Below are 55834 nucleotides of genomic sequence, written 5' to 3' on the forward strand. Positions count from 1 at the left end.
AGCTTGCCTCGCGATCTTTTGACCTTTAAAAGATCGCGAGGCAAGCTCGCTCCTACATCGTTCTGCACAAGGATTAATGATGTACACCCTCGACGACTTGCTAAACCTCATGGCCCGCCTGCGCGACCCGCAGTTCGGCTGCCCGTGGGATATCAAACAAACCTACGCGACGATCGTGCCTTATACCCTCGAAGAAGCATACGAAGTGGCCGATGCCATCGAGCGCGGTGACTTTGAGCACTTGCAGGGCGAATTGGGCGATTTGCTGTTCCAGGTGGTGTATTACAGCCAGTTGGCCCGCGAAGAAGGGCGCTTTGAGTTTGCCGGGGTGATCGACAGCATTACCCGCAAATTGATCCGCCGCCATCCCCATGTGTTCCCCACCGGCGACCTGTACGCGCCGCTGGACGTGCCGCGCTTGAGCGAAGCGCAGGTCAAGGAGCGCTGGGACGAAATCAAGGCCGAAGAGCGCGCAGAGAAGTCTGCCACGCCGCAGCAGTTGTCGTTGCTTGATGATGTGCCGGTGGCGCTGCCTGCGTTGTCCCGTGCGGCCAAGTTGCAAAAGCGTGCGGCTCAGGTCGGCTTTGACTGGCCCGGCGCCTTGCCGGTGCTGGACAAGGTGCGTGAAGAGCTGGACGAAGTGCTGGAGGCCATGGCGGATAACGACTCGGCGGCGATCCACGATGAAGTGGGCGACTTGCTGTTTTCGGTAGTGAATCTGGCGCGGCATCTAAAAGTTGACCCGGAAACCGCCTTGCGCGGTGCAAATGCCAAATTTGACCGACGTTTCCGGTTTATCGAGCAGGCATTGCGCGATACCCTGCGTCCCATTGAAGATTGCACCCTTGAAGACCTGGACGCCCTGTGGGGTGAAGCCAAGCGCCAGGAAAAGAATTTGCCCAGCTGCGGCTGAGTTTGCCTAAGTGAGTAAGACAATGAGCATTTCCCTACGCGACCAGTTGCTCAAAGCCGGATTGGTCAACGAGAAGCAGGCCAAGCAGGCCGGCAAAGAAAAGCAAAAGCAGCAGCGTCTGGCCCATAAAGGCCAGATCGAGCTGGATGACACGCAGCAGCGCCTGGCGGCTGAAGCCAAGGCCGAGAAGATCAAGCGTGATCAAGAACTCAATCGTCAGCAGCAAGAAAAGGCCGAGCAAAAAGCCCGCGCTGCACAGATCAAGCAATTGATCGAAGTGTCGCGCCTGCCCAAGCTGAACACCGAGGACTACTACAACTTCGTGGATGACAAGAAGGTCAAGCGCCTGTCGGTCAACACCTTGATGCGCAACAAGCTGGCCAATGGCTCATTGGCGATTGTGCAGCACCAGGGCGGCTACGAAGTGATCCCGCGTGAGGCCGCGCTGAAGATCCAGGAGCGCGACCCGCGCCGTATCGTTCAGTTGAACGTGCTGGTCGAGTCGAAAACGCCGGAAGAAGATGATCCGTACGCGGCGTACCAGATCCCTGACGATCTGATGTGGTAAAGATCAAAAGATCGCGAGCAAGCTCGCTCCTGCAAGGCAATAAACAAACCCCGCTTCGGCGGGGTTTGTGTTTTTCAAGACTGTCGTTGCCGTGGTTCAGGCTTTGAGTTTCTGCGCTTCAAGCTTTTCCAGCTCGGCTTTGTAGTTATGAGCGTCGCTCTCGCGGTGAAACATGCCAACCAAGATGTTTTCCTGATGAACATCCCACAGGTGTACGCCATGGGCTACAAGCTGGTGGAACATACGTGAATCGTCGCGTTCAGTTACTGTGATAGTCATCTGCTTGCTCCAAATTCTGATAAGGACCTGCGGCAAGACGTCGCAGGACTTCTTTATAGAATTTGTTAGCTTCCTAAGTAAATAGCTAATTGTCTCTCTGTCATCTTGGAAAAAAGCGCAAAACGCTGCAGCCCTTGTGCGACGCGGTGTTTACGGATTTTGCCAATAGTTTTATGACAAAAGTTTCATGTTAAAGGTTCTGCGAATCACTCCAATCCCCTGTAGGCGTTGCCGCCCCGTCTACGACGCCGCGCTGTCGCACAGCAAACAGGACAGCGAGTATCTTCAGCATCCCCCAATCGGTTCCCTCTCCTTCGGGAGAGGGCTAGGGTGAGGGTTGCTCTTGATTAGAGAGGCTTTTATGTACATATCCGTTGCTGCAGCAATGGATATGTACCCAAGAATCCCGAGGTGGATGGTTTTACGGCTGCACGCAGCCGATCGCAGCCTTCGTACCTCGTCAGCGACTACAGTGGCCTGTTTGTTGCGCGGACCCAGAAACGAAAAAACCTCGCCGGAGCGAGGTTTTCTTGAAGCGTGCTGCTTAAGGCATGTCGCGCCTCAGCTGCCTTTGACGGCTTTGCCGTCCACCGTGCCGTCTTGCAGCATGATGTTGTATTCCTTGCCGTCTTTTTCAACCTGACGCAGTTTGACCAGCAAACCGTCCCAGCTCTTGGCGAACCACATTTCGGTGATGCGCTTGTTCTGGTTCTGGTCCAGTGTCGGGTCGCGTACGCGCTCAACCTTGATGGCGTCTACCTTGCCCGCCTTGGTTTCGACCACTTCCGGGCCTATGACGCGGAAGTCGTAGGTGTCTACGCCATCTTCGTCAACGACCTGGTAGCTCATGCTCTTTTTGCCCGCCACGACATCGCGCTGCAACGCCAGTTGGTAAGTGGACTTGTCGAGCATGCCGCTGAGCAATGTCACCTTGACCGGGTCTTTGTTGAACGTGCCGGTGACCATGTTGGTGGTCCAGTCAAAGTCCAGGTTTATGTTCTTGGCTTTGCCCAGGCCGCCACGTTCGAAACGGTAGGACTGAGGGATCAGGCTGTCGTTCTTGAACGCGAAGGTGCTGGATTCCGACAGGCTGGCGATCATCATCGAGGCCTTGAAGTTCAAGGTCCAGGTGCCGTTGTCGTTCTTGACCAGACTGCGCTCGGCAGAACCGCTCATGGGTAACTGTTTCCAGTCGGCCGTGTAGCTGGCCTGGAAAGGATGAAGTTCAGCCGCTTGCACTGCTGGGACAGCCAGCAGGCTCAAGGCGAGGAGCAGGGCACGACGCATAATGTCTCCTAGATTCGTATCAAGTGGCCGCTGGCCGCGAGTAATTGACCGTCTAATAATGCGCCTCGCTCGTCAAGAGACAAGCGACCTTCGGCAAACCAGCGCACTGCAAGCGGGTAAATCCGGTGCTCCTGGGCGTGAACCCGTTGCGCCAGACTGTGCGGCGAGTCATCGGACTCTACCGCAATGATTGCTTGTACGACCAGAGGCCCGCCATCGAGTTCCTCGGTGACAAAGTGCACGCTGCAGCCATGCTCGCTGTCACCAGCTTCCAGCGCACGCTGATGCGTGTGCAGGCCTTTATATTTAGGCAGCAAGGAAGGGTGGATGTTGAGCAGGCGGCCCTGATAGTGACGCACGAAGCCTGCGCTGAGGATGCGCATGAATCCGGCCAGGACTACCAGTTGCGGGTTGAACGTATCAATGACGTCGATCAGTGCAGCATCGAAGGCCTCGCGGCCCTCGAATGCTGTGTGATCCAGTACGCGGGTGTCGATACCCGCGTCTTTGGCGCGTTGCAGGCCGTAGGCGTCTGCGCGGTTGGAGATCACCGCGCGGATTCTGACCGGGCTGTCCGTGTTCGCACAGCTGTCGATCAAAGCTTGCAAGTTGCTGCCGGTGCCGGAAAGCAGCACCACTACATCACAGGTATCGGGCATTAGTGCGCCTTGAGGTTTTGCAGCTCAACTTGCGGCGCACCTTCGGCGGCCGTGGCGATGTGGCCGATCACCCAAGGTTGCTCGCCCGCTTCACGCAGCACGTTCAGCGCGGTGTCAACGTCAGCCTGAGCCACGCAGATCACCATGCCCACGCCACAGTTCAGCACGCGGTGCATTTCGGTTTCGTTCACGTTGCCTTTTTCTTGCAGCCAGTTGAAGACTGCAGGGCGCTGCCAGCTGGCCACGTCAACCACCGCTTGAGCGCCTTTTGGCAGCACGCGCGGGATGTTGTCGAGCAGGCCACCACCGGTGATGTGGGCCATGGCTTTAACTACGCCAGTGTCTTTGATCAGCTTGAGCAGCGGCTTGACGTAGATACGGGTCGGCGCCATCAGCAGGTCGGTCAGCGGCTGACCGTCGAGCTGGGTGTTTTCGATGTCGGCACCGGACACTTCGATGATCTTGCGGATCAGCGAGTAACCGTTAGAGTGCGGGCCCGAAGAAGGCAGGGCGAGCAGGGCGTCGCCGGTGGCCACTTTGGAACCGTCGATGATCTCGGCTTTCTCGACCACGCCAACACAGAAGCCGGCCAAGTCGTAATCTTCGCCTTCGTACATGCCAGGCATTTCTGCGGTTTCGCCGCCTACCAGCGAGCAACCGGACAATTCGCAGCCAGCGCCGATACCGGTAACCACTTGGGTTGCGGTTTCTACGTTGAGCTTGCCGGTGGCGTAGTAGTCGAGGAAGAACAGGGGCTCTGCGCCGGACACGATCAAGTCGTTAACGCACATGGCGACCAGGTCGATGCCGATGCTGTCGTGCTTGTTCAGGTTCAGCGCCAGACGCAGCTTGGTGCCCACACCGTCGGTGCCGGAAACCAGAACAGGTTGCTTGTAACCGGCCGGGATTTCGCAGAGGGCGCCAAAACCGCCGAGGCCGCCCATCACTTCAGGGCGCGCAGTGCGCTTGGCTACGCTCTTGATGCGTTCGACCAATGCTTCACCGGCGTCGATGTCTACACCGGCGTCCTTGTAGCTCAGGGAGGGTTGCTTGCTCATAATCCAGGCCTTTAGGGGGGATTCGGGGGTATCGACCGATCTCAGCGGGCCTGCTTGCAAGTGCTCAGGGTTTGAAACAGAGCATTTGCAGAGTGCCCGGCTGTCGCCGGTCTGCGAAGGCGCGCGATTTTATCAGGCTTGAAGGGCAGCGGCCATCCTCGGGCCGACAGGCAGGGTTATATCTGTCGAAAAAAACCTTTTTTAGTCGTACTGGCTGCTTGGCGCGACGCTGTATAAGGTATATCCGCTAAATTCTGATTTTTTATGACCGTGTGAAATCTGCGATCTGCACCTGAATGATTTGGCTGCGCGCCTGTCTGAGGTGTTATCGAGTGTATTTATACGGCCTTTTAATGCCCTTTTTTGCCGTTGGGAATCTTTCATGCGTTTTCATCAATTAATAGCTGTGGGCTGTTTGTCTTTTTTCAGCCTGGCGAGTCATGCCGAAATCCTGACGGGCCTGTATCAAGTGCGTGAGCCGGTCACCAGTCAGTCGCCTGATGAGCGCGCGCAAGCTACGCAAAAAGCCCTGGAAACCCTGGTGTTGCGCCTGACGGGGGACGCCAAGGCGGTGCAGAACCCGGCGCTGGAGCCTATTCGCAAAGACCCTCAGCAAATCATCAGCCAGTATGGCTATGACGCAGGCCCGCCCGAGTCCCTGCAAGTGGATTTCGACCCGGTGAGCACCGACCGCGCCTTGCGCCAGGCCGGTTTGTCACTGTGGGGCAGCAACCGCCCGGCCTTGCTAGGTTGGTGGCTGAACGATTCGGTGGACGGCTCCAGCCTGGTGGGTGACGGTCAATCCGTTGCCGAACCCTTGCGCCGCGCCGCCCAACACCGTGGTTTGCCATTGCGTTTGCCGCTGGCTGACTTGAGCGAGCAATTGGTGGGCACCGCCGAAAATCTTGAAGGTTCTAATCCGGCGCCGCTGAAAGAGGCGTCCGAGCGTTACGGCGCAGACGCGCTGCTGGCCGTGCATGCCCACGAAGACAGTGGCCAGTGGCAGGCCAAATGGCGCCTGTGGATCGGCGATCAACAAGAGCAAGGCAGCGCAACCGGCGCTGATCAGGCGGCACTGGCGGATGACGTGATGCTGCAAGTCAGCCAGCGTCTAGCCCCGCGCTACGCCGTCAAGCCGGGCGTGTCGACCGATCAGTTGCTTGAAGTACAGGGCATGACTCTGGAGCGCTATGCTCAATTGAGCCGCTTGCTTGAACCGTTTGGCGGTCAGTTGGTGAGCGTCGACGGCAACCGAATCGTTTATCAGGTCAACGGCAGTGCTGAGCAATTGCGTTCGCAGTTGGCGTTGGCGCAAATGCATGAAGTGCCTGCAGATCAGGCGTCGGCTACACCTCAGGCGGCGCAGTTGCGCTTTAGCTGGTAGGTTTTTCTCTTCTATATATAAGGACAGGCATTTATGCGGGATTCGCGACGGTGGGTTTGGTGGGGTGTAGCGCTGGCCGCGGTGCTATTCGTGTATTTCTTGCACGCGATACTGACGCCTTTTCTGATTGCGATCGTTCTTGCTTACATGTTCGACCCGGTGGTTGATCGCCTCGAAAAAATCGGCCTGTCCAGAACCTGGGGCACGATCACGGTCTTTACCCTGTTCACAGTCATTCTGGTGACCTTGCTGGTGGTGCTGGTGCCGATGCTGGCCAAGCAGTTGGTGAAGCTTTACCAGTTGGCGCCACAGGTACTGGACTGGTTGCAGAATACCGCCTTGCCGTGGGTGCAAACCCGGTTCGGTCTGGGGGATGGCTTCTGGAACTTCAACAAGATCAAAGCCACCATTACCGAGCACATGGGGCAGGCCGGGGATATCGCCGGAGTGGTGCTGTCCCAGGCCACCGCTTCAAGCCTGGCGCTGTTTGGCTTTTTGGCGAACCTGGTACTGATTCCAGTGGTGGCTTTTTACTTGCTGCGCGACTGGGATGTCTTGTTGTCCAAGATCCGTGGCCTGCTGCCGCGCGATCGCGAAGAGCGGATCGTGTCGCTGGCCAAGGAATGTCACGACGTACTCGGCGCTTTCGTTCGCGGGCAGCTCTTGGTGATGGTCGCCTTGGGCATCATCTATTCGGCTGGCTTGATGCTGCTGGGCCTGGAGCTGGGGCTGTTGATCGGTTTGATGGCAGGCCTGGCGGCTATCGTGCCGTACATGGGCTTTATCATTGGCATCGGTGCTGCGCTGATTGCCGGTCTGTTCCAGTTTGGCGGTGACCTGTACCCGATGCTGGGGATTGTCGCGGTGTTTATGGTCGGGCAGGCGCTGGAAGGCATGGTCTTGACGCCGCTGTTGGTGGGCGATCGCATCGGCCTGCACCCTGTGGCGGTGATCTTTGCGATTCTGGCGGGCGGCGAGCTGTTCGGCTTTACCGGTGTACTGCTGGCCTTGCCGGTCGCGGCCGTGATCATGGTGCTGGTGCGCCATATGCACGATTTGTACAAACATTCGCAGGCCTATAAAGGTGATGAAGAACCTGAGTTGTAGGCGGGTGAGCGAATGAATGAGAGGCCGGTTCATGTGGCGATGAACCGGCCTTTTTTTATGACCGGGCGCGCGCTTGTCTGTCAGAAAAACTTGATTCAATCCAATGCGTTAACGCAAACCTTTGATTTTGCTCGTGGTCTGTTACATTGTGCGCCCGGCTACACGGGTATAAACTTTGCAAACTTTACACAGAGGCCACTAACGGTTCGTTTGAACTGTTCAGTCAGCATGAAACCGATTCAGCTGCCCCTAGGTGTGCGTCTGCGAGATGACGCTACCTTCATCAATTACTATCCAGGCGCCAATGCCGCTGCACTCGGCTACGTCGAACGTCTGTGCGAAGCCGACGCCGGGTGGACAGAAAGCCTGATTTATCTGTGGGGCAAGCACGGCGTAGGGCGCACGCATTTGTTGCAGGCAGCGTGCTTGCGTTTCGAGCAACTGGGCGAGCCTGCGGTGTATTTGCCGCTGGCGGAGTTGCTGGATCGTGGTATCGAGATCCTCGACAACCTTGAGCAATACGAGCTGGTGTGTCTGGACGACCTGCAGGCCGTGGCCGGTCGGGCTGATTGGGAAGAAGCTCTGTTTCACCTGTTCAATCGCCTGCGTGACAGCGGGCGTCGCTTGCTGATTGCCGCCTCGGCCTCGCCGCGTGAATTGCCGATCAAGCTGGCCGACCTTAAATCACGCCTCACCCTGGCGCTGATTTTTCAAATGCGCCCCTTGTCTGATGAAGACAAACTGCGTGCCTTGCAGTTGCGCGCCTCGCGCCGCGGCCTGCACCTGACCGACGAAGTCGGGCATTTCATCCTCACGCGCGGTACACGCAGCATGAGCGCATTGTTTGAATTGCTTGAGCGCCTCGATCAGGCCTCGTTGCAGGCGCAACGCAAGCTGACCATTCCCTTCTTGAAAGAAACCCTCGGCTGGTAAATACCCGCTATCCCCTTTTTATGCAGGAGCGAGCTTGCCTCGCGATCTTTTGCTGTAAAAGCGCATTCCTACAAGGTTTAGGCAGTATTCAGGCGCCAGAAAACCTGCGTGTCAGACATGCGTCTACGCAAAATCGATTGTCAGGGGTGTAAAACCTTAGATGTCACGTGAAATCGACTAAGTCACATTTAATTCGATTGAATTTGCAAATGAGGATCATAGAGGGCATAGTCGCGGTAACTTTTCCTACAGCCACGGTCGTGCCCATGCTAAAGCGCTTCGCACCCCTCGTGCCTCTCGCACTCGTTACCCTGCTTTTCGGCTGCGCTGCTCACTCGCCAGTGTCCCAGCAAGTTGTCGATTCACAGGTTCAAAAGTCATCTTCGTCGCAGTCTTCCGCTCTTTATCAGGAAGAACTGGCCACTGAAAAAGAACTGGCTCAATTTTCCGAAAACAGCAAGCCTTACGAACTGCCGGCCCTGGCTGACAGCATTCTTGAGCGCGGAATGTCCTTGATCGGTACCCGTTACCGTTTTGGCGGCACCTCTGAAGCTGGTTTCGATTGCAGTGGCTTTATCGGCTATCTGTTCAAAGAGGAAGCGGGCATGCAATTGCCGCGCTCCACCCGCGAAATGATCAACGTAAATGCACCGTTGGTCGCGCGAAACAACCTCAAGCCGGGTGACCTGCTGTTCTTCAGCACCAATGGTCGCGGACGTGTCAGCCACGCTGGCATTTACCTGGGCGATGACCAGTTTATTCACTCCAGCAGCCGCCGCAGCGGTGGTGTAAGGATTGATAGCCTGGGCGACACCTACTGGAACAAGACCTTTATTGAAGCCAAGCGTGCTTTGGCCATGGCGCCGACCAGCGTAGTGGCCCGTAAGTAAAGTTAAAGTCTTACTTGAAGTTTGGCTTCTAAGCGCTAGAATTCAGTCGCAATGTTAAATTCCTGAAGCCGCGAAGGTATCCCCTGTCGCGGCTTCGGGTTTCGCGGCCCAGTAGCCGTATCCAGAATCAGGAACGTTCTGTTTATGTCGACCCTGGCCCGCGTTGCCCTCATCACGTTCGCCGCACTGCTCAGTGCCTGCGCTAACCGTCCTGCACCTGCTCCCGTTGAAGTCAAACCGGTTGTGTCGTCGAGTCCGATCGACGATGGCTCGCCGTTGGCGGCAGACGTACTGTTTCGTGCGTTGGGCCTGGTGGGCACGCCGTATCGCTGGGGCGGCAATACACCGGACTCGGGTTTTGATTGCAGCGGCTTGATCAAGTACGTCTACAACGACATGGCGGGTATTTCGTTGCCGCGCACCACCCGCGAAATGATCGTAATGCGCGGGCAGAATGTCGGCAAAGACCAGCTGCAAACCGGCGACCTGTTGTTCTTCGCAACTAATGGTGGAACCCAGGTCAGCCATGCCGGTATCTACGTCGGTGAAGGCCGTTTTGTGCATGCGCCTGCCACCGGCGGCACAGTCAAGCTGGACAGTCTCAGCAAAGCCTATTGGCAAAAAGCATACCTGAACGCCAAGCGCGTCTTGCCAACCGAGCAGCATTTGGCGCGGTTGCCTTAATCTCTCTAATGTGATGAAGCCTGCGTAGGAGCTGCCGCAGGCTGCGATCTTTAGGGTTTAGAGATCAAAAGATCGCAGCCTGCGGCAGCTCCTACGAAAAGCGCATAGTTCTGTCGTGACAGGATTTAAAGGTTTACTCCCCCGACACCCGCCACACTTTGTTGCCGACATCATCGGCCACCAGCAAGTCCCCCTGTTTATCAATGACGACCCCGACCGGGCGGCCCATGGCTTTTTCATCGGAGTTGAGGAAGCCGGTTAGCACGTCAATGGGCATGCCGTTGGGCTTGCCGTCGTCAAACGGAACGAAGATCACTTTGTAGCCACTGTGCGGTTTGCGGTTCCATGAGCCGTGCTGGCCGATAAACACGCCATCGGTAAAGTTCGGCAGTGTGCTGTTTTGCGCAAAGGCCAGGCCTAGCGAGGCGGTGTGCGGGCCGACGGCATAGTCGGGGGCAATGGCTTTGGCGACCAACTCGGCGTTTTGCGGGTTGACCCGGACGTCGACGTGTTGCCCGTAGTAGCTGTAGGGCCAGCCATAGAAGCCGCCGTCTTGTACTGAGGTGATGTAGTCGGGCACCAAATCGCTGCCGATTTCGTCACGCTCGTTCACTGCGGTCCACAGTTTGCCGGTCTTGGGTTCCCAGTCCATGCCGTTGGGGTTGCGCAGCCCTGAGGCAAAAATACGGTGGCTGCCGGTGGCCGGGTCGACTTCCCAGATCGCTGCGCGCCCTTCTTCGATGTCCATGCCGTTTTCGCCGACGTTACTGTTCGAGCCGACGCTCACGTAGAGTTTTTTGCCGTCGGGGCTGGCGATGACGTTTTTCGTCCAGTGGTGGTTCAGGCCGCTGGGCAAATCAATGATCTTGGTCGGCTGTGCGCTGATGGAGGTTTCGCCCGGTTGGTACGGGAAGCGCAGCAACTTGTCGGCATCCGCCACGTACAGGTCATTGCCCACCAGGGTCATGCCGAAGGGCGAGTTCAAGTTTTCGAGAAACACCGTGCGGGTGTCGGCTTTGCCATCGTGGTTGGTGTCGCGCAACAAAGTGATGCGGTTGGCGCTTGGCACACCTGCACCGGCGCGGCCCATGACCTTGCTGGCGATCCACTCGCGCAGCCCCTGGCTGCCATCTGGCTTGGCTGGTGCGTTGCTCTCGGCCACCAGCACATCGCCATTGGGCAATACATAGAGCCAGCGCGGGTGATCGAGCCCTTCGGCAAAGGCTTGCACCTGCAAACCTTGCGCGGCAACCGGCTTGGCGCCCTCCGCCCAGCCCACTGCCGGGGCAATGTTGACGGTGGGGATCAGCGTTTTGTTCGGTGCCGGCAGAGTAGGCGAGGGGCCTGTGCCGTCGGTGACTTGCAGGGTCGAGCTTTCACCGCAGGCAGCCAACCCTGCCGCTAAAACGATGACAACAGCGTGCTGGCGCTTGAGCATGTGGATCTCCATGAAAACAGTGGGCGTGTAGTCATAGAGAAGCGTAGCCGTTCAAAGGTTCAGGCCGACGGGTTTGTTTGCTGCGCAGCCCGGCACCTTTAATTGACGCTCCACCCCCAACCCTCTAACCTTCGCGGCGTGTTTCAGGTGCTCTGCAACCTCAGGTTGGCAGAGTGAAACAGGGAAGCCGGTGAGGGCGCGTTTTACCCACACAACCGCTTTGATCCCGGCGCTGCCCCCGCAACGGTAAATGAGTCAACTTCACGCTCAATGCCACTGTGTTTAGTGCACGGGAAGGCGCGTGGCCCGGTGTTGTTCCTTGTTCAGGAACGCCCACTCATGAGCCCGGAGACCGGCCTGATCCATCCAGCACCCTTGCGGCGGGCGAAGGTGTGTCGATTGTTAATGAATTCCCCCGCCTCCCGTTTGCATTTTTTAGCCCCAACGGAGAGCTGCCATGAATGAATCCCCCGAGCGCGACGAACGTCACCTGGCGCGCATGCAACGCAAAAAAGCGATTATGGACGAACGCATTGCTAGCGCTCCGAATGAGTGCGGCCTGCTGCTGGTGTTAACCGGCAACGGCAAAGGCAAGAGCAGTTCGGCTTTCGGCATGCTGGCCCGGGCCATGGGCCACGGCCTGCAGTGTGGCGTGGTGCAGTTCATCAAGGGGCGTAACAGCACTGGCGAAGAGATCTTTTTCCGTCGCTTCCCTGAACAAGTGCGCTATCACGTGATGGGTGAAGGTTTTACTTGGGAAACTCAGGACCGCCAGCGTGACATCGCCGCCGCCGAAGCCGCCTGGCAAGTCTCCCGCGAGATGCTGCGCGACCCGGCCATTGGCCTGGTGGTGCTGGATGAATTGAACATTGCGCTCAAGCACGGCTATCTCGACCTGGAGCAAGTGCTGAGCGATCTGCAAGCCCGCCCGCCGATGCAGCATGTGTTGGTCACCGGGCGCGGCGCTAAACCTGAACTGATTGACCTGGCCGATACCGTGACTGAAATGGGCGTGATCAAACATGCCTTCCAGGCCGGTATCAAAGCCCAGAAAGGCATTGAATTGTGAGTGTTGAAGCATGAGAGAGTCGCGTCATTGCCCGGCGGTATTGATCGCCGCACCGGCCTCCGGTCAGGGCAAGACCACCGTCACCGCCGCCTTGGCCCGATTGCATCGCAATCAGGGGCGCAAGGTGCGGGTCTTTAAATGTGGCCCCGATTTTCTCGACCCCATGATCCTCGAGCGCGCCAGCGGTGCGCCGGTGTATCAGGTGGACTTGTGGATGGTCGGCGCCGACGAAAGCCGGCGCTTGCTCTGGGAAGCGGCGGGTGAATCGGACCTTATCCTCATCGAAGGGGTCATGGGCCTGTTTGACGGCACGCCGTCCAGCGCCGATTTGGCCCGTCATTTTGGTGTTCCGGTATTGGGTGTGATTGACGGTACGGCCATGGCCCAGACCTTCGGCGCGTTGGCGTTGGGGCTGGCGCGCTATCAGCCGGACCTGCCGTTTGCCGGGGTGTTGGCCAACCGGGTGGGCACTGTGCGCCATGCGCAGTTGCTGGAAGGCAGCCTGACCGAAGGCTTGCGCTGGTACGGCGCGTTGTCCCGCGAAACCGGGATCGAGCTGCCCAGCCGCCATTTGGGCCTGGTGCAAGCCAGCGAGTTGAACGATCTCGATATGCGTCTGGACGCCGCCGCCAATGCCTTGGCCAGCACCTGCGAGGTAGCGCTGCCACCGCCGGTGGAATTCGCCGCGCCTGAGCCGGTGGCCATTGAGCCCTTGCTGGCCGGTGTGCGGATTGCCGTGGCGCGCGATGAAGCGTTTGCCTTTACCTATGGCGCGAGCCTGGCGTTATTGCGTGATATGGGCGCTGAACTGGTGTTTTTCTCGCCGATACGCGACACGCATCTGCCGCAAGCCGACAGTGTGTATTTGCCCGGCGGTTACCCGGAACTCCATCACCAGGCCCTTGCGCGCAATACCTCGATGCTTGAAGCGATTCGTGCCCACCATCACGCGGGCAAACCGCTGTTGGCCGAGTGCGGCGGCATGCTTTATCTGCTCGACGCCTTGACCGATGTCGAGGGCCAGCGTGAAGCGCTGGTGGGCTTGCTCAAGGGCGAGGCGACGATGCAAAAGCGCCTGGCTGCGCTGGCCTTGCAAGCCGTCGAAATGCCCGAAGGCCTGCTGCGGGGTCACACCTATCATCACTCGCTGACCAGCACCGAACTTGAGCCCATTGCGCGGGGCCTTAGCCCCAATGGCGGGCGCGGTGCCGAAGCGGTGTATCGCGAAGGGCGTATGACGGCGTCTTATGTGCACTTTTACTTTCCGTCCAATCCCCAGGCCATTGCCGCGTTGTTCGCGCCGTGCGCCGTGAAGGTGCCATGAGCGACAACGCATTTAGCCCTGAAGAAAAGGCCGCTGTTTACCGCGCCATTGCTGAGCGCCGAGATATGCGCCACTTCAGCGGTGGTGAAGTGGCGCCCGAGTTGTTGGCCCGCTTGCTCGAAGCCGCGCATCAGGCGCCGAGCGTGGGCCTGATGCAGCCGTGGCGGTTTATCCGCATCACCGACCGTGAGCTGCGCGGCAAGATTCAAACCGTGGTCGAGGCCGAGCGGGTACGCACCGCTGAAGCCTTGGGCGAGCGCTCCGACGAGTTCATGACGCTCAAGGTCGAAGGCATTAATGACTGCGCCGAAGTGCTGGTGGCCGCGTTGATGGATGATCGCGAAAAGCACATTTTCGGCCGTCGGACATTGCCGGAAATGGACATGGCGTCGCTGTCCTGCGCGATTCAAAACCTCTGGCTGGCAGCGCGGGTCGAAGGCCTGGGCATGGGCTGGGTGTCGTTGTTCGAGCCTCAGGCGCTGGCCGATCTGCTGGGCCTGCCTGCCGGGGCCAAACCGCTGGCGGTGTTGTGTCTGGGGCCGGTCGAGCAATTTTATCCGGCGCCGATGCTGGTGCTGGAAGGGTGGGCGCAGGCGCGTCCGCTGAGTGAGTTGGTGTACGAGAATTATTGGGGAGTAAAGCCATGAGTGTGGCGTTGTTGTGCGTTGCCGGTGTGGCGTTGGATGCGCTGCTCGGCGAGCCTAAACGCTGGCATCCACTGGTTGCGTTTGGCCGCATGGCTGACCGTATCGAACAGCGTTTCAATTCCGGTGGCCGTGGCTGGCGCAGCCACGGTGTGACCGCCTGGGTACTGGCGGTGTTGCCGTTGACGATTGTGGCCACGGCCTTGTCATGGTTGCCCTATATCGGTTGGCTGGTGGAGATACTGGCGCTGTACTGCGCGCTGGGCATGCGCAGCCTCGGTGAACATGTGCAGCCGGTGGCCGAGGCCTTGCGCGCCAATGATCTGGACGAGGCGCGTACGCGGGTCGGTTATCTGGTCAGCCGTCAAACCAGCGAACTGGATGCAACCGAAGTGGCCCGGGCCGCCACCGAGTCGGTCCTCGAAAACGGCAGTGATGCGGTGTTCGCGGCAGTGTTCTGGTTTGCCGTTGCCGGTGCGCCGGGCGTGGTGCTCTACCGTTTGAGCAACACCCTGGACGCGATGTGGGGTTATCGCAACGAGCGCTTCGAGCGTTTTGGTTGGGCTGCCGCGCGCATCGACGACCTGCTTAACTACATTCCTGCACGGTTGGTGGCACTGACCTACGCCTTGCTCGGTAAAACCCGCTTGGCGTTGACCTGCTGGCGCAAACAGGCGCCGCAATGGGACAGCCCCAATGCCGGGCCAGTGATGGCGGCCGGTGCCGGTGCGCTGGGGGTCGAGTTGGGTGGCGCAGCGATTTATCACGGTGAAGTGCATGAGCGCCCGCAGTTGGGTGAAGGCGTGCCCGCCGATGCCGATTCGATTGGTCGTGGCTGGCAGTTGGTGCAGCGCGGTGTGTGGTTGTGGTTACTGATCTTGTGCGTGGGGAGTGAGTTCTTTGCTTGAGCATGGTGGACGTTTGCGTCAGGCGGCCCTCGACTACGGCATTGCCGAGTCGCAATGGCTGGACTTGTCCAGTGGCCTCGCGCCCTGGCCTTTTGCAATCCCGGCGCTCCCCGAGCGGGCCTGGGCGCGTTTGCCCGAAACCGATGACGGACTGGAGCAGGCGGCCTGCGAGTATTACGGCGCCCCCCACGTATTGCCGGTGCCGGGTTCGCAATGCGCGATCCAGTTGCTGCCGCGTCTGCGCCGCAGTGGCAAGGTCGGCGTGCTGTCACCGTGCTACGCCGAACACGCCGAATCGTGGCGCCGCAGCGGCTACATCGTGCGTGAAGTTCTGGAGCAGGAAGTCGACACCTACCTCGACACCCTCGATGTGTTGGTGGTGGTCAACCCTAACAACCCCACGGGCTTGAGCCTGACACCCGAGCGTTTGCTCGACTGGCACGCGCGTCTGGCCCAGCGCGGCGGCTGGCTGGTGGTGGACGAAGCCTTTATGGACAACACCCCCGAGTTGAGCCTGGCTGCCGAGAGTGGGCGCAGCGGATTGATTGTGCTGCGTTCGTTCGGCAAGTTTTTCGGCCTGGCCGGGGTGCGGTTGGGCTTTGTGCTGGCGGAACTTAAATTGCTCAAACTGCTGGCAGAGCAAGTCGGCCCGTGGGCCGTCAGCGGTCCGACGCGGATTGTCGGCCAAGCGTGCCTGCGCGACACCCAAGGCCACGCCCTTCAGCGTGAGCGCAGTGAGTTGGCCAGCACCCGCTTGCAGCACCTGCTGGGCCAGCATGATTTGCTCCCGCAGGGCGGCTGCGCCTTGTTCCAGTGGCTGATCACCCCAGAGGCCGAGCAGCTTTACGACTTTATGGCCCGGCGCGGGATTTTGCTGCGGCTGTTTACCAGCAACAGCAGCTTGCGTTTTGGCCTGCCTGCTGATGAAGCCGACTGGTTGAAGCTGCAAGAGGCTTTGCAGGCTTATACCCAGGCACGAACCAAGGACGTTTCATGAGTACATTGATGGTGCAAGGCACCACTTCCGATGCGGGCAAAAGCACGCTGGTCACGGCGTTGTGCCGCTGGCTGACCCGCGAGGGCGTGCGCGTGGTACCGTTCAAGCCGCAGAACATGGCGCTCAACAGTGCCGTGACCGCTGAAGGCGGCGAAATTGGCCGCGCCCAGGCTGTACAGGCGCAGGCCGCCGGTTTGGCGCCGCACACCGACATGAATCCGGTGTTGCTCAAGCCCAACAGCGACACCGGCGCCCAGGTGATTATTCATGGCCGCGCCGTCACCACCATGAACGCGGTGGCGTATCACGACTACAAAGCCATCGCCATGCAAGCGGTGCTGGCCTCGCATCAACGGCTGAGTGCCGCGTACCCGGTGGTCATGGTTGAAGGCGCGGGCTCTCCGGCCGAGATCAACTTGCGCGCCGGTGACATCGCCAACATGGGCTTTGCCGAAGCGGTGGATTGCCCGGTGGTGCTGATTGCCGACATCAATCGGGGCGGCGTTTTCGCGCACTTAGTCGGCACCCTGGAATTACTCTCCGAAACCGAGCAGGCGCGGGTCAAAGGCTTCATCATCAACCGTTTTCGCGGTGACATTGCCTTGCTGCAGCCGGGCCTCGACTGGCTGGAACAGCGCACCGGCAAACCGGTGATTGGCGTGTTGCCCTACGTGCTGGATTTGCACCTTGAGGCTGAAGACGGCATCGACCAGCGCCAGACTGACAAGGTCGAGCATGTGCTTAAAGTGGTGGTGCCGGTATTGCCGCGCATCAGCAACCACACCGACTTCGATCCGCTGCGCTTGCACCCGCAAGTGGACTTGCAGTTTGTCGGGCCGGGGCAAGCGATCCCGCCGGCTGATTTAATCATCTTGCCGGGCTCAAAAAGCGTACGCAGTGACCTGGCGTATTTGCGCGCCAATGGCTGGGACACGGCGATCAATCGCCACCTGCGCTACGGCGGCAAGGTGCTGGGCATTTGCGGCGGTTTGCAGATGCTCGGGGAGCAGGTGCATGACCCGTTGGGGCTGGAAGGGGCGCCCGGTTCGAGCGATGGTTTCGGCTTGCTGGGCTTCAGCACCGAACTGGCCGCCGAGAAGCAACTGCGCAACGTGCGCGGCCATTTGTTGCTGGAAGACGCCGAGGTCAACGGCTACGAGATCCACGCCGGAGTCACCACGGGGGTAGCGCTTGAGCAACCGGCGGTGCGTCTGGATGACGGCCGTTGTGACGGCGCGCAGAGTGCTGACGGGCATATTCTCGGCACGTACCTGCACGGCCTGTTCGAGTCGCCTGAGGCCTGCGGCGCTTTGCTGCGCTGGGCCGGGTTGCAGAACGTGCAACACGTCGATTACCACGCCCTGCGCGAGCGCGATATCGAGCGCCTGGCTGATTTGGTCGAAAAACACCTGGACACGGCGTACTTGCGCGAGCTTTGCGGTATCTGATGCGTCATGGATCCTGTGGGAGCGGGCTTGCTCGCGATAGCATCGACCTGGTTTGCCAGTAATAGCGCGTCGCTTGCATCGCGAGCAAGCCCGCTCCCACAAGATCAAAAGCGGTATTTTTGAGGTTTTTAAACATGCAGCAACTGATTTTGGGTGGCGCCCGTTCGGGTAAAAGCCGCTTGGCCGAGAAGCTCGCGGCCGATTCTGGCTGCGCTGTTATCTACATCGCCACCAGCCAGCCGCTGGACGGCGAAATGAACGAGCGGGTTCGCCTGCACCGTGAGCGTCGCCCCGCACAGTGGGGCTTGATCGAAGAGCCGATTGAGCTGGCCCGCGTGCTGCGTGAAAACGCCGGTGAACAGACCTGCCTGCTGGTGGATTGTCTGACCTTGTGGCTGACCAATCTGCTGATGCTTGAAGACCCGCAGCGCTTGAGCGCCGAGCGTGAGGCGCTGCTGGAGTGCCTGGCTGGATTGCCGGGGCACATTGTATTTGTCAGCAACGAAACCGGAATGGGTGTCGTGCCGCTGGGCGAATTGACTCGCCGTTACGTCGATGAAGCCGGTTGGTTGCATCAAGCCTTGGCCGAACGTTGCCAGCGAGTCGTACTGACCGTGGCGGGCCTGCCCCTGACATTGAAAGGAACTGCGCTATGAATACCCCGTGGTGGCTGAACCCGTGCAAAGCGGTTGATCGTGAGGTGCAAGCGGCCGCGGCCGAACGCCAGCAGCAGTTGACCAAACCGGCGGGTTCGCTGGCGCAACTGGAAACCCTGGCCGTGCAGTTGGCCGGGTTGCAGGGGCGCTTGAAACCCCGTGTCGATCAGCTCTGGATTGCGATTTTTGCCGGTGATCATGGTGTGGTCGCCGAGGGCGTATCAGCTTACCCGCAGGAAGTGACCGGGCAAATGCTGGCCAACTTTGTCAGCGGTGGCGCGGCAATCAGCGTGCTGGCCCGTCAGTTGGGCGCGCACCTGGACGTCGTCGATCTGGGCACGGTCACGCCGATGCTCAACTTGCCGGGTGTGCGACATTTACAGCTGGGCGCGGGCACTGCCAATTTCGCCGCAAGCCCTGCGATGTCTGATGCCCAGGGCTTGAAAGCCCTGGCGGCCGGTCGTGACAGCGTCGCGCGGGCACAAGAGCAGGGCAGCGAGTTGTTCGTGGGTGGCGAGATGGGCATTGGCAACACGGCCTCGGCCAGTGCCGTGGCCAGTGCGCTGCTGCAATGCCCGGCGTCTGAGCTGACCGGGCCGGGGACCGGGCTGGATGCTGCGGGCGTGAGCCACAAGGCGCGGGTGATTGAGCAAGCGCTGGCGTTTCATGACGGCTACCTGGACGACCCGCTGCAAACCTTGTTCCGCTTGGGCGGTTTTGAAATCGCGGCCCTGGCCGGTGCCTATGTGGCGTGCGCGCAAGCCGGGATTGTGGCGTTGGTCGACGGATTTATTTGCACCGTTGCCGCCATGGTTGCCGTGCGCTTGAACCCTGAGTGCCGGGAATGGCTGGTGTTTGGCCATCGCGGTGCTGAACACGGGCATCACCGTGTCCTGCAAAGCTTGCAGGCTGAGCCGTTGCTCGACCTCGGTTTGCGTTTGGGTGAAGGCAGTGGCGCTGCATTGGCGGTGCCGTTGGTGCGTCTGGCCTGTGACCTGCACGAGCAGATGGCAACGTTTGCGGAAGCAGCCGTCGCGGATCGCCCGGCATGAGCGTGACCCTGGACTTGCTGCGCCATGGTGAAACCGAGCTGGGCGGAGGGCTGCGCGGCAGCCTTGATGATGCGCTGACGCCCGTGGGCTGGGAGCAAATGCGCGCAGCCGTTCAAGGCCAAGGCCCGTGGGACCGGATTGTCAGTTCGCCGTTGCAGCGCTGTGCTTTGTTCGCCCAAGAACTGGCCGGGCAACTGGCGCTGCCGGTGACGTTCGACAAAGACCTGCAAGAGCTGCATTTTGGCGAGTGGGAAGGGCAGAGCGCCGCCGCACTGATGCAAACCGATGAGCAGGCACTGGGCCTGTTTTGGGCAAACCCTTACAGTTTCACCCCGCCTCAGGGCGAGTCGGTGCTTGAGTTCTCGCAGCGGGTGCTGGCGGCGGTCACGCGCTTGCAGCAGGCCCACGCGGGGGAGCGGGTGCTGGTGGTGTGCCACGGCGGGGTGATGAAGTTGCTGCTGGCGCAGGCCCGTGGTCTGCCCCGTGAACAGTTGCTGAACATTCAGGTGGTTAATGGTGCGCTGTTCGAGTTGCAGGTCGACGCACACGGCGTTTTGAGCGAGGGGCGCTGAGCATGTTGCCGTTCTGGATTGCCTTGCAGTTTCTGAGCAGCTTGCCGATCCGCTTGCCCGGCATGCCGCAACCCCAGGAGCTGGGGCGTTCGTTGTTGTTCTACCCGCTGGTCGGGCTGTTGTTTGGCGTGCTGTTGTGGGCGCTGAACGGCCTGTTGGCCGGGGCGCCGTTGCTGTTGCATGCGGCGCTGTTGCTGAGCGCCTGGGTGTTGCTCAGTGGTGGCCTGCACCTGGACGGTCTGGCTGACAGCGCGGATGCCTGGCTGGGCGGCTTTGGGGATCGCGAGCGCACCCTGACCATCATGAAAGACCCGCGCAGCGGCCCGATCGCCGTGGTTACGCTAGTACTGGTGTTGTTGCTCAAGTTCTGTGCCTTGCTGGCGTTGATCGAGCAGCAACATACGGCCGTCTTGTTGATCGCCCCGCTGATCGGCCGCAGTGCGTTGCTGGCGGTGTTTCTGACCACGCCTTACGTGCGGGCGGGCGGCTTGGGCCAGGCCTTGGCCGATTACTTGCCGCGCAAATCGGGTTGGTGGGTGCTGGGGCTCAGTGCTGTGGCCTGTGTTGTGTTGGCCGGTACTGCCGGGATGTGGGCCTTACTGCTGGCTGCGTTGGGCTTTGTGTGGCTGCGCCGGCTGATGATGCAGCGCTTGGGCGGCACCACGGGCGATACCGCGGGTGCGTTGCTGGAACTGCTGGAAGTACTGGTTTTAGTGGGGTTGGCGCTGGTGGCAGATTGACCCCCGGTGTTGTTTAAATCTTGATTCTCCTTCATTGCGGGTATATACATACAAAATGTTACCAACCCAGTGTTTATGCACCAACCTGCGACGTGCTTCGCGGGGCATCAGCCGACATTACGACGGGGCCCTGGATGGCTTCGGGATCAACGTTGCGCAGTTTTCATTGATGAGCAACCTCAAGCGACTGGACCAGCCGAGTATTTCCAGCCTCGCCGAGGCCATGGGGCTGGATCGCAGTACTTTGGGGCGCAATCTGCGGGTGCTGGAAGGCGCTGGCCTGGTGAAGATGTCTGAAGGTGAGGACCACCGTAATCGGCTGGTCTGCCTGACCGAAGAGGGTGAGAGGCGCTTCAATGCCGCCTGGCCCGCCTGGGAGGCCGCACAACAGCGGTTGGTCGCGCGTTTGGGAGAAGACCGGCGCGAACAGTTGCTGCAGTTATTGGATGAGCTGGCGGGTGTCGATTAGCACCCGTTTTACGAATAAGAATGGGTATATACCCGCATCAGGAGAATAACAATGACATCGGTGTGGCGAACGAGCGGGTGGATACTGCTGGGCAGTGCGTTGATTTTGGCGCTGTCGTTGGGGGTCAGGCACGGCTTTGGTCTGTTCTTGCCGCCCATGAGTGCGCAGTTCGGCTGGGGGCGAGAGGTGTTTGCCTTCGCCATTGCCTTGCAGAACCTGATCTGGGGCCTGGCTCAACCGTTCACCGGTGCGTTGGCCGATCGCTTTGGCGCCGCCAAAGTGGTGATCGTCGGCGGTGTGCTCTATGCCGTCGGGCTGGTGCTGATGGGCATGTCGGACTCGTTGCTGACGCTGTCGTTGAGTGCTGGCCTATTGATTGGTATCGGCCTGTCCGGCACGTCGTTTTCGGTCATTTTGGGTGTGGTCGGCCGTGCTTTGCCGCCCGAGAAACGCAGCATGGGCATGGGGATCGCCAGTGCGGCAGGCTCCTTTGGCCAGTTTGCAATGCTGCCCGGCACGCTGGGGCTGATCGGCTGGGTTGGCTGGTCGTCCGCCTTGCTGGTACTGGGTTTGCTGGTGGCCATGATCGTGCCGTTGGTGAGCATGCTCAAGGACCGCCCAACGCCGAGTCTGGGCGGCGAGCAAACGCTCAAGGAGGCGCTGCGTGAGGCGTGCACTCACTCGGGCTTCTGGCTGCTGGCGTTTGGTTTTTTTGTCTGCGGGTTTCAGGTGGTGTTTATCGGCATCCACTTGCCGGCCTACCTGGTCGATCAGCATTTGCCTGCCACCGTGGGCACTACGGTATTGGCCCTGATTGGCCTGTTTAATATTTTTGGTACTTACACCGCCGGATGGCTGGGCGGGCGTATGTCCAAACCGCGCTTGCTGACCGCGTTGTACCTGGCGCGCGCCGTGGTGATCGTGGTGTTTTTGTGGGCGCCGCTGTCGCAATTCAGCGCTTACCTGTTTGGCATGGCCATGGGCTTTTTGTGGCTCTCGACGGTGCCGCTGACCAACGGCACCGTCGCCACAATGTTTGGCGTGCGTAACTTGTCGATGCTGGGCGGGATTGTCTTTTTGTTCCATCAACTGGGCGCATTTCTGGGCGGTTGGCTGGGCGGCGTGGTCTATGATCAAACCGGCAGTTACGACCTGATCTGGCAAGGCTCGATTGTGCTCAGTCTGTTGGCAGCGGCCTTGAACTGGCCGGTGCGTGAGCGTCCGGTTGCGCGTTTGCAGGCACAAGGGAGCATGGCGTGAGTTCACTGTGGCTTTGGTTGGGTGGCATCAGTGCAGGCTTTTTGCTGCTGGCCCTGAGCTGGTGGGGCTGGCATCAAGGTGGCCTGGCCTTGCTGGAGTTAGGCATGGGCACTTGCTAGTGCCGTGCCGGGGCGAGTAAGTTCTGTGCCTGCACCTCTATAAAGGACACGAACAATGCTAAAGCGCTGGATTGCGATGCCCGTACTGTTGTTGGCGTGCGCGGGTTCTGTCTGGGCGGCTGATTGCCCGTCTTTGCTTGAAGGTTCATTGCCCAAGCTGCGGGCCAAAGAATCGATCGATCTGTGCAAGCAGTTTGCCGGCAAGCCTTTGTTGATTGTGAACACGGCCAGTTTTTGCGGCTTTGCGCCCCAGTTCAAAGGGCTGGAGGACTTGAACCAGCGCTTTAAGGGCCAGGGGCTGGAAGTGCTCGGCGTACCGTCCAATGACTTCAAGCAAGAGGCCAAAGATGGCGAAGAGACGGCCAAGGTCTGCTACGTCAATTACGGTGTGACCTTCACCATGACCGAACCGCAAAAAGTGCGGGGTGACGATGCAACGCACCTGTTCAAGGTATTGGCTGAACAAAGCAGCACGCCCAAGTGGAATTTCTACAAGTACGTGGTGGACCGTAAAGGCAATGTGATTGCCAGCTTCTCGAGCTTGACCAAGCCGGACAACCCGGAGTTGATTGAAGCTATAGAAAAAGCCATCGCCTCAAAGTCCTGATTCCTACACAAAAAAAAGCCCCGCATCTGTAAAGAGAGCGGGGCTTTTTAGTTCAGGCCGCGTGAGCGTCAAGCACTCGCAAGCTTAGAACTTGTACGTTGCACCGACAGCAAAGCCGTTGGCGCTGTTTTCGTACTTGGCGCTGTAGTTGTTGATGCCTTTGGAATCGTTAACTTTGACCGACTCTTCTTTCAGGTAAGAGTAAGCCACGTCGATAACCAGATTCTCGTTGACGGCGTAACCGGCACCCAGGCTAAAGATCGTACGGTCACCCGTTGGGATACGTGGCGAACGGTTTTGGTTGTTGGTAGGCGATTGGTCCCAGGTCAGGCCCGTACGCAGTACCCACTGCTTGTTCAACTGATACGACGTACCGATGGCGTAAGCCCAGGTGTCGTGCCAGTTTTGTTCTTCTTTGATGGTCGTGAATGCTTGAGCGCCACCAGCACCGGAGTTGGCCATGGTCACGCCTTTGTTCTGCACGGTGATGTCTTTCAGGCGGCTCCAGCGGGTCCAGGTGCTACCGGCATAGACCTTCCAGGCATCAGACAGGTCTTGGGTAACGGACAGGTCCCAGGATTCCGGGGTGTCGATCGACAGCGAAGCGTCATAGCGGTTGCTTTGCAGCAACTGAGGTGGAGTGCCTGCGCCTGCTTCAACTTCGGTGTGACCCTTGAGTTTGTAGGTCACTTTGGAGTGGTAGGTCAAACCGACACGGGTGGTGTCTGTGGCCTGCACCAGAACACCGGCGTTCCAGCCCAGCGCGGTGTCGTCACCCTTGATTTTGACTTTGGCTTCGGGTGTGCCCGGAACCAGCGCAAGCTGCGACTCAAGCTTGCCGGAGATGCGGTTGATGGTCGGGCCGAAACCTACCGAAACGCGGTCGTTGAAGGCGTAGCTGACAGTAGGCTGCAGGGTCACGACTTTTACGTCGCTGGTGCTACCGAAGGCGCGGCCCTGGAAGCTTTTTTCGTACTCAGTTGCCAGGCCGAAAGGTGCATAAACACCGAAGCCGATGGCCCACTGATCATTGAGCTTATTGGTGTAGAAGCCCATAGGCACGCCGGTGAAAGGGACCATGTCGCCTTTGTTGGTACCTTTGGCATTACCGTTGGCATTTTTGATATCGGTTGTGGCGTCGATCACGGCGATACCACCAGTGACCTGTTGTCCGCTCAGGCGGGACATACCGGCAGGGTTACCGAAAACGGTACTTGCATCGTCAGCAGAAGATGAGCGACCTGCGAAGCCGGTCCCCATACCGCTAACGCTTTGTTCGTTGAGGGCGAAGCCGCTTGCGAAAATCTGGCTGGAAGCCAAAGTGACAGCGAGGCTAAGTGTGGTCTTGAGCATTACTTTTTTCATTATTAGAACTCCTTTTGATCACCGGACGAAAGCTACCAACATTTTTGTAAGAGCGCTATAGGCTAAATCGCAGAAGATAACGATGTTTTGTAGGACAATCCGACCGTTTTCCGATCATTTACAGGTTTGCAGAGGGTTGAAAAATCTCAAGCTGCTTGGTTGAGAACGGTCATGCAGTCGCGCCCAACATCCTTGAAAGTGTGCAAACGTCCTTTTAGCTCAACTACTTGGCGTTACAGCAGGTCTTGCGGGTGTGCTGTCGGCGTAAAGGTTGGCTGGCTGCAATGCCTGGCAACAAAACTTCAACGTCCAGAGTGTATTTTTGTTTGTTCAGGTTAACTTTGATGCAGTCACGTAAAGCTTCAGCTCCCTGGCGCGATCCCCGTGCAGCCATGGCTTTTTAAAATGGCCGGTGGCACCCAGGCGCTTGGCAGCTGTGGATCGTGAGGGTGCGCCGGCAGCGGATTATGCCGCTTGAGTTGAAGTGTAGTGTCATATTCCGGTTGTAAAGCTCTGTTTTTAAATCGTTTGTAGCTTCTAGGTGTAAGCGATATATCCGCAAGTGCTTAAGCGATGCCGGATATTTCTTAAATGACGCCCAACAAAAAGCCCTGCTGTTCGGGCAGGGCTTGTTGGGTAAGCGCTTGCAGGTCTTAGGCGATAAGTGCCTGACGAGTACGCTCGATCACAGCTTGCAGAGGCTCTGCGCTGGAATATTGATCGGGGTACAGGCGTTCGCTGTGACGGGCGATGCCGTGTTCGTTGACCAGGGTGAAGCTGAAGCAGCCTTTGCGAGCGGCCATAATCAGGCAGTTCATTGGAGCAAAAGCGTTGGTTAGGGTGCGAATGGCATCCTGAGTCTGGATTTGAGTATTCATAGTTATTAGGTGTTCCTACAAAAGACACGGATATGATCCGTGCTGCGTTAAAACGTTCCAGTGACGTCGGGCCATTTTGGCGGGACGAAGAACCTGTCTGGAACAAAGCCGCCAGTTGGAGCGCATTAAGTATGTGGCGCTTGGGCTGGCAGGTAGGTACTTAGGAGGGCAGGCAATCACAACAAGAGCTAAGGTTCCGTGCTCTGGGTGAAGATCCTGATCAATTTGCAGGTTGGTTCGGTCAGAGTAAAAAACTTCGCGATACCCTTTGCTTGTTCAAAGGCTGTATCGGCACAAGATTTACCTGGAAACCATCTTGGGGGTCGATCCCGTTTTATCAGCGCGGCCATCTATTTGAGAGGCTGCTGAGGGATTTGTTCGGCCCGAATTGACTTTCAGCTTGGTACTAACGCTGCGGATACTATCGGGTTGAAAATTTAAATGCAAGTGTGCTAGCAAAAAAACATCCTGTCACGGTGTTCGGGGCTTTACGCACAACAGGCCGTATTGAGGCTGTTATTAGCCTGTTTTGGGCAATATTCCACATAGGCTTGCCTGAGCAGCGAGCGTCACACGGGTATTGAGTGGGGGTGTTTTCTGCGGGCGAGTCCTACATTTTTTGCCTCTGAATCGCCCTGCGCGCTGCGCGGAATGTGATCTTTTGCACATTTGCAACACAACCAACATATTCGTCTGCGAGGTCAATCACGGTAGCTGTCTAGCCTGTTCCGCAAATTTAAGTCAATGAAAAACATCGTTTTTTTTAATTGGTGAAAAAATCGACAGTTTGACTCTAGGCCCCGTAGGGTGGGGGTTTGCGGGGGGTAAACGAGGGTTGTCCACTGACTTATCCACAGGATCTGTGGATTGTCACGCGCGCTTGCTCTAGATCGCGGGTATAGACTTTTTTCGGCTTTACCCAAGCGAAAAAAGGAGTAGAGTGGCGCGCCTTCTGTTCTGCCCTACAGTGTTTTATGAAGTTTCGCACAGCTACTTCCTCTGCTACTCGCTCCAGCACACCGCCCGCCGCGCCCAAACGCTTTTCTTTGCGCATTGCGGTCTGGCTGCTGGACAACCCTCACCTGGGCGCTAAATCCAGCGTCAAACACGTTGCCGGCCATTTGCTTAAGCAACCTGCCCGCCAAGGTGTGGTGCTGGCACAAAGCCGTTTGGGGCAATTGATGTGCCGTGATTGTGGAAGCTCCCGGGACCAACGCATTGGTCACGAGCTTTTGCGTCAGGCCGCCCGCGCCGGTGACCGCGTTGCTCAACAGGAATTGAGCAAGATCGAAGACTGAGCTGTCTTCGTGCCCTGAGCTTGGTTAACCTTGCTTTTTTACCTTGCGCGGAGTGGTTATGGCCCTGGACCTGAGCAGTATTTTGCTGGGCTTGGCGTTGGCAGGCGTGCCGTTGTTGGCGTTCGTCTGGCAATTGCAGCGGCGCGCCAGCGGGCATCAAGCCGAGTTGAACCTGCTTGAAGAGCGCCTGAATATGGCCCAGTTGGCTCAGGACGGTCTGAGCGCACAGCTGGACGCCAGCCGCGATGAAATCAGTGACTTGGGGCAGGCCAATACGGCCAAGCAGGCCGATCTGGCGGCACTGCGCCGCGAGGTCGAACTGTTGCAGGTAGAGCGCGACAACGCGCGTGATGCTGCCCACGCCTGGAACCTGGAACGCGCACAGAAAGAAGCCGAGCTGCGTCACCTCGGCGCTCAGGCTGCCGGTCTTAGCGCCGAACTGCGCGAGCAACAAGAAAGCCATCAACAACGTTTGAGCGATCTGCAAGGGTCGCGAGATGAATTGCGCGCGCAGTTTTCGGAACTGGCCGGCAAGATTTTCGATGAGCGCGAACAACGTTTTGCGCAAACCAGCAATGAGCGTCTGGGCCAGTTGCTCGACCCGCTTAAAGAGCGCATCCAGTCTTTCGAAAAGCGCGTTGAAGAAAGCTATCAGCAGGAAGCCCGTGAGCGCTTCTCACTGGGCAAAGAGCTGGAGCGCCTGCAGCAACTCAACCTGCGCTTGAGCGACGAAGCCACCAACCTTACGCGCGCCTTGAAAGGCCAGAAGACCCAGGGCAACTGGGGCGAGCTGATTCTGGAACGGGTGCTTGAGCATGCCGGGCTCGAAAAGGGCCGCGAGTATCAAACCCAGGTCAGCCTCAAAGGGCCGGATGGCGAGCGCTTTCAGCCGGACGTGTTGATCCTGTTGCCGGGCGACAAGCAGGTGGTGGTCGACTCTAAGGTCAGCCTGACGGCGTATCAGCAGTTTGTCGGTGCCGATGACGACGTGATCGGGCAGGCGGCGCTGAAACAGCATGTGCTGTCACTGCGTAATCACGTCAAAGGCCTGGCCGGCAAAGACTACAAGCGTCTGGAAGGGCTGCACAGCCTGGATTTCGTGTTGTTGTTCGTGCCTATCGAAGCGGCTTTTTCAGCGGCGCTGCAAGCCGAACCCAACCTGTTTCAGGAAGCCTTTGACCGCAACATCGTGATCGTCAGCCCGACCACATTGCTCGCCACCTTGCGGGTGATCGACAGCCTGTGGAAGCAGGAACGCCAGAGCCAGAACGCCCGAGAAATCGCTGAGCGGGCCGGTTGGCTGTACGACAAGTTTGTGCTGTTTATCCAGGACCTGGATGAAGTCGGTAATCGTCTTCAGCAGTTGGATAAAGCCTACGCAGCAGCACGTAACAAACTGACCGATGGGCGCGGCAACCTGGTTAGCCGCAGCGAACAGCTCAAATTGCTCGGCGCACGGGCCAGTAAAAGCTTGCCCCCCGAACTGCTGGAGCGGGCCATGACCGACATCAACGGCGTAGCGCATCCGGCTGAGTAAGTTCTTGTAGGGCCGCTGCGCAACCCATCGCAGCCTCATGCTTCGGCAGCGGCTACAGGGGATCACAACGGCACATGCCGGCTCAGCAGTGCTCTCAACACCGCCGGTTTGACCGGCTTACCCAAATACTCAAGCCCCGCCGCATGCACTTCGGCAATCATTTCCTGGCGTCCGTCGGCGCTGATGACCACGCCCGGCACAGGCTCGCCCAATTGCGCGCGCAGCCAGCCCATCAGCTCGGTGCCGGTTTCGCCGTTGTCCAGGTGGTAGTCGACCAGCACCAGTTGCGGGCGCACGCCGTCGTTGAGCAAGGCCGCGCATTCATCGCGGTTTCTGGCGGTCCACACGCGGCAGCCCCAGCGCGTCAACAGGCTCTGCATGCCGATCAGGATGCTGTCTTCGTTGTCGATACACAGCACTTGTGCACCCGTCACCGACTGGCTTTTTGGCTCGCTGGGCACTGCTTGTGGCGCAGCTTGGGCCTGTGCCAGCGGTACGCTGACGCTGAATACGCTGCCTTTGCCCGGCCATGAGCGCACCTGCAGGGTGTGCCCGAGCACTCGGCACAGGCCGTCAGCAATCGCCAAGCCCAGCCCCAGGCCTTTTTCGGCGCGGGTCTGGTGGCTGTCCAGGCGTTTGAATTCTTCAAAAATCACTTGCAGCTTGTCTTGCGGGATACCGGGCCCGCGATCCCAGACCTCCAGGCACAAATGCTGGCCACGACGACGCACGCCCAGCAATATCGGGCCCTTGGCGTAACGGAAGGCGTTGGTCAGGAAGTTTTGCAGGATGCGCCGCAGCAGCTTTATGTCGCTGCTGACCCGCAAGCGGCTGCCACGTACCCGGAACTTGAGGCCTTGCTCTTGTGCCTGGGCGGTAAATTCGGTGCCCAGGGTATTGAACAGGTCGTTGATTGCAAAAGGCTTGATGTCGGGTGTGAATTTGCCGTTTTCCAGTCGGGAAATATCCAGCAAGTCGCTGATCAAGTCCTCGGCTGAGCGCAGCGAGCTGTCCAGGTGTTGGACCAGTTTCTGCGCTTCCGGGCTTAAGTCTTCCTGGTGCGAAAGGGCGGCCGAGAACAGCCGCGCCGCATTCATGGGTTGCATCAGGTCATGGCTGACAGCGGCCAGAAAACGGGTTTTCGATTGGTTGGCAGCCTCGGCAATGCCTTTGGCTTCGGTCAGCGCCTTGTTCAGTTCCGACAGTTCACGGGTTCGCTCGGCGACGCGCTGTTCCAGGCCTTCGTTGGCCTCGGTGAGCGCCTGTTCGGCCTCACGGAACGCGGTAATGTCGGTAAAACTCATGACGAACCCGCCGCCCGGCATGGGGTTGCCGATAAGCTCGATCACCCGGCCATTGGGGAACAGGCGTTCAGAGGTGTGCGCCCGACCTTGGCGCATCCAGTGCAGGCGGCGCGCCACGTGCACTTCTGCCTCACCGGGGCCGCACAGGCCGCGTTCGGCGTTATGGCGAATAATGTCGGCAATCGGGCGGCCAACGCTGATCAGCCCCTCCGGATAGTCGAACAGTTCCAGGTAACGGCGGTTCCAGGCCACAAGCCGCAGGGACTGGTCGACCACGCTGATGCCCTGGGTGATGTTTTCAATTGCGCCCTGGAGTAAGGCACGGTTGAACTGCAACACTTCTGACGCCTCGTCGGCAATGCGTACGACGTCTTCAAGCTGCATTTCTCGGCCTTCAATGGCGGCTTTAACCACCGCACGGGTGGACGACGCCCCAAGTACACCGGCCAGCAGGCGTTCGGTATGGGCGATCCATTCGCCATCGGCGTTCTGGTTGGGGTTGAAGCCTTTGCCTTGACGGTAGGCGAAGCGGATAAAGCTCTGCCGGGCGCGTTCTTCGCCGACAAAGCGGGCCGCCAGTGTCAGCAGGTCGTTGATTTGCACCGAAAGCATGGAGCGGCCGCTGGGGTGGCTGCTGATTTCCTGGCCGATAAAACGTCCGGCCTGCCAGTGCTCTGACACTCGGGTACGCGACAGCACCGAGACCCAGGCAAACAGGGTGAAGTTACCGGCCAGCGACAGCACCACGCCCTGTGTCAGCGGGGTGATCGGCAGGCCCAGCGGGTTGCTGTGCAGCCACGCCAGCCCTGGAAAATGGTTCAAATGCCAGCCCATGCTGTGGGCGATCAGCGGCAGCACCAAGGTGTAAAACCAGATAAACGTACCGGTCGCCAATCCTGCAAAAACGCCCCGGCGGTTGGCTTGTTTCCAGTACAGCGCGCCGAGCATTGCGGGCGCCAGTTGAGTGACTGCCGCGAAGGAAATTTGCCCGATGGTGGCCAGGCTGGCCGTGGAACCCAGCAGGCGGTAACTGACATACGCCAGCAGCAGGATGACCACGATCGACACGCGGCGCACCGAAAGCATCCAGTAACGGAACACTTCAAACGGGCGCTCGGCGTTTTTGTGGCGCAACAACCACGGCAACAGCATGTCGTTGGACACCATGGTCGACAGTGCCACGCTGGCCACAATCACCATGCCGGTGGCGGCCGAGGCGCCGCCAATAAAGGCCAGCAACGCCAACGCCGGGTGAGCCTGGGCCAGTGGCAGACTGATCACGAACGAGTCCGGCAGCACCGAGCTGGGCAGCATCATTTGCCCGGCCAGGGCAATCGGCACCACAAACAGCGCCGCTAATATCAGGTAGGCCGGGAACACCCATTTGGCCAGACGCAGGTCTTGCGGCTCGATGTTCTCAACCACGGTGACGTGGAACTGCCGTGGCAGGCAGATGATCGCCATCATGGCGACGCCGGTTTGCACCACCATCGACGGCCAGTTGATGGTTTCTTTCCAGTACTCTTCAAGACGCGGCGCCAGCATGGCCTGGCTGAACAGGTCGTCGAAACCGTCATACAGGCCGAAGGTGACAAACGCGCCGACCGCTAAAAAGGCGAAGAGCTTGACCAGCGATTCGAAGGCAATGGCCAGCACCATGCCCCGGTGGTGCTCGGTGGAGTCGAGGTTGCGGGTACCGAACACGATGGTGAACAGGGCCAGGACCAGCGACACCAGCAGCGCCGTGTCCTGGGCGCGGGTGCCGGTGGCGTCGGCGCCGGCACCGATCAGCAGGTTGACGCCGAGCACGATGCCCTTGAGCTGAAGGGCGATGTAAGGCAGCACGCCGACGAGGCAGATCAAGGCCACGACAATTGCCAGTGATTGGGATTTGCCATAGCGGGCGGCAATAAAGTCGGCAATCGAGGTGATGTTCTCTTGTTTGCTGATCATCACCATTTTTTGCAGGACCCAGGGTGCGCAGACCAACAGCAGCACCGGCCCCAGATAAATCGGCAAGAACGCCCAGAGTTGTTCGGCGGCCTGGCCCACGGCGCCAAAGAAGGTCCAACTGGTGCAGTACACCGCCAGCGACAAACTGTAGACCCACGCGCGTACCCGCGGCGGCAGCGGTTTGCTGCGCCGGTCACCATAAAAGGCAATGGCGAACATGATGGCCATATAAGCCAGAGCGACGGCGGCAATCAGCCCGCTGGACAACGACATGGAGACTCCTGAAGGTAGATAGACCCGGGCGATCCGGCCCGCAAGTCTAGTCTCGCACGATGTTTAAACCGCGTCAGGCTCGACCATGGTCTGAGCGCGGCCTGGTGTCGCAGGGCGGCTTATTGGCCCAGTGCCAGGTCGATCTGTTCATTGAGTTGTTCGAGCGTTAATGGCGCTTCTGCAAACAAGATGCGAAACACCACCGGGGCGACGATCACGTTCAGCAGGCGGTCAATGTCCGGCAGTTGTTCAACGTGCCCACGGTGACGTTCGAGGATGATCCGCAGCTGAGCGCCGAGGATCTGCACGCAGGTCCCTTTGGTCGGGCTGCTTTGCACGTCGCGCATCATGTTGCGCCCGGGTTCGGAGTTCATTTCATCCAGATACTGCTCGGCCCATGCCTGGATATCCCCGCGCAAACTGCCCGTGGCCAGCGGCTCAGTGTCGGGTCGCATGCGCTCCAGGGCAACGTCGGCGAGCAACACGTTCAAGTCGCCCCAGCGCCGATAAATGGTCGACGGGGTGACCCCGGCGAGGGTGGCCACCATGGGCACGGTGACGTTGGCGCGCTCGTGCTCCTTGAGCAGTTGGCGCACCGCCGAATGGATTGATTCCTGCACGCGGGCACTTCGCCCGCCCGTGCGTACTTCCTTAGGTTGGTTCATGCGTAAAACCTTAACACAAAGAATTTGCTTTAAGCCGCAGGCCGTCGCACACTCCGCAAAAGCAAATTTTTAGCTTTAGCGAGGGTGGTATGTCCAACAGCACTGATATCCCGGCTCCAAACCGTTCCAGCATGGTGTTTCTCGGGCTTACCGTCCTGACCTTTCTGGCGGCTTCGGCGGCGCCCACGCCGCTGTACCGTATCTACCAGGAAACCATGCACTTTTCGGCCGCCACCTTGACCCTGATTTTCGGCGTTTATGCCTTGAGCTTGCTGACGGCGCTGCTGATAGTGGGCTCATTGTCGGATTATTTGGGGCGTAAACCAGTCATTTTTTGCGCGTTGATCCTCGACATGCTGGCGATGGGCTTGTTTCTCAGCGCGGACAGCGTGGCCTGGCTGATTGCCGCGCGCTTGTTGCAAGGCTTTGCCACGGGCATGGCAACCAGTGCGCTGGGCGCTGCAATGCTGGACCACGACCGCCAGCAGGGGCCGCTGATCAATAGTATTTCACCCTTGGTGGGCATGGCCTGCGGGGCATTTGGCACCAGCGTGTTGGTGGAGTTTGCGCCGCAACCGTTGCACCTCGCGTACTGGGTATTGCTCGGTTTGCTGGCCGCCCAGGCCGTGTATGTCTGGCGATTGCCCGAGAGCGTCAGCCCGCAACCCGGCGTACTGGGTTCGTTGCGGCCCAGCTTGCATATCCCGCCGCAAGCACGTGCGGCGATGTGGCAGGTGTTGCCGGTCAACGTTGCCGTGTGGGCGATGGGGGGCTTTTATCTGACGCTGGTGCCGTCACTGATCCGTGCGGCCACGGGCTCAAACTCTTTTCTGGTGGGCGGGGCGATGGTGGCCGTGCTGACCTTGAGTGGCGCCCTGGCTATTTTCAGCATGCGCAATCAATCTGCCACGCGGGTGCTGACGCTGGGCTCCAGTCTGCTGGTGGTGGGCGTCAGCACGATCATGCTGGCCGTTCACAGCGGCAACCTCGGGCTGTTTTTCTTTGGCTCGTTAGTGGCTGGCAGCGGTTTTGGCACTGGCTTTTTAGGCAGCATCCGCAGTGTCGTGCCGTTGGCGCTGCCCCATGAGCGGGCGGGCTTGATGTCGGCTTTTTACATCCTCAGTTATCTGGCGTTCTGCTTGCCGGTATTGCTGGTGGGGAGCCTGACGCGCATTTTTGGTCTGGTCAGAACCGCCGACGGCTTCAGTGTGGTGTTGATTGTGCTGGCGCTGGGGGCACTGTTGAGTGTGTTTTTAAGGCGAGCTGCCAGTACTTGCAAGGCTTGAGTCCGCGCCTTTCGCACATATATAGGTAAAACAGATAACAGTTAGAGAAATTACCCGTTATATAGATATTCGATTCAGTTCTACTCTTGAATCACCTCACAAGAGGAACAGGAGGAGCCCATGAATTGCACAACAACTGCCAAAGCTGACTTTCGGCCACTGAGCCAATTGCAGCACCCACGTGAAATGATTCGCCAGTTCACCCCGAACTGGTTTGCCGCCACCATGGGCACAGGCGTCCTGGCCCTGGCGCTGGCGCAATTGCCGGTGCCGATCCCGGGGCTGCATGCCGTTGCCGAAGGCCTCTGGCTGTTCAACATCGGTTTGTTCATTCTGTTCAGCCTGCTCTACGGCGCACGCTGGGTGCTGTATTTCGATGAAGCGCGGAGGATCTTCGGCCACTCCACCGTGTCGATGTTTTTCGGCACCATCCCCATGGGGCTGGCGACCATCATCAACGGTTTTCTGTTGTTTGGCGTTGCCCGCTGGGGCAGCGATATGGTCCAGGTGGCGCATGTGCTGTGGTGGCTGGATGTGGCCATGTCGCTGGCGTTCGGGGTGATGATCCCTTACATGATGTTTACCCGTCAGGATCACAGCATCGACCAGATGACCGCGGTCTGGCTGTTGCCGGTGGTGGCGGCTGAAGTGGCGGCGGCCAGTGGTGGCTTGCTCGCCCCGCATCTGGCTGACCCGGTGATGCAGTTCCATGTGCTGATCACCAGCTATGTGCTGTGGGCGTTTTCGGTGCCGGTCGCTTTCAGCATTTTGACCATCCTGATGTTGCGTATGGCGCTGCACAAGTTGCCGCACGAAAACATGGCCGCGTCGAGCTGGTTGGCGTTGGGGCCGATTGGTACCGGGGCACTGGGCATGTTGCTGTTGGGGGCTGATTCGCCCGCGATTTTTGCCGCCAATGGTTTTGCCCGCATCGGTGAAATCGCTGAAGGCTTGGGTTTGATCTCGGGTATCGCGCTGTGGGGCTTCGGGCTGTGGTGGATTCTGATGGCGCTGCTGATCACCCTGCGCTACTTCCGTGCCGGTATTCCGTTCAATCTGGGCTGGTGGGGCTTTACCTTCCCGCTGGGTGTTTACTCGCTGGCCACCTTGCGTCTGGGCCATGTGTTGCAGCTGGGTTTTTTCGATGTGGTGGGCTGTGTGCTGGTCGCGATGCTGGTGATGATGTGGTTCATTGTCGGTTCGCGCACCCTTAAAGGTGCCTGGCGCGGTGAGTTGTTTGTGTCGCCGTGCATCGCCGGACTTAAGAAGTAATCCATCTGCCCAGGCTCTGTGCGAAAACGCCGGAATTGACGTTTTTCGTTACAGAACCTGGGTAAGGTTGTGTCTTGAGTGTTAAAAGCACACTCCAATGAGAAAGCCTCCGGCGCAACTTGAGTACATGGATGATGAGTCACCCTTCGCAGTTCAGTTTGCTCGGGAAGCGTCGCTTCCTGCCGTTCTTTGTCACCCAGTCCTTGGGTGCGCTCAATGACAACCTGTTCAAGCAGTCGCTGATTCTCGCCATCCTTTATAAGTTGAGCATCGACGGGGATCGCGGCATCTGGGTCAACCTGTGTGCGCTGCTCTTCATCATCCCATTCTTTTTGTTCTCGGCGCTGGCCGGGCAATTTGGCGAAAAATACCCCAAAGACCAACTGATTCGTCTGATCAAGCTGGGCGAAATAGCAATCATGGTTGTCGGCGCCATCGGTTTTGCGTTCGATCATTTGACCTTGATGCTGGTCGCGCTGTTTGCCATGGGCACCCACTCGGCGCTGTTCGGTCCGGTGAAGTACTCGATCTTGCCGCAGACCCTGCACGACGATGAACTGGTGGGCGGTAACGGCCTGGTTGAAATGGGCACCTTCCTGTCGATTCTGGCGGGCACCATCGGCGCCGGGATCATGCTCTCGTCGCAGCACTACACGGTGATCGTGTCAGGGGTGATTGTCTCGGTGGCCGTGCTCGGGTATCTGGCCAGTCGCGCCATACCGCGAGTTGCCGCCGACACTCCAGAGCTGCGCCTTAACTGGAATATCTTCAGTGAGACCTGGGCAACGCTGCGCCTGGGCTTGAATCAGACGCCTGCCGTGTCGCGTTCAGTGGTCGGCAACTCGTGGTTCTGGTTTGTCGGGGCGATTTATCTCACGCAAATTCCGGCCTACGCCAAAGAGTGGCTGTACGGCGATGAAACCGTGGTGACGCTGATTCTTACTGTGTTTTCGGTGGGCATTGCTGTGGGCTCGATGCTGTGCGAAAAGCTCTCGGGGCGTAAGGTCGAAATCGGCCTGGTACCGTTTGGCTCGTTTGGCTTGACTGTGTTTGGCCTGTTGCTGTGGTGGCATTCGGGGCACATGCCGCAAAACATCCAGGCCAACGACTGGCTCGGCGTGCTGGGCTTTAGCCAGGCCTGGTGGGTGTTGCTGGATATTTTGGGGCTGGGCGTGTTTGGCGGCTTCTATATAGTGCCGCTGTATGCGCTGATCCAGTCGCGCACCGCCGAAAACGAACGCGCCCGGGTCATCGCCGCCAACAACATTCTCAATGCGCTGTTTATGGTGGTGTCGGCCGTCGTCACCATCCTGCTGCTGAGTGTGGCCAAGCTGACGATTCCAGAGCTGTTTCTGGTGGTGTCGTTGCTGAACATCGCGGTGAACACCTACATCTTCAAAATCGTCCCTGAATTCACCATGCGTTTCATGATCTGGCTGCTCAGCCATTCCATGTACCGCGTCAAACACAAAAACCTGGAAGCCATCCCGGATGAAGGGGCGGCCTTGTTGGTGTGCAACCACGTGTCGTTCGTGGATGCGTTGTTGATTGGTGGCGCAGTGCGTCGTCCGATTCGCTTTGTGATGTATTACAAAATCTACAACTTGCCGGTGCTCAACTTTATCTTCCGCACGGCGGGCGCGATTCCGATTGCCGGGCGTGCAGAAGACGAGGCGATCTATGAGCGTGCGTTCAGAAAGATTGCCCAGTATTTGAATGACGGTGAGCTGGTGTGCATCTTCCCGGAAGGCAAGTTGACCAGTGATGGCCAGATCAGCGAGTTCAAGGCGGGGGTTCGGGTGATTTTGGAGCAGACGCCAGTGCCGGTCATTCCGATGGCGTTGCAAGGCCTGTGGGGCAGTTTTTTCAGCCGTGACCCGAACAAGGGCTTTTTCCGCCGCTTGTGGTCGCGGGTCACCCTGGTGGCGGGCGCGCCGATACCGGCCAGCGAAGCCACACAAAAGCTGTTGCGTGAGCGGGTCAGTGAATTGCGCGGTGATGTCGCGTGAGGTGAAGGCTGGGTAGGGCGAGCGAGTCTCGCGATCTTTTGAGGGTCAGAAGATCGCGAGACACGTTCTGGCGTTTAGCTGCTGAGCTTAAGCCCGGCCAGGCCGGCAATGATCAGCGCAACGCTGGCCAGTCGGAACAGCGCCATGGATTCACCAAACAAGATGATCCCGGCGATGACCGTGCCGACCGCGCCCACGCCCGTCCAGATGGCATAAGCGGTGCCCAGTGGCAGTTCTTTCATGGCCAGCCCGAGCAGGCCAAGGCTGACCAGCATGGCTGCAACGGTCAGGGCGGTGGGGATTGGCCGGGTGAAGCCTTCGGTGTATTTGAGGCCGACGGCCCAGCCCACTTCAAACAGACCGGCAAAAAACAGAATAATCCAGGACATGGTTATCTCCATCAATTGATGGGGTCGTCCCCAGATTAATCACTCGATGAGTCGCAGGGTCGTCCCCGCAGTGCGCACTATATTGCACACGATTTTTCTGACGATCAACCCCGAGTTTTCAGTCAGCGGATGGCTGGTTGGCCTTCAAGCGATCGTCTTTTTCACTCATTCGGCGGAAATACGTCGACAGCAGCGCCCCTGAAATGTTGTGCCACACACTGAACAGCGCACTGGGCACGGCTGCCAGCGGCGAAAAGTGCGCGCTGGCCAATGCGGCGCCCAGGCCGGAGTTCTGCATGCCGACTTCCAGGGCGAGGGATTTGCGCTGGGCCAACGGCAGTTTGAACAGGCGGCCGGTAAAGTAGCCGAGCAAGTAGCCAAAGCTGTTATGCAACATGACCACGGCCATGATCAACAGGCCCGACTCGGCGATTTTTGCCTGGCTGGCGGCCACCACGGCGGCAACGATAATCACAATGCTGACCACCGACACCAGCGGCAGCACGTCGACCGCGAAGTGCACACGGGCGCCGAGCAAGCGTTGCACCAGCACGCCCAGCACAATCGGCAGCAGCACCACTTGCAGGATTGACCAGAACAGCTCCATAAACGACACCGGCAACCAGGCCGATGCCAGCAACCAGATCAGCGCCGGGGTCAGTAATGGGGCGAGGAGGGTAGTCACGGCAGCAATCGCCACGGACAGGGCCAGGTCGCCCCGCGCCAGCCAGGTCATGACATTGGAAGACGTCCCGCTTGGGCAGCAACCCACCAGAATCACCCCGACGGCAATCTCGGGCGGCAGGTGGAAAATCTGGCAGAGCAACCACGCCACACCGGGCATGATCACGAAATGAGCAACCACGCCTAGCGCAACGCGCCACGGGTGGCGGGCGACTTCAGCGAAGTCATCGAGTTTAAGGGTCAGGCCCATGCCGAACATCACCACACCCAGAAGCGGCACGATGGCGCCTTTGAGGCCGATAAACCAGCCGGGCTGCAGAAACGCCAGCACGGCAAAAATCAGCACCCAGTAAGCAAAGGTATTACCGACAAAGCGGCTTAAAGCAGCAAGTGCGCGCATGGTGTTCCTTATTATGGTCAGGCTTTTGTGGGAGCGGGCTTGCTCGCGGTGCAAGCCACTCGGTCAATTTGATGTACGAGTCGATCCAATCGTGAGCAAGCCCGCTCCCACGGGCGTCAGGGTTAAATCCCTTGTGGGATTTCTTCGCCGCCCAGCGCTTCAAACAACTGTGGCAAGAACTCGCCAAAGGTCAGCATCATCAGGGTGAAGCTGGCGTCTTGTTGGCCAAGGTCGTCGTCACCGCCGTTCTGTTCGGCTTCGTCTTGCAGCAGGTCTTCAAACTTCAGGCGTTTAACCACCAGTTTGTCGTCCAGCACAAACGACAGCTTGTCTTGCCAGGCCAGCGACAGTTGGGTCACGACTTTGCCAGTGCTCAAGTGCAACTGGATTTCATCGCTGGTCAGGTCCTGACGCTTGCAGCGGATAATCCCGCCGTCTTCGTGGGTGTCGCGCAGTTCGCACTCGTCCAGCACAAAGAAGTTGTCGGCCGCTTTTTGGGTTTTGACCCATTCGGTCATGGTGGCGCTTGGCGCGACTTTTACGCCCAGCGGGCGAACCGGCAGCGAGCCGATCACTTCACGCAGGGTGGACAGCAAGTCTTCGGCGCGTTTAGGGCTGGAGGCGTTGACCAATATCAGGCCCTGTTTTGGCGCGATGGCGGCAAAGGTGGCCGAACGGCGAATAAAGGCACGCGGCAAGAAGGCCTGGATGATTTCATCCTTGAGCTGGTCACGCTCCTTCTTATAGACCTTGCGCATTTGCTCGGCTTCGATCTCTTCGACCTTCTCCTTTAATGCATCACGCACAACGCTGCCTGGCAGGATGCGTTCTTCTTTACGGGCGGCAATCAGCAGGAAGTCCTGGCTGGCGTGAACCAGCGGTGCGTCTTCGCCTTTGCCGAAAGGGGCGACGAAACCGTAGGTGGCTAATTCCTGGCTTGCACACGGGCGGGCCGGTTTGGTGGCCAGTGCCGTTTCCAGCACCTGCGCATCAAAAGGCAGATCTTGGGTCAGGCGATAGATAAGCAGGTTTTTGAACCACATGGGGTGAATCACTCCTTTATACAAAGAGGGCATTATTCGCTTGATAGCCTTAATAGGCCAACCCTGCGCTAAGCCTTTGTCGTGCATAAGAAAATTATTTTAAAAAGTGCTTGCCAGACTATAGATCGCTCCGTAGAATGCGCGCCACACCGTGAGTGAAAGGGTGATTAGCTCAGCTGGGAGAGCATCTGCCTTACAAGCAGAGGGTCGGCGGTTCGATCCCGTCATCACCCACCATTCGCTCACAGTGTTACGCGCAGCGGTAGTTCAGTCGGTTAGAATACCGGCCTGTCACGCCGGGGGTCGCGGGTTCGAGTCCCGTCCGCTGCGCCATTTTTTGTACCACAAGCACCTTGAACGCTTGTGGTTGGGAAGGTCCGCTGAATGCAGGCTTTTCCCGAAAGGCTTCGGTTCTGCAGTTCGCTGTTGAATCAAAGATGCAGGGCGTTGGAAACGGTAGTTTTTAAACAGTTTTGAAAAAAAATTGAATAAAAACAACCACTTACACAAAAAGTGTGAGAGAATGCGCCCCGCAACGAGAGTGAAGTGAAAGGGTGATTAGCTCAGCTGGGAGAGCATCTGCCTTACAAGCAGAGGGTCGGCGGTTCGATCCCGTCATCACCCACCATTCGCTTTCAGTGTTACGCGCAGCGGTAGTTCAGTCGGTTAGAATACCGGCCTGTCACGCCGGGGGTCGCGGGTTCGAGTCCCGTCCGCTGCGCCATATTCGGAACACAAGCCCCTTGAACGCTTGTGATCCACAGAAAGCCCGCCTAGTGCGGGCTTTTTTGTGCGCGTGTGTTTTGTATGTGGCTGTAGGAGCGAGCTTGCCTCGCGATCTTTTAAAACTCAAAAGATCGCGAGACAAGCTCGCTCCTACAGGTTTACTGCACAGGTGCTTTAGAAATCCCAGCGCGTGCTCACCATCACGTTGCGCGGATCACCGTAATACGACGAGTTGTAGAAGCCGATGTTGGTGTAATACGACTTGTCGAACACGTTGTTCAGGTTGACCGTGGCCGAGAGGTTTTTGCTGATCTGATAGCGCGCCATCAGGTCCACCAGCCAGTACGGGTCTTGGGAAAACTTCTCTACGGTGCCGCCCTTGTTCCAGTTGGTCAGCATTTGCCAGCCCGTGCCTTGCCAGCGTACGCCACCGCCCAGGGTGAGTTTGTCCCAATCGCCGGTCAGCTTGTAGCTGGTGTACAGGTTGATCTGGTCTTCGGGCTCCCAGGTAGACACCTTCTTGCCGCCTTTTTCGCGGCTGACCTTGTGCGTGTAGCCCGCTTGCAGTTGCCAGCCGGGCAGCAGTTCGCCCGAGATCTCTGCTTCATAACCTTTGGTCGTGGCCTTGATGCCCTTGTAGGCGTACTCGATGTCCGGGTTGGTCGGGTTCGCGTTGTAGGCGGTGTCGTCTTCCGGACGGTTGTCCTGGTGCACTTCGAAGTAGGCCAGGCTTGAATTCAGGCGCCCGTCGAAGAACTCGCCCTTCAAGCCGATCTCGTAGTTGGTGCCTTCATCGGGCTCAAGCATTTTGTTGTCGCGGTTGCGGTAATACGACTGCGGCAAGAAGATTTCGGTGTAGCTGGCGTAGGCCGAGATGTTTTGATTGATGTCGTAAATCAACCCCGCATACGGCAACACCTTGCCCGTGTCCTTGGCCTGGCTGGTGCCGGTGAGGGTGTAGTCGGCCACGCGGGTGCCGAGCATCAAGGTCAGGTCATCGGTAAGGCTGAAACGGCCGGTGATGTAGGTGCCGGTCTGACGGGTGGTTTCGTCGTTTCGTGAGGTCACGTTGCCCCAGTCCGGCTCATACGCATCGCCTTTCCAGTTGTAGTAGTCGTACATGCTTTTAAACTGAATGGCGCTGGTGTAGTCGTTGCCGGTCCAGTGCGAGCGCGATACCGAACCGCCAACCACCAGTTCATGCTCGCGGCCCAGGAATTCGAACGGGCCGGTGGCGTAAAGGTCGCCGCTGTCGCTGACGTATTCGCCGGTGTATTTGCGCGCCAGCAGCCGTGCTTCGCCGGTTTCTACGTTGGGGAACAGCAAGGCGCCCAGCGGGGCGTTATAGCCGTTGATCTGGTGGTTGTACTGGGCTTTGGCGACCCAGCCGTTATCAAAACTGTGTTCGAGGGTGGCGAACGCGGTGCGCGTGTATTGCTTCCAGCTGCTCCACTTGGCGCCGTTGTTGAACGAGCGCGGCGTGCTGATGCGCTCACCGGCGGAGTTGAATAATGAGGCGCTGCCCGACCAACTGGAGCCTTTTGGATTGTTGTCCTGATAATCGGCGCCGAGGGTGAGCAGGGTATCGGGGTCCAAGTCAATCTCAAGAATCCCGTAATAGACCTCGCTGTCGCGTTTGTAGTGGTCCATGAACGAGTGTTTGTCCTGGTAGGCCGCCACGGCCCGGCCCCGCACATTGCCGCTTTCGGTGAGTGGCCCGCTGACGTCGATTTCCGAGCGGTAGTTGTCCCACGAACCGGCGCCGACATCGATGTGGGCCTTGAACTCGCGGGTGGGCTTTTTACGCACCATGTTGATGGTGCCGCCGGGGCCGCCAGCGCCGGTGAGCAAGCCCGTTGCGCCCTTGAGGATTTCTACGCGGTCGTAAATCGCGGTGTCGGTGAGGGTGTGCCCGGCGGAGTATTGCGGGTCTTGCAGGATCGGGATGCCGTCGTATTGGAAGTTCTTGATCGCAAAGCCGCGCGAGTAATAGCTGGTGCGGTCGCTGTCATAGGTGGCCACGGTGATGCCGGGGGTATGGCGCATCACGTCATCAATCGAGGTGAGACCAAAATCGTCCATTGCCTGGCGCGTGACAACCGAAATCGACTGCGGGGTTTCGCGGGGTGTCAGCACCATGCGCGTAGCCGTGGCGATGCTGCCGGGGGTGTAGGAACCCGAGCCTTCAGTGATGGTGCCCAACTGGTTGGCGCTGACCTGGGTTGCGCCCAATTCCAGCGCGCTACCCGCCGCAGGCAAGGCGTCAAGCATGTAACCGTTAGTGCTTTTGACCACGGTGTAGCCGCTGCCGTGCAGCAGTGTTTCAAAGCCGCTTTGTTCGTTGTAGACCCCATGCAGACCGGGTGTGGTCAGCCCTTCAAGGTTGTGCGATTGAAAAATGATCGCCACGCCCGCCTGTTGCGCGAAGCGATTCAAGGCGCTGCTCAGCGGCCCGGCAGGAATATCGTAAGTCTGCACGGCCGTTTGCGCCTGAGCGATCGAGGTGCTCAACACACCAGCCGCCGACGCCACAATCAAATGAATGGCCAGTGTCAGTGGCTTGCAGGCCTGAGGGCGAAAACGCCCGCGACTAAGGGAGGAGGTCAGCATGGAGAACGCAATCCTTTATGGGTCTGTATACCTTCCTTGACGGCTGACACTAAAAAAGCGGAACGAATGCGAATTATTATTTTTTAGGCGGCGGCAACTGGCTGATCACAATCAGCCACGGGGTATAGGTTTTGATGCTCAACGGCAGGGTGTCGGCGATCAATTGCAGCGCCCGGTCGGTGTCATCCAGCGGCAGCACGGCCGTCACGCGCAAGTCGGCCAAGGCGTTGCGATCAAACTGCAGATGGCCGCGGCGATGGCGCGCTATCTCATCCAGCACCTGATCCAGCGGCTGGTTTTCGACCACCAATTGATGGCGGCGCCAGGCTTCATTGATGCTGGCGGGGTCTACCGTGCCAGACAGTTTTACCGCGTCGCGGCTGATCAACGCCTTTGAGCCGGCGCCCACTTCCAGGGTTTGTTGCTCGTTGGCACTTTGCGCCGCCACCCGCGACTGCAGCATGCTCAGCACGGTGGTGTCTGCCAGATGATTGACCACAAAACGGGTGCCCAGGGCGCGCATGGTGCCCTGCGCGGTCTGCACGATAAAGGGCCGTGAACGGTCATGCGCCACCTCGACCAGAATTTCACCCTGGAGCAATTCGATCCGTCGCTCTGTGCTATTGAAGTGCACGTTGACGGCGCTGGCACCGCTGAGGGTGAGGGTGGAGTCGTCCGCCAGGTGCAGCGTCTTCCAGTCGTTGGGCCCGGTGCTGATATCGGCCAGCCAGCGTTCGGGGTACTGGCTTTTTAACGTCAGGGTCACGGGCAAGGCCAGGCATGCAGCAATCAGCACAACACGCAGTATGTGCTTGCGCGGGGCCGTGGGTTTACGCCCGGTAAAGGCTGCATTCAGCGCGGCCTTTGCCGGGGTCGCCTGTTCGCGCAGCGATTGCAGGCGGCTGATGGCGTCTTGCATGCGCTGGGCGGCGGCGGCATGTTGCGGGCTCTGCTGTTTCCAGCATTCGAACTCGGCTCGCGCCGCGTCGCTGAAGCCTTCTTCGTGCAGGCGCAGCATCCACTCGGCCGCTTGCTCATCAATGATCTGGCGGGGCGCTGGCATCAGGTGTCCAGGCTGTGGCTGCAGTGCAGCAAGGCTTGAATCAGGTATTTGCGCACAGTGCGGTCGGATAACCCCAGCTGGCGGGCGATCTCGCTTTGGGTCAGGCCGTCGAGGTAATACAGGACAAACGCCTGGCGGACGTTGTCGTGCAGACCTTCGAGCATAAAGGCGATGTGTTCAAGGGCTTCAAGGGTGCTGAGGATGTGTTCGGGAGACTGAAAGCCTTCCAGTGCCTCGGCGGTCAGGGCCAGCTCTTGCAGGTAAGCGTTTTCGATGTGTTTGCGGCGCACTTGATCGATGATCAGCCGACGGGCGGTGGTGCTCAGAAACGCTCGCGGCTCGCGCAGGGAGGCCACCGACTCACGGGCATTGAGAATTCGGGCGAAGGTGTCCTGAGCCAGATCGGCAGCATTGTGCGCACAGCCGAGTTTTCGGCGCAGCCAGCCAAACAGCCAGCCGTGATGTTCGCAGTACAGGTTTGAAATCGCGGCCTGGAACGGAGGTTCACCCGAAGACATAGAATATTACTCAAACGTTATTGAGAATTATTGCTAATTCTGAACGTAAGTTCGGGGTAAACGCAAGCGGGCGAAAAAGTGCAACTCAATCACTGTAGCCGCTGACGAGGTACGAGGCTGCGATGCGGGCCGCAGGACCGCCGTTTGGGGCGCTTCGCGACCCATCGCAGCCTCATTCTTCGGCAGCGACTACAGGTGGGGTGTTTAGTGCTTGGCGATCAGGTTGCCGGCGTGCAGACCGCATTCCTTTTGCGTCGCTTCTTCCCACCACCAGCGGCCTTCGCGTTCGTGCTGGTTTGGCAGGACCGGGCGGGTGCAAGGCTCGCAGCCAATGCTGATGTAGCCGCGCTCATGCAGGCTGTTGTACGGCAGCTCAAGCATGCGGATGTAACCCCAGACTTCCTCGCTGGTCATTTGCGCCAGCGGGTTGAATTTGTACAGCGGGCGCTCTGGCGTCGAGAATGCACCGTCGATTTCCAGTGCCGCGACCTGGCTGCGGGTGCCAGGGCTTTGGTCACGGCGCTGGCCGGTCGCCCAGGCTTTGACAGTCGACAGTTTGCGGCGCAGGGGTTCGATTTTGCGCACGCCGCAGCACTCGCCGTGGCCGTCTTTGTAAAAGCTGAACAAGCCTTTTTCTTTGACGAACGGTTCCAGCTTGGTCTGGTCCGGCGAGATCAGTTCGATCTGGATCTTGTAGTGATCGCGCACTTGTTCAATAAAGCGATAGGTCTCGGGGTGCAGGCGCCCGGTGTCGAGGCTGAACACTTTGACGTTCTTGTTGAGCTTCCAGGCCATGTCCACCAGCACCACGTCTTCGGCGCCGCTGAACGAGATCCAGAGTTCGTCGCCAAAATGTTCAAAGGCGAGTTTGAGAATGTCCTGCGGGGACTTGCTGGCGTATGTCGCGGCTGTTTGCGCAACGTCGAACGGATGGCTCATCAGGCGGTTTCCTACGGTGAATGGCGCTGGGCGCTCTCTAGTGGGGCGGATGGTAGCAAAAACCGCGCGCTACAGGGTTTGCAGCGTGTCGAGCAGCACCTTCACCTTGGTGATCGATTCTTGATATTCATCGTGCCAGTCAGAGTCGGCAACGATCCCGCCGCCGCCCCAGCAATTCACCCGGCCGTCTTTGACCAGCAGGCTGCGAATGGCGATTGAACTGTCCATTTCCCCGCGCACATCCAGGTACAGCAGCGAGCCGCAGTAAATACTGCGCCGCGTGGGTTCCAGCTCATCAATGATCTGCATGGCACGGATTTTAGGCGCGCCGGTAATTGAGCCGCCGGGGAAGCTGTCACCGATCAGGTCCAGCGCGTCTTTGCCCGGCGCCAATTCACCGACAACGCTGCTCACCAGATGGTGAACGTTGGGGTAGCTTTCGAGGGCGATCAATTGTGGCACGCTCACCGAGCCGGTGCGGCAGGTACGGCCCAGGTCATTGCGCAACAAGTCGACGATCATCAGGTTTTCCGCCCGGTCCTTGGTGCTGGCCAGCAGCTCGGCGGCGTTGGCGGCATCTTCTGCCGGATTTTGACCCCGAGGGCGCGTGCCTTTGATCGGCCGGGTTTCGACCTGATTCTGGCTGACATGCACAAAGCGCTCGGGCGACAGGCTGAGGATGGCAGTGTCTTCGGGCAGGCTGACAAAGCCAGAAAACGGCGTCGGGCATGCTTCACGCAAGGCGCAATAGGCGGCCCACGGGTCGCCCTCGCAGGGGGCGCTGAAACGCTGGGTGTAATTGACCTGATAGCAGTCGCCTGCCTGAATGTAGTGCTGGATTTTTTGCAGGGCGTGTTGGTAAAACTCAGCGCTGATGTCGGGCTGCATGGGGTGTTTGAGCGAGAACGTGCCAGGCTCGCTCTGCGCGGGCTGAGCGAACAGCTCAATCAAGCGCTCGCGCTCGGCCACCGACAGGCTGGGGTGAAACACCAGTTGGCTGATCGCCGCCTGGTGGTCGCTGACCAGCGCCCAGGCATACAGCCCGAGCCGCGCATCGGGTAAATGCAGGTCGTTGAGCGACTGGGCGGGCAAGTGTTCAAGCTGGCGGCCGAAGTCATAGCTCAGGTAGCCGATGAGCCCGCCGACAAAAGGCAGCTCATAGGGCGCTGGCAGTTCAGCGTCGCCCAGTTGTTTTAGCGCATCACGCAGACGTTGCAGAAACCCGCGCCCTGATTCATCCACCCGCACGCTCAACTCATCGACTGGCCAGGCGCTCAGCAGGTCATAGCGCCCGCGCTCTGCGACGGGGCGGCCGCTGTCCAGCAAGACAGCGCCAGGGGCATGGCGAATCGCCGCAAAATAAACGGCAGGGTTGGGGTGGTAGGGCAGGGGGTGTACAGAACAGGTCAACATGCGACGCCAATCAGCCAACGGAGCGGGGTGCTGATTGTAGTCTCGTGTAGGACGTCAAGGCTATGTCGGAACCGTGGGAGCGGGCTTGCTCGCGATGGAATCACCGCAGTGACTCAGACAAACCGGGTTGTCTGAATCGCGAGCAAGCCCGCTCCCACAACAATGTTGCGATCGGATCATTCTTTATTGCTGGTGAATATGCCCGAACAGCTCTTGGGTAAAGCGCACGCGCTCTTCGGGCGTTTCTTGAATGCCTTTTTCTGCCAGTTCGGCAAGGTGGGCTTCCACGGCGTGGGTGCGCAGGGTCAGGCCGCAGTTGTTGGCGATCTGGATGTTCAGGCCCGGGCGGGCATTGAGTTCCAGAATCAACGGGCCTTTGTCCTGGTCCAGCACCATGTCGACCCCGATATAGCCCAGGCCGCATAGCTCATAGCAACCGGCGGCCAGCTTCATAAAGCCGTCCCAGTTGGGCAGTTGCACGCCGTCCACCGCATTGGTGGTGTCCGGGTGTTTGCTGATGATGCTGTTCAGCCAGGTGCCGCGCAGGGTCAGGCCGGTTGCCAGGTCAACACCTACACCGATGGCACCCTGGTGCAGGTTGGCCTTGCCGCCCGATTGGCGGGTCGGCAAGCGCAGCATGGCCATTACCGGGTAGCCCATCAGCACAATGATGCGAATGTCCGGCACGCCTTCGTAGCTGATGCTTTTGAAGATCTGGTCAGGCGTGACACGGTACTCGATCAGTGCCCGGTCACGGTGCCCGCCCAGCGAATACAGGCCGGTGAGGATGCTGGAAATCTGATGTTCGATTTCTTCGTGGCTGATGATCTTGCCCGACACGGTGCGAAAGCGGTCTTCGAAGCGGTCAGCAATCACCAGGATGCCATCGCCGCCCGCGCCTTGCGCGGGCTTGATCACGAAGTCCGAGCGGCCACCGATGATGTCATCGAGTTTCTCGATTTCTTTCTCGGTGGAGATCACCCCGTACAACTCCGGCACATCAATGCCGGCGGCAATGGCGCGCTCTTTGGTGATGATCTTGTCATCCACAATCGGGTACAGGCTGCGTTTGTTGTACTTGAGTACGTAGTCCGCATTGCGCCGATTGATGCCCATGATGCCCTTGGCTTCCAGGGCCTTCCAGGTCTTCCAGAAGCCAAACATCAGGAGTCAGCCTTCAAGAACGCTTTGAAACGCACCAGTTCGGTCAGGCGGTAGCCGCGATAGCGACCCATGGCCAGCATGAAGGCCACCAGAATCAGCAGCACGGCCGGGAAGGTGAACACGAAGTACACCAGCTCAGGCACGCTCATCACCAGGTAGGCCAGGGTGGCAGCGAACAGGGTGCCGATGGCGACTTTCATGGCATGGCCGCCGCCACGCTCTTCCCAGGTGATCGACAGGCGCTCGATGGTCATGGTCAGAATCACCATCGGGAACAGTGCCACCGACAGCCCGCGTTCAAGGCCCAGTTTGTGGCTGAACAGGCTGATGGCTGCGATCAAGATTACTACGAACGTCAGCACCACCGACAACCTGGGGAGCATTTGCAGCTTCAGGTGTTCCAGATAGGAACGCAGCATTAACCCGAGCGCCGTTATCACCGTAAACAGGATGATGCCGAACTCCAGTTGGGTTTCGCGGAACGCCAGGGCGATCAGTACCGGGGTAAAGGTGCCAAGGGTTTGCAGGCCGATCAGGTTGCGCAAGACCAGAATCACCAGTACGCCAATCGGGATCATCACCATGATCATGAAGGTCTGCTGGGTCTGCAGCGGCAAGCCGTACAGCGAGTACTCCAGGAAGTTGGCGTCGGTGTTCTCGTCGGTCAGCTTGGCCAGGCGAATGGCGTTCATTTCGCTGTTGTTGAGGCTGAACGTCACGTTGGCTTTTTTACCGCCATCCATCGTCACCAGCGGCTCGTCACCGATCCACCACAGCAGGCGGTCAGACGGCAGGCCTTGCTCGCCCGATTCCGGGTTGAAGTACAGCCAGTCGTTGCCGTTGAAGCTGCGCAGCCACAGCTCCGGGTTTTGCGGTTGATCGGCGACCAGGCGGATGGTGTGCACGCGCTCCATCGGGACGTGGGCAATCGACAGCAGCAACTCAATGATCTGGGCTTTGTGCGGGGTCGACGGGTCGCCCGCCAGCAGCAATTTGACGTTGTCATCATTGAGGTTGTTCACCCGCTTGATGGTTTCGCTGATAAAGGTTTCGACGTCGGCAGAGTGCTGGCGAATCGGCGCGAGCAGGGCTTCGGCGGCGATTTTTTCGGGGCCGTCGACGGCTATGCTGTCGCGGAACACCGGGCCTTTGACCTTGGTTTTGTCGCCCGAATAACGCTTGGTCAGGACCAGGCGGTAGTAAAGGGTTTGCTTGCCGCTGACCCGGCGTGCCGACCAGGTGACCTTGCGGTTGCCGTCGACGCGGTTGACGCTCACCCCGTAGTTGTTCGAGATAAAGCTCTCATTGAGGCTGACGTAGTCGCGGTTAAGCGGCGGGACGAACATCTGGATTTTGACCGGGTCTTTGGCGTTGGCCACGAACTCGACCTTGGCGTCGATGTTCCACAGGTCGTCGGTCGCGTCTTCGGTCACAGGGATGCCGATGACGAAAATCTGGTAGGCGGTAATTGAAATGCCCAACACCAACAGAATGGTGATCAAGATTTTCAGGTGAAGGGTAAGAGCGCGCATTTCAATTACTCTGCGATTTGAGCGTTAGCGACGCAGGCAGGTTTGCCAGCAGCGTATTTAAGACTGGGGTCGACCAGCGCATCAAAGCGTTTAAGCGCTTCGGAGCCAATCAACAGCGGGTATTGGAACGCACTTCGGTCGGTCAAGTTCACTTCGATGGTGCGTAAAGCCTTGCCCATACAAATTTCCAGGCTGATGACCGGGCGCGAGGTGTAGTTCTTGTCGGCCTGCGGGTCGTAGTCACCCGAGCGGCGTTTGATCTTGCTCACACGGGCCAGCGGGCGTTCGATGGGGTGGCTGTGGGCGTCGTCGATGGCCAGGTAAAAGCGCACCCAGCTTTCACCGTCACGTTTAAAACGTTTGATGTCGCGGGCGCTCAGCGAGGCGGTTTTGGCGCCGGTGTCGAGTTTGGCTGCAACCAGCAGGTCTATGCCTGCCAGTTCGGCGTATTCATTCAGGCCGTACACGGTTTTTTCGCCGCCAAGGCTCAGGCCCGGCAGGGACAGCAGACATAGAAAGGTGAAGAGGGTGATGAATTTCATAAATTGAGGCGTGATCTCTTGCAATCTTCAGTTCAAGGCGACTGGCAACGATGCAAGTTTCCTCGTGCGGCTGCCCGATGGATGGGGGCAGGGCGGATGCGGCGGGCATTCTAACATGATGGTTTTATGGCGCCAGCGTTCGCGCCGTCTGCGCGGGCGGTAAGTGATGTCGATTCCACCAAGGTCTTATTCGACGATTGTCGACAATCCACATTTATCCTTTGACTGATAGCGCTTAAATGGCTAGTTTTGGCGCTATTGATTTCAAAGGTGTCGACAATATGCAGCAAACACTGGAGCCGTCCCCGGTTGCCCAGGATGACTCGGAAACCTTGTCCGAGAACGTCTTTCGACGCATTCAGGCGGCCATTGTCAAAGGCGAAATCGCCCCGGGCAGCAAGATCTCCGAGCCTGAACTGGCGCGCACCTACGGCATCAGCCGCGGCCCCCTGCGTGAGGCGATTCATCGGCTTGAAGGCCAGCGTTTGCTGGTGCGCGTCCCGCATGTTGGCGCCCGCGTGGTCTCGTTGAGCCATGCCGAGCTGATCGAACTCTACGAAATCCGCGAGTCCCTTGAAGGCATGGCCTGCCGTCTGGCAGCCGAGCGCATGAGCGATGAAGACATCGCCGAGTTGCGCCAGGTGCTCGAAACCCATGAGCGCGATGAGGCGTTTCAGGCGGGTGTCGGGTACTACCAGCAAGAAGGCGACTTTGATTTTCATTACAAGATTATTCAAGGCAGCGGCAATCGCACGCTGACCCAGATGCTCTGCGGTGAGTTGTATCAACTGGTGCGCATGTACCGCATCCAGTTTTCTGCCACCCCCAATCGCCCGCACCAGGCGTTTGCCGAGCACCACCGGATTCTCGATGCCATTGCCGATCGCGACGGCGAACTGGCCGAGTTGTTGATGCGCCGCCACATCGGCGCTTCCAAACGCAATATCGCGCGTCACTACCAAGACAGCGCCCAGCAGACAGCCACTCCACGAGGTGAGTCATGAGCAATAAAAACAGTCCAGGCCAGCGTTTCCGTGATGCAGTCGCCAGCGAACACCCGTTGCAAGTCGTCGGTGCGATCAACGCCAACCACGCACTGCTGGCCAAGCGTGCCGGTTTCAAGGCGATTTACCTGTCGGGTGGCGGTGTCGCTGCGGGTTCGCTGGGCGTGCCGGACCTGGGCATTACCGGCCTGGACGACGTGCTGACCGACGTGCGCCGTATCACTGACGTGTGCGACCTGCCGCTGCTGGTAGACGTGGACACGGGCTTTGGTTCGTCGTTCTTCAACGTTTCGCGCACGGTCAAGTCGATGATCAAATTTGGCGCTGCGGCCATTCACATCGAAGACCAGGTCGGCGCCAAGCGCTGTGGCCATCGTCCGAACAAAGAGATCGTTTCGCAGCAAGAAATGATCGACCGTATTAAAGCCGCGGTGGATGCGCGCACCGATGACAGTTTCGTGATCATGGCGCGCACAGATGCGCTGGCGGTCGAAGGCCTGGAGTCGGCGCTTGAGCGTGCGGCGGCGTGTGTTGAAGCCGGTGCCGACATGGTGTTCCCGGAAGCCATCACCGAGCTTGAGATGTACAAACTGTTTGCCGACCGGGTCAAGGCGCCGATTCTGGCCAACATCACCGAGTTCGGCGCAACGCCGCTGTACACGACCGAACAATTGGCCAGCGTTGATGTCTCGCTGGTGTTGTACCCGCTGTCGGCGTTCCGGGCGATGAACAAGGCAGCAGAGAACGTCTACGGCGCCATCCGCCGCGACGGCACCCAGCAAAACGTGATCAACACCATGCAAACCCGCATGGAGCTGTACGACGCCATCAACTACCACGAATTTGAGCAGAAGCTCGACGCGCTGTTTGCAGCGAAGAAATAACCCAGAGATATGTACAAAGACTTGCCGAATCCCTAACAAATTCAAGATTGGAGAGCGCAATGGCCGAAGCAAAAGTATTGAGTGGTGCCGGATTACGTGGCCAGGTGGCCGGGCAAACAGCCCTGTCGACGGTCGGTCAGGAAGGCGCCGGCCTCACTTATCGGGGTTATGACGTGCGTGAACTGGCAGCCGATGCCCAGTTCGAAGAAGTGGCTTACCTGCTGCTGTACGGCGAACTGCCGACTAAAACCCAGCTGGCTGACTACACCGCCAAGCTGAAAACCCTGCGCGACTTGCCGCAAGCGCTGAAAGAAGTGCTGGAACGCATCCCCGCAGACGCCCATCCGATGGACGTGATGCGCACCGGTTGCTCGTTTCTGGGCAATCTGGAGCCGGAGAAAGACTTCTCCGAGCAGTTGGACAAGACCAACCGCCTGCTGGCCGCCTTCCCGGCGATCATGTGCTACTGGTACCGCTTCAGCCACGACGCCAAGCGCATCGAGTGCGTGAGCGATGAAGCGTCGATTGGCGGTCACTTCCTGCACCTGCTGCACGGCAAAAAGCCGAGCGAGTTGCACGTCAAAGTGATGAACGTGTCGCTGATCCTCTATGCCGAACACGAGTTCAACGCCTCAACCTTCACCGCCCGTGTCTGTGCATCGACGCTGTCCGATCTGTATTCGTGCATCACTGCGGCCATCGGCTCGCTGCGCGGCCCGCTGCACGGTGGCGCCAACGAAGCGGCCATGGAAATGATCGAGCGCTTTGCCTCGGCTGAAGGCGCGGTCGAGGGCACTCTCGGCATGCTGGCGCGCAAAGACAAGATCATGGGCTTTGGCCACGCGATCTACAAAGACAGCGACCCGCGTAACGAGGTGATTAAGGGCTGGTCGAAAAAGCTGGCTGAAGAAGTGGGCGATACCGTGCTGTTCCCGGTGTCCGAAGCCATCGACAAAACCATGTGGGAGCAAAAGAAACTGTTCCCCAACGCCGACTTCTACCATGCCTCGGCGTACCACTTCATGGGCATCCCGACCAAGCTGTTCACTCCGATCTTTGTCTGCTCGCGCCTGACCGGCTGGGCTGCACACGTGTTCGAACAGCGCGCCAACAACCGCATCATCCGTCCAAGCGCCGAGTACATCGGCGTTGAACAGCGCAAGTTCGTGCCAATCGAGCGTCGCTGAATGAGGGAGCTGATGGCCGCTGTTGACTAAATGTGGGAGCGGGCTTGCTCGCGATTCGGCTACCTCGGTCTTTCAGCAAGACCGTGTCGATGCTTTCGCGGGCAAGCCCGCTCCCACATGAGCGCTGCGCCGTCACTCTTTTTTGTCATTACCGTGATCGAGTCCCGCACCATGAATACTGAATTTCGTAAAACGCTGCCGGGCACCCGGCTGGATTACTTCGACACCCGTGCGGCGGTCGATGCGATCACCCCCGGTGCCTACGACACACTGCCTTATACCGCGCGCGTGCTGGCCGAAAACCTGGTGCGGCGTTGCGATCCGGCCACCTTGAATGCTTCCCTGAGCCAGTTGATTGAGCGCAAGCGCGACCTCGATTTCCCATGGTTCCCGGCGCGTGTGGTGTGCCATGACATTCTTGGTCAAACCGCTCTGGTTGACCTCGCCGGCCTGCGTGATGCCATCTCCCAACAAGGCGGCGACCCGGCGCAAGTCAACCCGGTGGTGCCGACCCAACTGATTGTCGACCACTCGCTGGCCGTGGAATGTGGCGGTTACGACCCCGAGGCGTTTGAAAAGAACCGCGCCATCGAAGACCGCCGCAACGAAGACCGTTTCCACTTTATCGAGTGGACCAAAAAAGCCTTTAAAAATGTCGACGTGATCCCGCCGGGCAACGGCATCATGCACCAGATCAACCTGGAGAAAATGTCTCCGGTGATTCAGGTGCGTGACGGCGTAGCCTTCCCTGACACCTGCGTGGGCACCGACAGCCACACCCCGCACGTCGACTCGCTGGGCGTGATCGCCATCGGCGTCGGCGGCCTCGAAGCTGAAAGCGTCATGCTCGGTCGAGCCTCGTGGATGCGCCTGCCAGAAATCGTCGGCGTGGAGCTGACCGGCAAGCTGCAACCGGGCATCACCGCCACCGACATGGTGCTGGCGCTGACCGAGTTCCTGCGTAAGCAAAAAGTGGTCGGCGCCTGGCTGGAGTTCTATGGCGAAGGCGCTGCGGCGCTGACCCTGGGCGACCGCGCGACCATTTCCAATATGGCCCCGGAATACGGCGCCACGGCGGCGATGTTCTACATCGACCAACAAACCATCGATTACCTCAAGCTGACTGGCCGCGAAGACCAGCAAGTACAGTTGGTGGAGCACTATGCCAAGGTCAACGGCTTGTGGGCCGACAGCCTCAAGGGCGCGCAGTACGAGCGCAACCTGAGCTTTGACCTGTCGTCGGTGGTGCGTAACATGGCCGGCCCAAGCAACCCGCATGCGCGGGTGGCCACCAGCGATCTGGCGAGCAAAGGCATCGCCGGACAGTGGGACGAAGTGCCGGGGCAAATGCCCGATGGCGCGGTGATCATCGCTGCGATCACCAGTTGCACCAACACCAGCAACCCGCGCAACGTGATTGCCGCCGGTTTGCTGGCCCGCAACGCCAACAAATTGGGGCTGACCCGCAAACCGTGGGTCAAGTCGTCGCTGGCGCCGGGCTCGAAAACCGTGGCGCTGTACCTGAATGAAGCGGGCCTGACGGACGAGCTGGAGCAATTGGGCTTTGGCGTTGTGGCGTTTGCCTGCACCACCTGCAACGGCATGTCCGGGGCGCTGGACCCGGTGATTCAGCAAGAAATCATCGACCGTGATCTCTATGCCACAGCCGTGCTGTCGGGGAACCGCAACTTTGACGGGCGCATTCACCCGTACGCCAAGCAGGCGTTCCTGGCCTCGCCGCCGCTGGTAGTGGCTTATGCGATTGCCGGGACCATTCGTTTTGACATCGAAAAAGACGTGTTGGGTCTGGACGCCCAGGGCAACGAAATCCGCCTGAAAGACATCTGGCCGACTGACGAAGAAATCGACGCCGTGGTCAAGGCCTCGGTGAAACCGGAGCAGTTCCGCCAGGTGTACATTCCGATGTTCGCCATCCACGAAGACACCGGCCCGAAAGTCGAGCCGCTGTACGACTGGCGCCCGCAAAGCACCTATATCCGCCGCCCGCCGTACTGGGAAGGGGCGCTGGCCGGTGCGCGGCCGCTCAAGGGCATGCGCCCGTTGGCCGTGCTGCCGGACAACATCACCACCGACCACTTGTCGCCGTCCAACGCCATCATGCTCGACAGCGCCGCCGGTGAATATCTGGCGAAAATGGGCTTGCCGGAAGTCGACTTCAACTCCTATGCCACCCACCGTGGCGACCACCTGACCGCTCAACGCGCGACCTTTGCCAACCCGAAACTGTTCAACGAAATGGTGATCGAGGACGGCAAGGTCAAGCAGGGTTCATTGACCCGCCTCGAGCCGGAAGGCCAGGTGATGCGCATGTGGGAAGCGATTGAAACCTACATGGATCGCAAGCAGCCGCTGATCATTATTGCCGGCGCCGACTATGGCCAGGGTTCGTCCCGTGACTGGGCAGCCAAGGGCGTACGCCTGGCGGGTGTGGAGGCGATTGCCGCCGAAGGGTTTGAGCGCATTCACCGCACCAACCTGGTGGGCATGGGCGTGTTGCCGCTGGAGTTTATGCCGGGCACCAACCGCAAAACCTTGCACATCGACGGCAGTGAAACCTACGACGTGATTGGCGAGCGCACCCCGCGTGCCACGTTGACGCTGGTGATTACTCGTAAAAATGGTGAGCGTGTCGAGGTGCCGGTGACCTGCCGCCTGGATACGGCTGAAGAAGTGTCGATCTACGAAGCGGGCGGCGTGTTGCAGCGCTTTGCCCAGGACTTCCTGGAGTCGGCAACCGCTTAACCACTTCCTGTAGGAGCGAGCTTGCCTCGCGATCTTTTGATCTTTTAAAAAGATCGCGAGGCAAGCTC

Annotated in this window: 50 protein-coding genes, 4 tRNA genes and 1 riboswitch; of the genes, 34 read left to right on the forward strand and 20 right to left on the reverse strand. The window is 59.0% G+C overall.

Going from position 1 to position 55834, the window contains the following annotated elements; all coding sequences use genetic code 11:
- Positions 1-79 precede the first annotated feature (79 nt).
- Both mazG and AAEZ03_RS15325 read left to right on the forward strand, forming a co-directional pair.
- Positions 80-913, forward strand: a complete 834-nt coding sequence (gene mazG / locus AAEZ03_RS15320; RefSeq protein ID WP_350579723.1) for a nucleoside triphosphate pyrophosphohydrolase — start codon at positions 80-82, stop codon at positions 911-913.
- A gap of 22 nt (positions 914-935) precedes the next feature.
- Positions 936-1481, forward strand: coding sequence for a DUF2058 domain-containing protein (locus AAEZ03_RS15325; RefSeq protein WP_048369732.1), 546 nt, complete (start codon positions 936-938; stop codon positions 1479-1481).
- A gap of 96 nt (positions 1482-1577) precedes the next feature.
- On the opposite strand, the gene AAEZ03_RS15330 is transcribed toward AAEZ03_RS15325, so the two are convergent.
- The 4 genes from AAEZ03_RS15330 to purM all read right to left on the reverse strand — a co-directional run bounded on the left by AAEZ03_RS15330 (position 1578) and on the right by purM (position 4764).
- On the reverse strand, positions 1578-1760 hold the full coding sequence (locus AAEZ03_RS15330) for a hypothetical protein (RefSeq protein ID WP_048369733.1): 183 nt from the start codon (positions 1758-1760) through the stop codon (positions 1578-1580).
- Positions 1761-2321: 561 nt separating this feature from the next.
- A complete protein-coding gene (locus tag AAEZ03_RS15335) occupies positions 2322-3047 on the reverse strand; it encodes a DUF3108 domain-containing protein (protein ID WP_153332475.1) in 726 nt (241 codons plus the stop codon).
- Positions 3048-3055: 8 nt separating this feature from the next.
- Positions 3056-3706 carry a phosphoribosylglycinamide formyltransferase gene (gene purN / locus AAEZ03_RS15340; RefSeq protein ID WP_350579727.1) on the reverse strand — a complete coding sequence of 217 codons (651 nt, stop codon included), beginning with the start codon at positions 3704-3706 and terminating at the stop codon, positions 3056-3058.
- A complete protein-coding gene (gene purM / locus AAEZ03_RS15345; RefSeq protein WP_350579729.1) occupies positions 3706-4764 on the reverse strand; it encodes a phosphoribosylformylglycinamidine cyclo-ligase in 1059 nt (352 codons plus the stop codon). The genes purN and purM overlap by 1 nt, the downstream gene beginning before the upstream one ends.
- Before the next feature lie 382 nt (positions 4765-5146).
- Here purM and AAEZ03_RS15350 point away from each other — a divergent pair, with 382 nt between their 5' ends.
- The 5 genes from AAEZ03_RS15350 to AAEZ03_RS15370 all read left to right on the forward strand — a co-directional run bounded on the left by AAEZ03_RS15350 (position 5147) and on the right by AAEZ03_RS15370 (position 9762).
- Positions 5147-6148: a DUF2066 domain-containing protein gene (locus AAEZ03_RS15350; RefSeq protein WP_048369741.1), complete on the forward strand. Its 1002-nt coding sequence runs from the start codon at positions 5147-5149 to the stop codon at positions 6146-6148.
- Positions 6149-6181: 33 nt separating this feature from the next.
- Complete coding sequence (locus AAEZ03_RS15355; RefSeq protein WP_048369743.1) at positions 6182-7255, forward strand: AI-2E family transporter; 1074 nt, start codon at positions 6182-6184, stop codon at positions 7253-7255.
- A 228-nt stretch (positions 7256-7483) separates the two neighbouring features.
- Positions 7484-8188 carry a DnaA regulatory inactivator Hda gene (gene hda / locus AAEZ03_RS15360; RefSeq protein ID WP_048369745.1) on the forward strand — a complete coding sequence of 235 codons (705 nt, stop codon included), beginning with the start codon at positions 7484-7486 and terminating at the stop codon, positions 8186-8188.
- A 266-nt stretch (positions 8189-8454) separates the two neighbouring features.
- Positions 8455-9078 carry a C40 family peptidase gene (locus AAEZ03_RS15365; protein ID WP_048369747.1) on the forward strand — a complete coding sequence of 208 codons (624 nt, stop codon included), beginning with the start codon at positions 8455-8457 and terminating at the stop codon, positions 9076-9078.
- A gap of 144 nt (positions 9079-9222) precedes the next feature.
- Positions 9223-9762 (forward strand): C40 family peptidase, encoded by a 540-nt coding sequence (locus AAEZ03_RS15370; RefSeq protein ID WP_048369748.1) that lies wholly within the window; start codon positions 9223-9225, stop codon positions 9760-9762.
- A gap of 133 nt (positions 9763-9895) precedes the next feature.
- On the opposite strand, the gene AAEZ03_RS15375 is transcribed toward AAEZ03_RS15370, so the two are convergent.
- Positions 9896-11200: a PQQ-dependent sugar dehydrogenase gene (locus AAEZ03_RS15375; protein ID WP_350579733.1), complete on the reverse strand. Its 1305-nt coding sequence runs from the start codon at positions 11198-11200 to the stop codon at positions 9896-9898.
- Between the two features lie 128 nt (positions 11201-11328).
- A riboswitch (cobalamin riboswitch) is annotated at positions 11329-11575 on the forward strand.
- An 82-nt stretch (positions 11576-11657) separates the two neighbouring features.
- On the opposite strand from AAEZ03_RS15375, the gene cobO reads away from it, so the two are divergent.
- The 14 genes from cobO (at position 11658) to AAEZ03_RS15445 (ending at position 23065) form a co-directional block, all read left to right on the forward strand.
- The gene (gene cobO / locus AAEZ03_RS15380) at positions 11658-12269 is read left to right on the forward strand and encodes a cob(I)yrinic acid a,c-diamide adenosyltransferase (protein WP_048386786.1); all 612 of its coding nucleotides are present in this window, start codon (positions 11658-11660) and stop codon (positions 12267-12269) included.
- 10 nt (positions 12270-12279) lie between these two features.
- Positions 12280-13593 (forward strand): cobyrinic acid a,c-diamide synthase CobB, encoded by a 1314-nt coding sequence (locus tag AAEZ03_RS15385; RefSeq protein ID WP_153338255.1) that lies wholly within the window; start codon positions 12280-12282, stop codon positions 13591-13593.
- Positions 13590-14240: a 5,6-dimethylbenzimidazole synthase gene (bluB, locus tag AAEZ03_RS15390; RefSeq protein ID WP_048369756.1), complete on the forward strand. Its 651-nt coding sequence runs from the start codon at positions 13590-13592 to the stop codon at positions 14238-14240. The genes AAEZ03_RS15385 and bluB overlap by 4 nt, the downstream gene beginning before the upstream one ends.
- Entirely contained in the window at positions 14237-15145 is a 909-nt protein-coding gene (gene cbiB, locus AAEZ03_RS15395; RefSeq protein ID WP_282364850.1) for an adenosylcobinamide-phosphate synthase CbiB, read from the forward strand. Before bluB ends, cbiB begins: the two co-directional genes overlap by 4 nt.
- Entirely contained in the window at positions 15138-16142 is a 1005-nt protein-coding gene (cobD, locus tag AAEZ03_RS15400; protein WP_350579768.1) for a threonine-phosphate decarboxylase CobD, read from the forward strand. The genes cbiB and cobD overlap by 8 nt, the downstream gene beginning before the upstream one ends.
- A complete protein-coding gene (locus AAEZ03_RS15405) occupies positions 16139-17590 on the forward strand; it encodes a cobyric acid synthase (protein ID WP_350579737.1) in 1452 nt (483 codons plus the stop codon). Before cobD ends, AAEZ03_RS15405 begins: the two co-directional genes overlap by 4 nt.
- Before the next feature lie 134 nt (positions 17591-17724).
- Positions 17725-18246, forward strand: a complete 522-nt coding sequence (cobU, locus tag AAEZ03_RS15410) for a bifunctional adenosylcobinamide kinase/adenosylcobinamide-phosphate guanylyltransferase (RefSeq protein ID WP_350579738.1) — start codon at positions 17725-17727, stop codon at positions 18244-18246.
- Positions 18243-19298, forward strand: a complete 1056-nt coding sequence (cobT, locus tag AAEZ03_RS15415; protein WP_350579741.1) for a nicotinate-nucleotide--dimethylbenzimidazole phosphoribosyltransferase — start codon at positions 18243-18245, stop codon at positions 19296-19298. Before cobU ends, cobT begins: the two co-directional genes overlap by 4 nt.
- Positions 19295-19870, forward strand: a complete 576-nt coding sequence (locus tag AAEZ03_RS15420; RefSeq protein ID WP_350579743.1) for a histidine phosphatase family protein — start codon at positions 19295-19297, stop codon at positions 19868-19870. The genes cobT and AAEZ03_RS15420 overlap by 4 nt, the downstream gene beginning before the upstream one ends.
- Before the next feature lie 2 nt (positions 19871-19872).
- Positions 19873-20610 carry an adenosylcobinamide-GDP ribazoletransferase gene (locus AAEZ03_RS15425; protein ID WP_282364189.1) on the forward strand — a complete coding sequence of 246 codons (738 nt, stop codon included), beginning with the start codon at positions 19873-19875 and terminating at the stop codon, positions 20608-20610.
- 55 nt (positions 20611-20665) lie between these two features.
- On the forward strand, positions 20666-21079 hold the full coding sequence (locus AAEZ03_RS15430; RefSeq protein WP_048369773.1) for a MarR family winged helix-turn-helix transcriptional regulator: 414 nt from the start codon (positions 20666-20668) through the stop codon (positions 21077-21079).
- A gap of 51 nt (positions 21080-21130) precedes the next feature.
- On the forward strand, positions 21131-22339 hold the full coding sequence (locus AAEZ03_RS15435) for an MFS transporter (protein ID WP_502947929.1): 1209 nt from the start codon (positions 21131-21133) through the stop codon (positions 22337-22339).
- Positions 22336-22458, forward strand: a complete 123-nt coding sequence (locus AAEZ03_RS15440) for a hypothetical protein (RefSeq protein ID WP_256677239.1) — start codon at positions 22336-22338, stop codon at positions 22456-22458. Before AAEZ03_RS15435 ends, AAEZ03_RS15440 begins: the two co-directional genes overlap by 4 nt.
- A 55-nt stretch (positions 22459-22513) precedes the next feature.
- Entirely contained in the window at positions 22514-23065 is a 552-nt protein-coding gene (locus AAEZ03_RS15445) for a glutathione peroxidase (RefSeq protein ID WP_262124325.1), read from the forward strand.
- An 84-nt stretch (positions 23066-23149) separates the two neighbouring features.
- On the opposite strand, the gene AAEZ03_RS15450 is transcribed toward AAEZ03_RS15445, so the two are convergent.
- The gene (locus AAEZ03_RS15450; RefSeq protein WP_262124324.1) at positions 23150-24430 is read right to left on the reverse strand and encodes an OmpP1/FadL family transporter; all 1281 of its coding nucleotides are present in this window, start codon (positions 24428-24430) and stop codon (positions 23150-23152) included.
- A gap of 653 nt (positions 24431-25083) precedes the next feature.
- Positions 25084-25308, reverse strand: a complete 225-nt coding sequence (locus AAEZ03_RS15455; protein ID WP_055101665.1) for a hypothetical protein — start codon at positions 25306-25308, stop codon at positions 25084-25086.
- Positions 25309-26282: 974 nt separating this feature from the next.
- Here AAEZ03_RS15455 and AAEZ03_RS15460 point away from each other — a divergent pair.
- Positions 26283-26606, forward strand: coding sequence for an SEL1-like repeat protein (locus AAEZ03_RS15460; RefSeq protein WP_262124321.1), 324 nt, complete (start codon positions 26283-26285; stop codon positions 26604-26606).
- Positions 26607-26778: 172 nt separating this feature from the next.
- Complete coding sequence (locus AAEZ03_RS15465) at positions 26779-28143, forward strand: DNA recombination protein RmuC (RefSeq protein ID WP_174479328.1); 1365 nt, start codon at positions 26779-26781, stop codon at positions 28141-28143.
- A 62-nt stretch (positions 28144-28205) separates the two neighbouring features.
- Here AAEZ03_RS15465 and AAEZ03_RS15470 read toward each other — a convergent pair whose 3' ends face one another.
- Positions 28206-31673 carry a PAS domain-containing hybrid sensor histidine kinase/response regulator gene (locus AAEZ03_RS15470; RefSeq protein WP_153327678.1) on the reverse strand — a complete coding sequence of 1156 codons (3468 nt, stop codon included), beginning with the start codon at positions 31671-31673 and terminating at the stop codon, positions 28206-28208.
- 119 nt (positions 31674-31792) lie between these two features.
- On the reverse strand, positions 31793-32338 hold the full coding sequence (locus AAEZ03_RS15475) for a TetR/AcrR family transcriptional regulator (RefSeq protein ID WP_350579750.1): 546 nt from the start codon (positions 32336-32338) through the stop codon (positions 31793-31795).
- An 89-nt stretch (positions 32339-32427) separates the two neighbouring features.
- Here AAEZ03_RS15475 and AAEZ03_RS15480 point away from each other — a divergent pair, with 89 nt between their 5' ends.
- The 3 genes from AAEZ03_RS15480 (at position 32428) to AAEZ03_RS15490 (ending at position 36905) form a co-directional block, all read left to right on the forward strand.
- A complete protein-coding gene (locus tag AAEZ03_RS15480; RefSeq protein WP_350579752.1) occupies positions 32428-33624 on the forward strand; it encodes an MFS transporter in 1197 nt (398 codons plus the stop codon).
- A gap of 120 nt (positions 33625-33744) precedes the next feature.
- Complete coding sequence (locus tag AAEZ03_RS15485) at positions 33745-34896, forward strand: TDT family transporter (RefSeq protein WP_282364190.1); 1152 nt, start codon at positions 33745-33747, stop codon at positions 34894-34896.
- A gap of 134 nt (positions 34897-35030) precedes the next feature.
- The gene (locus AAEZ03_RS15490; protein WP_350579772.1) at positions 35031-36905 is read left to right on the forward strand and encodes an MFS transporter; all 1875 of its coding nucleotides are present in this window, start codon (positions 35031-35033) and stop codon (positions 36903-36905) included.
- A gap of 74 nt (positions 36906-36979) precedes the next feature.
- Here AAEZ03_RS15490 and sugE read toward each other — a convergent pair whose 3' ends face one another.
- From sugE to rdgC, 3 genes are all read right to left on the reverse strand, one after another.
- Positions 36980-37294: a quaternary ammonium compound efflux SMR transporter SugE gene (gene sugE / locus AAEZ03_RS15495; protein WP_048369794.1), complete on the reverse strand. Its 315-nt coding sequence runs from the start codon at positions 37292-37294 to the stop codon at positions 36980-36982.
- A 118-nt stretch (positions 37295-37412) separates the two neighbouring features.
- Positions 37413-38378 (reverse strand): bile acid:sodium symporter family protein, encoded by a 966-nt coding sequence (locus tag AAEZ03_RS15500; RefSeq protein WP_153373459.1) that lies wholly within the window; start codon positions 38376-38378, stop codon positions 37413-37415.
- A 122-nt stretch (positions 38379-38500) separates the two neighbouring features.
- Positions 38501-39421 (reverse strand): recombination-associated protein RdgC, encoded by a 921-nt coding sequence (gene rdgC / locus AAEZ03_RS15505; RefSeq protein WP_048369798.1) that lies wholly within the window; start codon positions 39419-39421, stop codon positions 38501-38503.
- Between the two features lie 161 nt (positions 39422-39582).
- Here rdgC and AAEZ03_RS15510 point away from each other — a divergent pair.
- From AAEZ03_RS15510 to AAEZ03_RS15525, 4 genes are all read left to right on the forward strand, one after another.
- Positions 39583-39658, forward strand: a tRNA-Val gene (locus AAEZ03_RS15510).
- Positions 39659-39677: 19 nt separating this feature from the next.
- Positions 39678-39754 (forward strand) — tRNA-Asp (locus AAEZ03_RS15515).
- Between the two features lie 219 nt (positions 39755-39973).
- A tRNA-Val gene (locus AAEZ03_RS15520) sits at positions 39974-40049 on the forward strand.
- A gap of 19 nt (positions 40050-40068) precedes the next feature.
- A tRNA-Asp gene (locus AAEZ03_RS15525) sits at positions 40069-40145 on the forward strand.
- 176 nt (positions 40146-40321) lie between these two features.
- Here the strand turns inward: AAEZ03_RS15525 and AAEZ03_RS15530 are convergent.
- From AAEZ03_RS15530 to rloA, 8 genes are all read right to left on the reverse strand, one after another.
- Complete coding sequence (locus tag AAEZ03_RS15530) at positions 40322-42757, reverse strand: TonB-dependent siderophore receptor (protein ID WP_350579755.1); 2436 nt, start codon at positions 42755-42757, stop codon at positions 40322-40324.
- A 76-nt stretch (positions 42758-42833) separates the two neighbouring features.
- The gene (locus AAEZ03_RS15535; RefSeq protein ID WP_350579757.1) at positions 42834-43820 is read right to left on the reverse strand and encodes a FecR family protein; all 987 of its coding nucleotides are present in this window, start codon (positions 43818-43820) and stop codon (positions 42834-42836) included.
- A complete protein-coding gene (locus AAEZ03_RS15540; protein ID WP_282364193.1) occupies positions 43820-44338 on the reverse strand; it encodes a sigma-70 family RNA polymerase sigma factor in 519 nt (172 codons plus the stop codon). Before AAEZ03_RS15540 ends, AAEZ03_RS15535 begins: the two co-directional genes overlap by 1 nt.
- A gap of 204 nt (positions 44339-44542) precedes the next feature.
- Positions 44543-45277: a phosphoadenylyl-sulfate reductase gene (locus tag AAEZ03_RS15545; protein ID WP_048369806.1), complete on the reverse strand. Its 735-nt coding sequence runs from the start codon at positions 45275-45277 to the stop codon at positions 44543-44545.
- 69 nt (positions 45278-45346) lie between these two features.
- A complete protein-coding gene (gene pabB, locus AAEZ03_RS15550; protein WP_262124314.1) occupies positions 45347-46690 on the reverse strand; it encodes an aminodeoxychorismate synthase component I in 1344 nt (447 codons plus the stop codon).
- Positions 46691-46873: 183 nt separating this feature from the next.
- Positions 46874-47854, reverse strand: a complete 981-nt coding sequence (locus tag AAEZ03_RS15555) for an alpha-L-glutamate ligase-like protein (protein ID WP_048369809.1) — start codon at positions 47852-47854, stop codon at positions 46874-46876.
- Positions 47854-49386 carry an osmotic stress tolerance membrane protein RloB gene (gene rloB / locus AAEZ03_RS15560; protein ID WP_123751834.1) on the reverse strand — a complete coding sequence of 511 codons (1533 nt, stop codon included), beginning with the start codon at positions 49384-49386 and terminating at the stop codon, positions 47854-47856. Before rloB ends, AAEZ03_RS15555 begins: the two co-directional genes overlap by 1 nt.
- Before the next feature lie 5 nt (positions 49387-49391).
- On the reverse strand, positions 49392-49928 hold the full coding sequence (gene rloA / locus AAEZ03_RS15565; RefSeq protein WP_048369813.1) for a retropepsin-like aspartic peptidase RloA: 537 nt from the start codon (positions 49926-49928) through the stop codon (positions 49392-49394).
- Between the two features lie 281 nt (positions 49929-50209).
- Between rloA and AAEZ03_RS15570 the strand changes: the two genes are divergently transcribed.
- The 4 genes from AAEZ03_RS15570 (at position 50210) to acnD (ending at position 55766) form a co-directional block, all read left to right on the forward strand.
- On the forward strand, positions 50210-50932 hold the full coding sequence (locus AAEZ03_RS15570) for a GntR family transcriptional regulator (protein WP_350579761.1): 723 nt from the start codon (positions 50210-50212) through the stop codon (positions 50930-50932).
- A complete protein-coding gene (gene prpB / locus AAEZ03_RS15575; protein WP_153432550.1) occupies positions 50929-51816 on the forward strand; it encodes a methylisocitrate lyase in 888 nt (295 codons plus the stop codon). Before AAEZ03_RS15570 ends, prpB begins: the two co-directional genes overlap by 4 nt.
- A gap of 59 nt (positions 51817-51875) precedes the next feature.
- Complete coding sequence (gene prpC, locus AAEZ03_RS15580; protein ID WP_350579763.1) at positions 51876-53003, forward strand: bifunctional 2-methylcitrate synthase/citrate synthase; 1128 nt, start codon at positions 51876-51878, stop codon at positions 53001-53003.
- Positions 53004-53174: 171 nt separating this feature from the next.
- Complete coding sequence (gene acnD, locus AAEZ03_RS15585; protein WP_350579765.1) at positions 53175-55766, forward strand: Fe/S-dependent 2-methylisocitrate dehydratase AcnD; 2592 nt, start codon at positions 53175-53177, stop codon at positions 55764-55766.
- Positions 55767-55834: the final 68 nt, after the last annotated feature.

This window comes from Pseudomonas sp. HY2-MNA-CIBAN-0224 (genome assembly GCF_040310285.1).
GTDB lineage: Bacteria > Pseudomonadota > Gammaproteobacteria > Pseudomonadales > Pseudomonadaceae > Aquipseudomonas > Aquipseudomonas helleri.

Bases quoted from the DNA above. Each gene is read 5' to 3' on its own strand.
- mazG (WP_350579723.1), top strand. From the start codon at position 80: ATGTACACCCTCGACGACTTGCTAAACCTCATGGCCCGCCTGCGCGAC.
- AAEZ03_RS15325 (WP_048369732.1), top strand. From the start codon at position 936: ATGAGCATTTCCCTACGCGACCAGTTGCTCAAAGCCGGATTGGTCAAC.
- AAEZ03_RS15330 (WP_048369733.1), bottom strand. From the start codon at position 1,760: ATGACTATCACAGTAACTGAACGCGACGATTCACGTATGTTCCACCAG.
- AAEZ03_RS15335 (WP_153332475.1), bottom strand. From the start codon at position 3,047: ATGCGTCGTGCCCTGCTCCTCGCCTTGAGCCTGCTGGCTGTCCCAGCA.
- purN (WP_350579727.1), bottom strand. From the start codon at position 3,706: ATGCCCGATACCTGTGATGTAGTGGTGCTGCTTTCCGGCACCGGCAGC.
- purM (WP_350579729.1), bottom strand. From the start codon at position 4,764: ATGAGCAAGCAACCCTCCCTGAGCTACAAGGACGCCGGTGTAGACATC.
- AAEZ03_RS15350 (WP_048369741.1), top strand. From the start codon at position 5,147: ATGCGTTTTCATCAATTAATAGCTGTGGGCTGTTTGTCTTTTTTCAGC.
- AAEZ03_RS15355 (WP_048369743.1), top strand. From the start codon at position 6,182: ATGCGGGATTCGCGACGGTGGGTTTGGTGGGGTGTAGCGCTGGCCGCG.
- hda (WP_048369745.1), top strand. From the start codon at position 7,484: ATGAAACCGATTCAGCTGCCCCTAGGTGTGCGTCTGCGAGATGACGCT.
- AAEZ03_RS15365 (WP_048369747.1), top strand. From the start codon at position 8,455: ATGCTAAAGCGCTTCGCACCCCTCGTGCCTCTCGCACTCGTTACCCTG.
- AAEZ03_RS15370 (WP_048369748.1), top strand. From the start codon at position 9,223: ATGTCGACCCTGGCCCGCGTTGCCCTCATCACGTTCGCCGCACTGCTC.
- AAEZ03_RS15375 (WP_350579733.1), bottom strand. From the start codon at position 11,200: ATGCTCAAGCGCCAGCACGCTGTTGTCATCGTTTTAGCGGCAGGGTTG.
- cobO (WP_048386786.1), top strand. From the start codon at position 11,658: ATGAATGAATCCCCCGAGCGCGACGAACGTCACCTGGCGCGCATGCAA.
- AAEZ03_RS15385 (WP_153338255.1), top strand. From the start codon at position 12,280: ATGAGAGAGTCGCGTCATTGCCCGGCGGTATTGATCGCCGCACCGGCC.
- bluB (WP_048369756.1), top strand. From the start codon at position 13,590: ATGAGCGACAACGCATTTAGCCCTGAAGAAAAGGCCGCTGTTTACCGC.
- cbiB (WP_282364850.1), top strand. From the start codon at position 14,237: ATGAGTGTGGCGTTGTTGTGCGTTGCCGGTGTGGCGTTGGATGCGCTG.
- AAEZ03_RS15405 (WP_350579737.1), top strand. From the start codon at position 16,139: ATGAGTACATTGATGGTGCAAGGCACCACTTCCGATGCGGGCAAAAGC.
- cobU (WP_350579738.1), top strand. From the start codon at position 17,725: ATGCAGCAACTGATTTTGGGTGGCGCCCGTTCGGGTAAAAGCCGCTTG.
- cobT (WP_350579741.1), top strand. From the start codon at position 18,243: ATGAATACCCCGTGGTGGCTGAACCCGTGCAAAGCGGTTGATCGTGAG.
- AAEZ03_RS15420 (WP_350579743.1), top strand. From the start codon at position 19,295: ATGAGCGTGACCCTGGACTTGCTGCGCCATGGTGAAACCGAGCTGGGC.
- AAEZ03_RS15425 (WP_282364189.1), top strand. From the start codon at position 19,873: ATGTTGCCGTTCTGGATTGCCTTGCAGTTTCTGAGCAGCTTGCCGATC.
- AAEZ03_RS15430 (WP_048369773.1), top strand. From the start codon at position 20,666: ATGTTACCAACCCAGTGTTTATGCACCAACCTGCGACGTGCTTCGCGG.
- AAEZ03_RS15435 (WP_502947929.1), top strand. From the start codon at position 21,131: ATGACATCGGTGTGGCGAACGAGCGGGTGGATACTGCTGGGCAGTGCG.
- AAEZ03_RS15445 (WP_262124325.1), top strand. From the start codon at position 22,514: ATGCTAAAGCGCTGGATTGCGATGCCCGTACTGTTGTTGGCGTGCGCG.
- AAEZ03_RS15450 (WP_262124324.1), bottom strand. From the start codon at position 24,430: ATGAAAAAAGTAATGCTCAAGACCACACTTAGCCTCGCTGTCACTTTG.
- AAEZ03_RS15455 (WP_055101665.1), bottom strand. From the start codon at position 25,308: ATGAATACTCAAATCCAGACTCAGGATGCCATTCGCACCCTAACCAAC.
- AAEZ03_RS15460 (WP_262124321.1), top strand. From the start codon at position 26,283: ATGAAGTTTCGCACAGCTACTTCCTCTGCTACTCGCTCCAGCACACCG.
- AAEZ03_RS15470 (WP_153327678.1), bottom strand. From the start codon at position 31,673: ATGTCGTTGTCCAGCGGGCTGATTGCCGCCGTCGCTCTGGCTTATATG.
- AAEZ03_RS15475 (WP_350579750.1), bottom strand. From the start codon at position 32,338: ATGAACCAACCTAAGGAAGTACGCACGGGCGGGCGAAGTGCCCGCGTG.
- AAEZ03_RS15480 (WP_350579752.1), top strand. From the start codon at position 32,428: ATGTCCAACAGCACTGATATCCCGGCTCCAAACCGTTCCAGCATGGTG.
- AAEZ03_RS15485 (WP_282364190.1), top strand. From the start codon at position 33,745: ATGAATTGCACAACAACTGCCAAAGCTGACTTTCGGCCACTGAGCCAA.
- AAEZ03_RS15490 (WP_350579772.1), top strand. From the start codon at position 35,031: ATGAGTCACCCTTCGCAGTTCAGTTTGCTCGGGAAGCGTCGCTTCCTG.
- sugE (WP_048369794.1), bottom strand. From the start codon at position 37,294: ATGTCCTGGATTATTCTGTTTTTTGCCGGTCTGTTTGAAGTGGGCTGG.
- AAEZ03_RS15500 (WP_153373459.1), bottom strand. From the start codon at position 38,378: ATGCGCGCACTTGCTGCTTTAAGCCGCTTTGTCGGTAATACCTTTGCT.
- rdgC (WP_048369798.1), bottom strand. From the start codon at position 39,421: ATGTGGTTCAAAAACCTGCTTATCTATCGCCTGACCCAAGATCTGCCT.
- AAEZ03_RS15530 (WP_350579755.1), bottom strand. From the start codon at position 42,757: ATGCTGACCTCCTCCCTTAGTCGCGGGCGTTTTCGCCCTCAGGCCTGC.
- AAEZ03_RS15535 (WP_350579757.1), bottom strand. From the start codon at position 43,820: ATGCCAGCGCCCCGCCAGATCATTGATGAGCAAGCGGCCGAGTGGATG.
- AAEZ03_RS15540 (WP_282364193.1), bottom strand. From the start codon at position 44,338: ATGTCTTCGGGTGAACCTCCGTTCCAGGCCGCGATTTCAAACCTGTAC.
- AAEZ03_RS15545 (WP_048369806.1), bottom strand. From the start codon at position 45,277: ATGAGCCATCCGTTCGACGTTGCGCAAACAGCCGCGACATACGCCAGC.
- pabB (WP_262124314.1), bottom strand. From the start codon at position 46,690: ATGTTGACCTGTTCTGTACACCCCCTGCCCTACCACCCCAACCCTGCC.
- AAEZ03_RS15555 (WP_048369809.1), bottom strand. From the start codon at position 47,854: ATGTTTGGCTTCTGGAAGACCTGGAAGGCCCTGGAAGCCAAGGGCATC.
- rloB (WP_123751834.1), bottom strand. From the start codon at position 49,386: ATGCGCGCTCTTACCCTTCACCTGAAAATCTTGATCACCATTCTGTTG.
- rloA (WP_048369813.1), bottom strand. From the start codon at position 49,928: ATGAAATTCATCACCCTCTTCACCTTTCTATGTCTGCTGTCCCTGCCG.
- AAEZ03_RS15570 (WP_350579761.1), top strand. From the start codon at position 50,210: ATGCAGCAAACACTGGAGCCGTCCCCGGTTGCCCAGGATGACTCGGAA.
- prpB (WP_153432550.1), top strand. From the start codon at position 50,929: ATGAGCAATAAAAACAGTCCAGGCCAGCGTTTCCGTGATGCAGTCGCC.
- prpC (WP_350579763.1), top strand. From the start codon at position 51,876: ATGGCCGAAGCAAAAGTATTGAGTGGTGCCGGATTACGTGGCCAGGTG.
- acnD (WP_350579765.1), top strand. From the start codon at position 53,175: ATGAATACTGAATTTCGTAAAACGCTGCCGGGCACCCGGCTGGATTAC.